This window comes from Candidatus Saganbacteria bacterium (genome assembly GCA_026387835.1).
Classification (GTDB): Bacteria; Margulisbacteria; WOR-1; order JAKLHX01; family JAKLHX01; genus JAPLKZ01.
Genome location: JAPLKZ010000010.1, coordinates 1 through 54,421 on the forward strand (window position 1 = coordinate 1; position 54,421 = coordinate 54,421).

Genomic DNA, 54,421 nt, shown 5'->3' on the forward strand with positions numbered 1-54,421 from the left:
CATACGACTCATTTCCCCACGGATATATTCTTCCTTCAGTCCCTCTTGCCGCGAATTCCCATTGTGCTTCTGTAAGCAGACCGAACTTCCTGCCAGTTGTTTCCATTAGAAATTTGCAGTATTCGGTTGCATCGTTCCAGGAAACATTGACTACAGGATGTAACGCAAACTCTGTGTTAGCCACAAGTTGAGGTATTTCTCTATTCATTGCCTGAAGAAAACCAAGGTATTCACCGTTCGTCACAGGATATTTGCCTATGGCAAAATCTCTTAATGTGACCTCTCTTATAGGCTGGGCATCGCTAAACCTTGTGCTGCCCATTGAGAACTTCCCGCCGGCCACCCTTACCATTTCGGGAAGGTTTACTCTCGCCTCCAGTGCTATTGGCTGTAAAACCACGTGTTTCTCTTCTATTCTTATTACTCTCATTCCTCTGATAGTCGTTCCTATTGCCATTTTATTTTCTCCTTATTGAGACCTCTGAAATTCAGCCCTTTTTGGCCTCATATGTCCATCGTCAATTCTTTTGCAAGATTTCACTATTTTTATGGTGTGATTGGAAAAGTATGAGGACATGTCTGCCTGCCCTCTTTCGGCAGGTAAAGCGGCAAGCAGGCTGCGTACCGCTGTTCCGCTGGCGGGCAAATTTCTGTAATGCTATTGTTGAACAGGGGGAGATATTGAGGATATCACAAATTGAGACATCCTTGAAATATCATAAAATGGTTTACGCGTTCACGGAGCAAGGAATTGCCATGCTATCACGCGCTGTTATGCAATAATGATAGATATCAACGTTTTGTGTACTGGAATCTCTTCCTCGCGCGCTTTTGTCCGTATTTTTTGCGCTCTTTCGTCCTTGGGTCCCTTACAAGACATCCGGCTTTCCCGAGGATGCTTTTTAACGAGGGATCGATCAGGACCAACGCCCTTGCGATCCCTAGCTTTATTGCTCCGGCCTGGGAACAAACTCCCCCGCCGTTAGCTATTACATCGATACTGTAAACGCCCGGGACATTTGCTATCTTCAACGGCTTCAACATCTCGGATATCAATATGTGCCTTCCGGCGACATAAACTTCGTGATCCCTGCCGTTAATAGTTATTTTGCCTTCGCCTTTGTAAAGCTTGACCCTTGCCACGGAAGTCTTTCTTCGGCCTACCGCGCAGAAGGTCTCCTCCGCTGCTTTTTTGGGGTGGCGTTTTTTTGTCTCGTGCACGGTCTCCGGCTGTTTTACATCGGCATCTGCTGCCACTGCTTTTGGCTTCGGCGTCTTTTTTGGTTTTTGTGTTGTTTCTTCGGTCATCATTTACTCCTTTTTATATTTCCAGTGCCTGCGGTTTTTGTGAGGCCTCTCTGTATTTACCGTCTTTGTACACTTTCAGCTTGGTTATTAGCCTGTCTCCGAGACGCCCCCTGGGCAGCATCCCTCTTACCGCATGGCGTATCACTTCTTCGGGACGCTTTTTCATCCTGTCCTCAAGATTCACTGATTTTGCGCCGTGAGGATACCCGCTGTGCGTGAAGTATTGCTTTTGTTTCATCTTTTTTCCTGTCACTTTGATCTCCGAGGCATTGATTATTATGACAAAATCACCCGTATCGCAGCTCGGCGTGAATATCTCCTCGTCCTTTCCTCTGAGTATATCCGCCACCTTTACGGCAAGCCTTCCGAGGACCTTGCCTGAAGCGTCCACCAGGTACCAGTTCTTCTTTATTTTTTCTTCGCTTGCCGAAAATGTCGTGTTTCTTTTCATTTTTTATAACCCTTCCTGGCGCTCACAATAGCTCCAACAATACCATATCCGTGGCGTCACCCCTTCTTTTACCGATGAGGGTCAGCCTTGTGCATCCCCCGCTGTGGCTTTTGAACCTTTCTCCCGCCGACTTGAAGAATCCTGTCACCAGGGTTTTATCGGGAACTATAGAAAGCGCTCTTCTGAGAGAAGAAAGACCGCCTTTTTTTGACAGGGCTATGATCTTTTCCACGGTCTTTCTGACCTCCTGTCCTCTTCTCTTCGATATCTTTATCTTCCCGTTCTTTATCAAAGCTATAGTAAGGGACCTCAGGAGCGCCATCCTTTGGTCTGTCGCCTTATTTAATTTCCGGTATCCTAATCTGTGTCTCATTTTTCTTCGCTTTCTCCGTGCCCGGACAGCGAACCGCCCTTAAGTATCAGATTGAATTTCGCCAGCGATTCCTTTATCTCGTCAAAAGATTTGGTCCCTAGGCTTTTTATCTTCAAAAGATCGTTCTCGGTCAGCTCGATGAGCTCCCCGACCGTATTGATGCTGGCCTTTTTCAGGCAGTTAAGCGACCTTGAAGACAGATCGATATCATCTATGTTCATCTCAAGGATGCTCGGGTCCACTTCGCCCTCTCCCGGCACATGTATTGCCAGGGCATCTGATCTTTCACCTATATGTATGAACATATTGATGTGCTTTGCCAGAACTTCCGCGGATTGTTTTACCGCGTCTTCCGGTTTCACAGCCTTGTTCGTCCACACGTCAAGGATCAGCCTGTCATAATTTATTTCCTGTCCCACGCGCACCTCTTCGGTCGTGACGTTCACTTTTTTGACCGGACTGAAGATGGAGTCGACAGGAATAGTGCCGATGGGCTGGTTGGGTTTTTTGTTCCTTTCCGACGGGACAAAACCTCTTCCTTTTTCAACTACCATCTCTATGTTAAGTTCACCCCCACTTTCAAGCGTCGCCAGATAATGCTCGGGATCTACGATCTCGACATCCGCGTCGTGCTTAATATCTCCCGCTTTTACCACCCCTTTGCCTTTTGCCTCGAGTTTGATTATTTTAGGGGCATCCGAATGCGACCTTACTATCATCTTCTTGATGTTGAGTATTATCTGCAATACGTCCTCGACAACATTGGGAATGGTCGAAAACTCGTGAGACACCTCCTCTATCCTTATTGATGTGACCGCAGCGCCCACGAGCGAGGAAAGGAGCACTCTTCTCATGGAATTTCCGAGCGTCGACCCGTAACCTCTTTCAAGGGGTTCCACGATGAACCTTCCGTATCCGTCTTCCACCATCTCATGCCTTACCCACGGTTTCTCTCCGATCATTACCATTATTTTTGCCTCCTATCTTGAATAAAACTCGACTATCAGCCTTTCTTCGACCAGACTGTCCATGTCCTCCCTTTTCGGCAGATTATTCACTTTTCCTCCCAGATTGTCCGCATCAAAGCTCAGCCATACAGGGACCGTTCTTTCTTTCATCGTCTCGATAGATTTTTTTAAATTAGCCGCTGATTTTTCCCTGACATTTACCGCATCGCCCGTCTTCACGCAATAAGAAGGGATGTTCACTTTTTTGGCGTTGACCAGAATATGCCCGTCCCTGACCATCTGTCTTGCCTGGGCCCTGGACGAAGCAAGCCCCATCCTCCATATAACGTTGTCCAGGCGTCTTTCGAGCAGCTCCATGAGTTTTTCACCGGTAGAGCCTTTGCTGCCCGCGGCGATCGAAAAGTACCGTCTGAACTGCCGCTCCGAAAGCCCGTAGATGCTTCTGGCCTTCTGCTTTGCACGCAGCCTGATCCCGAACTCAGACGGTCTTTTTCTGCCCTGTCCGTGCTGGCCGGGGCCGTAGCTTCTTTTATCAAACGGGCATTTAGGGCCTGCACACTTTTCGCCCTTTAAAAAAAGTTTTGCTCCTTCTCTCCGGCATATTTTGCATACCGGGCCGGTGTGTCTTCCCATTTATACTCTCCTTCTTTTTCTCGGCCTGCAGCCGTTGTGCGGTATCGGCGTCACATCTTTTATGGAGGTTATGTCGAGACCGGTCGCCTGCAGGGCCCTTATTGCCGTTTCCCTCCCCGATCCGGGACCTTTAACGACAACGTTCACCTCTTTCATGCCCATATCGATAGCTTTTTTAGCTACTGTTTCGGCCGCTAACTGCGCCGCGAAAGGAGTTCCTTTCTTCGTACCCTTAAAACCCACGTTCCCTGCCGAAGCCCACGCCGCGACGTTGCCTTTTGAATCAGTTAACGAGATTATCGTGTTATTGAACGTGGCTTTTATATGGGCGGTTCCCTGTATCCCGACCCTTTTTTCCTTTTTTTTCTTTTTTACTGTTTCTTTTGGAACTGATGCCATGGCAGCTATTCTCCTTTTTTATGTTTTTCCTTCTTCTTTCTTTCTTCCGGAACCGACCGTTTTTCTCTTGCCTCTTTTTGTGCGGGCGTTCGTCTTTGTCCTCTGCCCCCTGCATGGCAGGCCCTTTTTATGGCGGCTGCCCCTGTAAGCCCCTATATCCACCAGCCTCTTTATGCTTAAAGATATGTCTTTTCTGAGATCGCCTTCTACTTTGTAATCTTTTATGACCTCCCTGATCCTGACGATCTCGTCCTCGGTCAGGTCTTTTACGCTTGTATCCGGATTTACGGATGCTTTTTTAAGGATCTCGTTGCTTTTCGGCCTTGCTATCCCGTAGAGATAAGTAAGCCCGATCTCCACCCTTTTATTTTTCGGAAGATCAACGCCTGCGATACGTGCCATGGTACCTCCTGTTCTCTATCCCTGCCTTTGTTTGTGCTTGGGATTTGTGCATATCACTCTTATGCGGCCGTGCCTCTTTATTATTTTGCATTTTTCGCACATCGGTTTTACGGAACTTCTTACTTTCATATTATTTCCCCCTGTATGTTATCCTTCCTTTTGTAAGGTCGTAGGGAGACATCTCTACTTTTACCTTGTCGCCCGGAAGTATCCTTATAAAATGCTTCCTTATTTTCCCCGAAACATGCGCCAGTATGACCTGCCCTGTCTCCAGCTTCACGCGGAACAGCGCGCTCGGGAGCGCTTCTGTCACTTCCCCTTCAAATTCTATGACGTCCTTATCTTTTGGCATTTATATCCTCGTTAATATTTCCGCTTTATCTTCCGTTATCAGTATCGTATGCTCGAAATGGGCCGACAGTTTTCTGTCCTTCGTCACGACCGTCCACCCGTCATCAAGCGTCTCTATCTCGCTTGTCCCTATGTTCAGCATCGGTTCTATCGCGAACACCATCCCTTTTTCAAGCTTCGGTCCGGTGCCCGGACTTCCGAAGTTCGGTATCAAAGGGTCCTCATGCAGCTCGCTGCCCACCCCGTGGCCGAAAAGATCCTTAACTACGCTGTAACCATGCCGCTTAGCGTGCTGCTCTATCGACGAAGAAATGTCTCCCACTTTCTTCCCGTATCTTGCCGTTTTTATGCCCAGGTCAAGACACTCACTCGCGGTAGAAAGCAGCTTTCTTGCGGCTTTCGAGATCTTTCCTACAGGGAACGTTTCGGCAACGTCGCCGTAATAACCTCCGACTATCGCGCCGATATCGACCCCTATTATATCGCCTTCCATCAGCAGCCGATCCGACGGGATCCCGTGGACGATCTCTTCGTTCACGGAAAGACACGACGCGTGCCTGTAGCCCCTGTACCCTTTAAATGCCGGCTTTGCTCCTCTTTTTATTATCTCCGTTTCTATTATATTGTCCAGTTCTCTTGTCGTGATCCCGGGCGCTACATTTTTTTCCGCGGTCTTCAGCACTTCCTCGGCCACTCTGCAGGCCAGCCTGATCAGTTTTATCTCTTCCTCGGTCTTTATCTTTATCATAAAGACGATCTGATCCTCTCAAGTATGACGGTCAGGTCTCCCACTCCGTCAACCTTTTTGACGGCGCCTGCATAATACTTCACGAGCGGCGCTGTCTCTTTTTCGTAGATCTCAAACCTTTTTTTTATCGTTTCCTCCCTGTCATCGTCCCTGATATAAAGCTGCGAACCGCAGTTGTCGCAGATACCTTCTTTTTTAGGGGCGTTCTTTTCGACATGGTAGACCGCTCCGCATTTTTTACAGCTTCGTCTTCCCTCCAGTCTTCTGACTATTTCATCCTGCGGGATATCTATATAGATCACTCTGTCTATCCCTGCTATCCCCTTTACGAACTCAGCCTGTTTTACAGTCCTCGGATAACCGTCCAGAACAAACCCTTTTTCCTTTTCTTTATCGATCGCCTGGCGCGCTATCTCATTCACCACTTCGTCGGGGACCAGGGCGCCCCGGCTCAGGTACTGTTTCGCTAACCTGCCCGTCTCTGTTCCTTCCTTTATCGCTTCTCTCAAAATATCTCCCATCGATATGTGGGCGATGCCGAGGTCCTTTGCGACCACACTTGACTGGGTGCCTTTCCCGCTTCCGGGAGGCCCAAGAAAAATGAGCTTCATCAGACCAGCAACCTCTCGTATTGCCTTGTGACCAGGTGCGACTCTATCTGCCTCACCAGGTCCAGCGCCACTCCGACGACTATCAGAAGCGCCGTTGCACCGAGACCCTGGAAAGTCGTGATATGTGTCAGGCTCTCCACTATTGTCGGGATTATCGCTATGATGGCCAGGAACAGCGCTCCTATCAGCGTAAGCCTTGATATTATATATTCAAGATATTCAGCGGTCGGGTTTCCCGGCCTGATACCTGTTATAAAACCGCCGTACTTTTTAATGTTCTCCGCCAGTTCTTTGGGGTTGAAAGTTATCGCCGTGTAAAAATATGTAAAGAAGAAGATCAAGGCAAAATACAGCAGCATATAAATCGACCCTGATGGCGACAGCGCGCCCACGATACCCCTGAAAAAGTCATTGGGTATGAACTGCGCTATCGTCGCGGGAAAAAGTAAAAACGATGATGCGAATATTATCGGGATCACACCGCCCTGGTTCAGCCTGATCGGAATATAGGTGCTCTGGCCTCCGTACATCTTTCTTCCGACTATCCTCTTGGCGTACTGGACCTGCACGCGCCTCTGAGCTTCCTGTACAACGACGATCGCCACTATCATCACAAGGAACACGCAAAGAAGAACGATCAGTCCCGTGACGCTCGCTCCGCCTTTAAGTATTGTTACCGTCTGCCCTACATAAGTAGGTATCCTCGATATAATGCCGATAAATATTATTAGCGAGGCTCCGTTGCCGATGCCTCTTTCGGTTATCAGCTCTGCGATCCACATCAGAAGTGCCGTGCCGGCCGTAAGCGATATGACCGAGGAGATAAGGAACAACGGAAAGCTATAGCCTTCCAGCAGAACGCTTCTCAGCCAGAACGACATGCCGATCGACTGGAACAGGGCAAAACCTATCGTCAGGTATTTTGTGTACTGCGCTATCTGTTTTCTCCCGTGCTCGCCCTCTTTTTGCAGTTCCTCGAGCTGCGGGATCACCGCCGCCAAAAGCTGCATGACGATCGAAGCATTTATGTACGGGACTATGCCCATCGCGAATACCGAGAACTTCACAAGCGCGCCGCCTGTAAAGAGGTCAAGGAATCCCAAAAGGTTCCCCTTGCCGAACAACTCGGACAGTTTTACCGTATCTATTCCCGCGATCGACACATGCGCCCCGAACCTGAATATCGCTATCATCACCAGGGTGAACAACACCCTCGTGCGCAGGTCTTTTATATTAACTAATCCGGAAAGACTTTTTAACATCAGATCTGTACCGCTTTTCCTTTGGCTTCTTCTATCTTCTTCTTTGCCTCTTCGCTGAACCTGTTCGCCTCGACCGTTATGTTTTTTTTGATCTCGCCGTTTCCTAATATCTTTATCTGAAAGGAAGCTCTTTTCTTCGTCGATGAAAAGAATTTCTCTATCAGATCATCGATTTTTACGGTACACCCGTCTTCAAATACATCCAGCTGGCCGACATTCAAAATATTAAACTTTTTTTTGAAAGGATAGTTCTTGAAAGTGCCCATTTTGGGAAGCCTTCGGTACAACGGCGTCTGGCCGCCCTCGAACCTTATCCCTTTACCGCCGCCTGCTCGGCTGAGCTGTCCTTTGTGTCCGCGGCCCGCAGTCTTCCCGTGCCCCGAGGAAGTTCCCCTCGCGACTTTCTTCTTTTTCTTGTTCGATCCTTTACCCGGTTTTAACTTTGATAAGTCGATCATGTTATCCTTCCACAATTTGTTTTACTTTGAGCTCTATTCCCCTTAGGGCTGTTTCCTCTTCAAGGTTCTTCAGGTTCAAAAGGCTGTCGAGTGTGGCCCTGATCACATTGATGGCATTTGACGAACCTATAGATTTGGCGACGATATTCCTCACTCCGGCAAGTTCAAGGACCGTCCTCACAGGGCCGCCTGCTATGACGCCTTTCCCCGGAGGAGCCGTCCTTATTATAGTCTTTGTAGATGAAAATTTGCCTTCGCAGTCGTGCGGCACCGTCCCTCCTACAATGGGAACTTTTATCATGTTCTTTTTTCCGTCCTCCACGGCTTTCCTTATGGCGGAAGCCACTTCGTTCGCTTTGCCGATGCCGAGCCCGACACTTCCGGCTTCATCGCCGACGATCACGACAGCGCGGAAACTCATCTTTTTGCCGCCTTTGACGACTTTCGTTACGCGCCTTATCTGCACGACTTTTTCTTTTATCCCGCTTTCTTCCGAACCCGTATTATATTTATATTCAGCCACAAAGACCTCCCTGTCCCGTTAAATAGGGACGATTAATTAAAACTTCAATCCTTCCTGCCTCGCCGCATCCGCAAGGGCCTTTATTTTACCGTGGTATTTTCTTTGTCCCCTGTCGAACACGACTGTCTCTATGCCGGCTTTTTTAGCTCTTTTGCCGATAAGCTGCCCGATCTTTTTTGCGGCCTCTATATTGGCCCTGAGTTTTTCCTTGCCGAAATCCTTGTCCAGAGTGGACGCGAAAGACAGAGTCCTGCCTTCCGTGTCATCTATGATCTGGGCATAAATGTGCCCGAGAGTAACCGACACTCTCAGTCTCGGCCTTTCTTTTGTCCCTGATATTATCGCTTTTCTTTTTCCCATTTTATGCCGCCGCCTTTGCAGCCGCTTTTCCGGCCTTTCTTCTGACATACTGGCCGGCATATTTTATGCCCTTTCCTTTATATGGCTCGACAGGCCGTATCTTCTTTATATCCGCGGCGATCTGACCTACCATGTGCTTGTCAATGCCTATGACCCTGACCTTTGTCTGTCCTTCGACCAAAAACTCTATGCCGTGAGGAGGGTCCACTGTCACCGGATGGGAATAACCCATCGACAGGACAAGTTTTTTTCCTTCTTTAGCCGCACGGTACCCGACTCCGCTTATCTCGAGGTCTTTTATGAAACCGTCCGTCACGCCGCGGACCATATTAGCGATAAGCGACCGGTACAGCCCGTGCATCGATTTGATCCTTTTCTCTTCCGAAGACCTTGAAAGCGTGAGTGTCTGGCCTTCGGACTTTATGGTAATGCTTTTATCCATGGTCAGTGTCGTTGTACCTTTGGGACCTTTTACCGTCACATCCCGGTCCGCCTGAGTGACGGTCACTCCTGCCGGTATATTGATGATCGCTTTTCCTATCCTTGACATTGTTTTACCCCTTTACCATACGAAACAGAGAACTTCTCCGCCGATCCTTTTTTCCCTGGCTCCCCTGTCAGCCATCAATCCCGACGAGGTCGATAATATGGCCGACCCGAAGCCTCCGCGCACTCTTGGCAGTTTTGAAAAAGGAACATATATATGCCTGCCGGGAGTGCTGATCCTTTTCATCCCGCTGATCATGTTTTTTTTCTGCTTTCCGTATTTTAAATACACGGTCAGGACTTTAAAGTTCTTTTTTGTGGAAACATCTAAGTTCGATATAAAACCTTCGGACTTCAGGATGCGCGCTATCTCTTCTTTTATTTTGGAAGAAGGCATTTCCACGCTCCCTGCCCCGGTCCTTATCGCGTTCTTTATCCTTGATATCATATCGGCGATCGGATCTGTCAAGACCATCTTTTTCTCCTTGTCACCAGCTGGATTTTGTTACGCCCGGAAGCACGCCCTGATGGGCGAGCGTCCTGAAGCATATCCTGCAGAGCCCGAACTTTTTATAGAAAGCCCGCGGCCTGCCGCACTGCTTGCACCGCGACCTTCTCCTGGTGGAAAATTTTACTTTTTTCTTTGTCTTTGCGATCCATGAAGTCTTTCCCATTGTTACTCCTTTAAGCTGCCCTGTAAGGAACTCCGAAATATTTAAGCAGGGACCTTGCCTCATCGTCGGTCTTTGCCGAAGTGCAGATCGTGATGTCCATCCCCCTTGTCTTGTCGACCTTGTCATAATCGATCTCGGGAAATATCAGCTGCTCCGTTATCCCTAAAGTGTAATTTCCCTTCCCGTCGAACGACTTTGGCGGCACACCTTTAAAATCCCGTATCCTCGGAAGGCTTAAGTTTATAAGCTTGTCTAGGAACTGGTACATCCTGCTGCCGCGAAGCGTCACTTTGCAACCTACCGGCTGCTTTGCGCGGACCTTGAAAACGGCGATGGATTTCTTTGCTTTTGTTATGAGCGGCTTCTGCCCTGTTATCTGCGCGAGCTCGTTCGACGCAATGTCAAGAGCCTTCGGGTTCTGAACGGCTTCTCCCACGCCCCTGTTCACAACGACTTTTACTACCCTTGGTATTTCATGGTCGTTCTTGTAGTTGAACTCCTTTTTCATCGCTGCTTTTATTTCTTTTTCGTATTTTATCTTCAGTGTCTTTGCCATTTTTATTTGCCTTTATCTATTATCTGCCCGCATCTCCTGCAGGACCTGAAAGAATCTTTTTTCCCCAGTCTGGACGGCTTGCCGCAATGCGGGCATACTACCATCAGTTTTGACAGGGATACGGGCATCAGTTTGTCTATTATCCCGCCGGGAAAAGTCCTTGACGGTTTTTGGTGTTTTTTTGCGACGTTTACCTTTTCCACCAACGCGCTGTCCTTTTTTGGAAGGACTTTTAACACCTTTGACCTTTTGCCCTTGTCTTTTCCGCTTAGCACCAGCACTGTATCGTCTTTTTTTATTCTTGGTTGCATTATACTACCTCTGTCGCGAGCGAGATTATCTTCATATAGTTCCTGTCCCTGAGCTCTCTTGCCACAGGCCCGAAAACCCTTGTCCCTACAGGGTTGCCCTGGTCGTTTATTATCACGACCGCGTTATCGTCGAACCTGACATAAGATCCGTCCGGCCTTCTGATGGATTTTGTTATCCGGACTACCACCGCCTTGACGATCGCGCTTTTCTTCACGGTCATGTTCGGGACCGCATCTTTTACGACCCCGATTATCACGTCGCCGATACTCGCGTACCTCCTGTAGGATGAGCCCAGGATCCTTATGCACAGCACTTCTCTTGCCCCGGAATTGTCCGCGACAGTCAGTCTAGTTTGTACTTGTATCATGCCCTTTTCCCGTTCTTTCCTGCTCGATCACTGTTTCCACGCGCCATCTTTTTGTCTTTGAAAGCGGCCTGGTCTCGGTTATCGACACTTTATCCCCGACATTACATTTGTTTTCTTCGTCGTGGCAGACGAACCTGCTTGTCTTTGACACGACCTTCTGGTAAAGCGGGTGCTTGAACCTTTGTTCCACTCCCACTATCACGGTCTTGTCCATCTTGTTCTTAAGGACGAAACCTTCTTTTAATTTCCGCATATTCCTATTCTCCAATTTCTTTCTCCTTCATGATCGTCAGCATCCTCGCGATGTCCTTCCTTATTTCTTTTTTCTTAAGCGGGTTCTTGAGCTGTCCGACGGAAGCCGTGAACCGCACCTTAAGAAGCTCCGTCCTCAGGTCTTTCAACTTGAGCGCCAGCTCTTCGGCCTTCATCTCTCTTATTTTTTTTGGTTCCATTATCACACCTTTTCTACGAATCTTGTCTTTATCGGCATCTTGTGGGCCGCAAGGCGCATCGCCTCGATCCCGTCCGCTCTTTTCACGCCCGCCAGCTCAAACAGTATCGTACCAGGCCTTACGCACGCGACAAAATATTCGGGAGCGCCTTTTCCTCCGCCCATCCTGGTTTCGGCCGGTCTGGAGCTGTAAGGTTTGTCCGCGAGCACCCTGATCCATACCTTGCCGCCCCTTTTAATAAAATGTGTCAGCGCTTTTCTTGCCGATTCGAGCTGTTTTACCTTGAGCCATGCCTTTTCCATCGCCTGGAGCCCGTAGCTCCCGAATGCGAGCGTGTTACCGCTTGAAGCGGTCCCTTTCATTACCCCTCTTTGCTGCTTTCTGAATTTTGTCCTGCCCGGTTGCAGTACCATTTTTTTTACCTCACAACGTCATCTGGGAAACGACCTGTTCCTGCTGTACCGCCACAGGTTTTTGCTCCTGCACTTTTAAGACATCGCCTTTATAGATCCACACTTTTACGCCGATCTTACCGTAAAGCGTCATTGCCTCCGCGAAACCGTAATCGATCTTTGCTCTCAGCTTGTGCAGGGGCACCTGGCCTCTCCGGTACCATTCCGACCTGGCGATCTCCGCTCCTCCGAGCCTTCCGCCCACCATTACTTTTATGCCTTTTGCGCCGGAACGGAGAGCTTTCATCACCGACTGCCTCATCACTCTCCTGAAAGCGATCCTTTTTTCGAGCTGCAGTACGATGTTTTCAGCCACCAGCTGGGAATCCGTCTCCGGATTAGATACTTCCTGTACATCAACCTGCGCCTGTTTCTTTGTCATCGCGACTATTTCGTCCCTTATGAACGCTATATCGCGCCCGCCTTTACCGATTATGAGGCCCGGCCTTGCCGTGAACAGGATTATTTCGATCTGATTGGCCCTTCTTGATATCCTGATCTTCGAAATGCCTGCTTTGTACAGCTTTCTTTTCAGGAATTTCCTGATCATCATGTCTTCATCGACATTATTAGAATAATTCTGCCCTTCGGCATACCAGCTGCTGTCCCAGTCCTCGTTTATGCCCAGGCGCAGACCTCTCGGATGTATCTTTTGTCCCATTATTTTGCCTCCACGATCATCGTTATATGGCATGCTCTTTTAAGGATATGGTGGGCCCTGCCTCTCGAAGCCGCCCTGAACCTTTTCATTGGTGTCGAGGGCCCAGCATAGCACTCAGCCAGCTTTAGAGATTCCTTGTCCGTTTTATAATTATGTTTTGCGTTCGCGACAGCGCTCTTCAGCGTTTCATAAGCGTACTTCGCCCCGGAATGGGGAAGGAATTTCAGGATCGTCAATGCATCCTGCACGCTTTTTCCCCTGATAAGAGAAAGGACCCTGTTCACTTTCCTCTGTGAGACCCGCAAATATTTTGATACTGCTTTTACTTTCATAATTTCCTTAATTTTATGTCAGTGCCGCGGCTTTATCCGTCGGGACACTATGGCCTTTAAAATGCCTGGTGGGAGAGAACTCTCCGAGCTTGTGCCCGACCATATTCTCGGTTATATAGACAGGAATATGCTTCATGCCGTTATGCACGGCGATCGTGAACCCGACCATCTCCGGGATGATAGTCGACCTTCTTGACCAGGTCTTAATGATCTTCTTGTCATTTGCCTGCATCGCGGCGATTATTTTATCCAGCAGATGCTTGTCTATGAACGGTCCTTTTCTCAGAGATCTGGCCATGATTTATTTTTTCCTCCTGGTTAGTATGAACCTGTCTGACAGTTTTCTCTTGTGCCGCGTCTTATAACCGAGCGTCGGCTTGCCCCAGGGCGTAAGCGGCCCCGGATGGCCGATAGGCGATCTGCCCTCGCCTCCTCCGTGAGGATGGTCGCACGGGTTCATTGCTATACCCCTGACTGACGGCCTGATGCCGAGATGCCTTCTTCGTCCGGCTTTTCCGTACGAAATGTTCTTAGCGTCAAGGTTGCCCACCTGCCCGATGCATGCCCTGCAGTTTATATCTATCAGCCTTTCCTCTCCCGAAGGAAGCCTCACGGTCGCAAATCTTCCTTCTTTCGCGTTAAGGACTGCCGAGCCGCCCGCAGATCTTGCTATCTGTCCGCCTTTTCCCCTGGTAAGCTCTACGTTATAGATCGTCGTTCCTACGGGGATGTTCTTAAGCGGCATATTATTACCGGCTTTTATGTCCGAGTCCTGACCGGACATTATTGTGTCGCCTACTTTTATCCCCAGCGGCGCGATAATGTATCTTCTTTCCTTATCTTCGTATTCGATAAGGCATATCCTCGCGTTCCTGTTAGGGTCATATTCTATACTGAGTATCTTTGCCGGCATGTCGTCCTTGTCCCTTTTAAAATCCACTATCCTGTATTTTATTTTATTTCCGCCGCCTTTATGCCTGACCGAGACCCTTCCCGAAGAATCACGTCCGGCATTTCCCTTTAACGGCAGAAGAAGCGATCTTTCCGGCTTAGACGTCGTGATATCATCCAGCACAAGGTCGATCCTTGTCCTGGTGCCCGGGGTCCTCGGCCTGAACTGTTTTAGTGCCATCGCTATAACATCCCTTCGATCAACTCTATTCTTTGCCCGGCTTTAAGCTTTACATAAGCCTTTTTCCAGCTGCTGGTCCTGCCTGCATGCTTGCCCATACTTCTGGGCTTGCCTTTCAATTTTACCGTGTTCACATCGAGCACTTTTACGCTGAACATCATTTCGACAGCTCTTCTGATATCTATTTTTGTCGCATCGGCCCTTACCACAAAAACATATATGTCATCTTTTTTGAGCAATGTCGCCTTTTCGGTTATCAGCGGCCTTATTATTATCTGTTCATTCTCTTTCATTTTTTCTTTGACAGCCTTCCTTCGATATTGGACAGCGTCAGCCTGTCGAGGACAAGCCACTCATAATCCAATATATCAAATATTCTCATGCTGTTGCTGGACGCGAGCTTGATCTTTTCAAGATTTGCCGCGGCCCTTTTCTCGTTCGTTCCCGCGCCGTCGAGGAGGATCAGGGCATTCGTCACTCCCAGGCCGTTCAATAAAGCTTTCATCTCTTTTGTCTTCGGGTTCTTCAGCTCTATTTTTTCCACGATCTTGAGCTTTCCCGAAGCTACTTTATCGGAAATGGCCATTCTCAATGCGAGAGATCTTACCTTTTTGGGCAGCGAAGTAGAATGGTCCCTCGGCTTTGGCCCGAATAGTACGCCGCCGCCTCTCCATAGAGGTGATCTAATGGTACCCGCTCTCGCGCGGCCGGTCCCTTTTTGCTTCCATGGTTTTTTTCCTCCGCCCCTGACCTCTGCTCTTGTCTTTGCGCTGGCATTCCCGTGCCTCATCGAAGCAAGCTGCCATTTGACGGCCGAATGGACCACCGAGTCCTTTACAGGGATACCAAAGACATAATCCATTGCGTCCACGGTCCCCGCCTTTTTACCTATCAGATCAAATACCGGTATATTTACCATCTTATGAAACCTTTCTTATCAAAAGTAGTCCGCCTTCTACACCCGGAACAGCGCCTTTAATGTAGATCGAGTTGGTTTCCGGTTCAATTTTTACTATTTTGAGATTCTTTACGGTCACATATTCTCCCCCGAGGCGGCCCGCCATCCTTTTTCCTTTATATACTCTGCCCGGCGTCGTGCCGGCGCCTATCGATCCGGGTATCCTGTGGGACTTCGAACCGTGGGACATCGGGCTCCTTCTGAAATGATGCCTTTTTACCGTGCCCGCAAAACCCTTACCTATCGAAGTCCCTCTGACCGACACAAGCTCGCCTTCACTAAAGATATCCGCTTTTATCTGCTGCCCTGCCTTTAATCCGTCTTTTTTGTCGGCTTTGAATTCGTGAAAATGTTTAAGGCTTTCTTCTATTCCTGCTTTTTTCAGCTGGCCCAAAACCGGTTTTGTCGCCTTTTTGATCTTTTCGAATCCGACCTTAACGGCAGAGGTGTCCTCGTTAATCGAGACAACATAACAGGGACCCGCTTCAACAACGGTTACCGGGACTACAAGCCCTGTTTTGTCAAATATCTGGGTCATCCCTATTTTTTTGCCGAGCATACCGTTCATCATCTTAAAAGACTCCTTACTTCTTTCTTATGACAGCTTGATCTCTATGTCCACACCCGACGGAAGGTCTATCTGCATAAGCGCATCGACCGTCTGTGGAGCGGGATCGAGTATATCTATAAGCCTTTTATGCGTCCTGATCTCGAAATGTTCCCTTGATTTCTTGTCGACATGCGGGGAACGCAGGACGCAGTAGACCTCTTTATCCGTCGGCAGCGGGATCGGACCGGACACTGCCGCACCCGCCCTTTTTGCCGTGTCTATTATCTTCTCCGCGGACTGGTCGACGACCCTGTGATCGTATCCTTTCAGCCTGATCCTTATTTTCTGTCTTTTCATGTTTTGTTTAAGCCTTCCCCGAGTTCTTTAGAATTATCGATTCGGAAATATTTTTCGGCACTTCCTCGTATGAATTGAACTCCATAGTGAAAGAAGCTCTTCCCTGAGAGCATGATCTGAGCGACGTGGAATACCCGAACATCTCGGAAAGAGGCACTTTTGTCTTGATCGTCTGCATGCTTTTATAAGCTTCCATCCCTTCGATCCTCGCCCTTCTGCTGCTGAGGTCTCCCATCACATCCCCGAGGTATTGCTCCGGCGTCACGGCTTCGACTTTCATTATCGGCTCGAGCAATACCGGCTTCGCCTTTACAAATGCCGCTTTGAAACACATGGAAGCCGCTATCTTGAAAGCTATTTCCGAAGAATCCACCTCGTGATAAGAACCGTCAAACACGGTGACCTTCACGTTGATGACCGGATATCCCGCTATCACGCCTGTGGTCATAGCTTCTTTCACGCCGTCTTCGATCGCGGGTATATATTCCCGTGGTATCGCGCCGCCTACGACTTTATTCTCGAACTCAAAAGTCTTGTTTTTTGTCGGCTCGATCTTCAGCCAGACATGGCCGTACTGCCCGCGGCCTCCGGTCTGCCTGATAAATTTCCCTTCGGCTTCTGAATGGCCTTTTATCGTCTCCTTGTAGGCTACCTGCGGCTTGCCGACATTGGCATCTACTTTGAATTCCCTGAAAAGCCTGTCGACTATTATTTCCAGATGCAGCTCTCCCATCCCTTCAATGATCGTCTGTCCGGAGTCCTGGTCCGTGTGCACGCGGAACGTCGGATCTTCCTCTGCCAATTTCTGGAGAGAGATCCCGAGTTTTTCCTGGTCGGCTTTTGTCTTCGGCTCGATCGCCACCGATATGACCGGCTCCGGAAAGATTATTGACTCCAGTATCACCGGCGACTTTTCGTCGCACAGAGTGTCTCCCGTTGTAGTGTTCTTTAATCCAACCGCACCCGCGATATCTCCGGCATGCACTTCATCTATCTCTTCCCTTTTATTCGCGTGCATCTGCAGGAGCCTTCCTATCCTCTCTTTATGGCCTTTTGTCGAATTAAGCACGTACGAACCGTTATTCAGGACACCCGAATATACCCTGAAGAACGTTAATCTTCCCACAAAAGGATCGCTCATTATCTTGAACGCAAGCGCGGAAAAAGGCGCCGAATCGGACGCGCTTCTTATCAGCTCATCTCCGCTGTCCGGATCTATACCTTTTACGGCCCTCACTTCCAGAGGCGAAGGCAGATATTCGATGACCGCGTCAATGAGCGGCTGGACGCCTTTGTTCTTAAAGGCCGTGCCGCATGTCACGGGCACTATACGCCCCGCTATCGTCGCGGCCCTCAGGCCTTTTTTTATCTCTTCGACTGTGAGCTTGTGGCCGTCCAGATACTTGATCATCAGGCTGTCGTCTGATTCCGCCGCCGCTTCGACGACCTTTTCGTGGTATCTATAAGCTTTTGACTTCAATTCATCTGGTATCGCCTGTTCGGTGAATTTTTCACCTGTCTCTTCATCATACATGTATGCTTTCATCTCGACCAGATCTATGACGCCTTTAAAATTTTCTTCGGCACCTACCGGCAGCTGTATCGGTACCGGGTGAGCATGAAGTCTTTCAGCCATCATCTTCACCGCTCTTTTAAAATCCGCTCCTACCCTGTCCATTTTATTTATGAACGCGATACGCGGCACGTGGTGCTTGACCGCCTGCCTCCAGACCGTCTCGCTCTGCGGCTGCACTCCCCCGACCGCGCAGAAGACAGCCACAACGCCGTCAAGGACGCGCAACGATCGCTCAACCTCGACAGTGAAGTCGACATGTCCCGGAGTATCGATGATGTTTATCCTGGTATTCTTCCAGAAACACGTCGTGCATGCCGAAGTTATCGTTATTCCTCTTTCTTTTTCCTGCTCCATCCAGTCCATTGTCGCCGTCCCTTCATGCACTTCGCCGATCTTGTACAGTTTTCCCGTGTAATACAGTATCCTTTCGGTCAATGTGGTCTTGCCCGCATCTATGTGCGCCACGATCCCTATGTTCCTTGTGCGTTCAAGGCTGTAATCTCTTGCCATTTTATCCCTTTACCACCTGAAGTGAGCGAACGCCTTGTTCGCATCCGCGGTCTTATGCAGGTCCTCTTTCTTTTTAAGCGCCCCGCCTGTATTTGAAAAAGCGTCAAAAAGTTCGGCCGACAGTTTTTCCTGCATCGATCTGCCCTGCCGCGCCATCGCGCCTTCCTTCAGCCATTTCATGGCTATTGCCGTTCCTCTTTCTCTTTCAACCTCTATCGGTATCTGGTATGTCGATCCCCCGACTCGCCTTGCCTTCACTTCCATCAGCGGCGTGGCGTTCCTTATTGCCTGCTCGAACACCTCAAGAGGGCTTTTGCTGCCTTTTTTTGAGATGATGTCCATCGCTTTGTACACTATACCTTCGGCTTTGCTTTTCTTTCCCATCATCATTATCCTGTTGATGAATTTCTGGACAAGCACGCTGTTGTACTTTGAATCAGGACTTATCTTCCTTTTTACTACCCGTCCCCTTCTTGGCATATTTGCTCCTTATCCTTTATTTGACCTGTTTTTTCGGTTTCTTCGCCCCATACTTTGAGCGGGATTTCATGCGGTTCTCTACTCCCGCCGTATCAAAAGTTCCTCTGACTATGTGGTATCTTACTCCCGGAAGGTCTTTGACCCTTCCCCCGCGGATAAGGACCACCGAGTGCTCCTGCAGATTATGCCCGACACCCGGTATGTATGCCGTTACTTCGAGACCGTTGGTGATCCTCACCCTCGCGACTTTTCTCAGCGCTGAGTTCGGCTTTTTGGGAGTTGTCGTGTACACCCTCAAACAAACCGCCCTTTTCAAAGGGCAGCCTGCCAGGGCCGGCGCTTTGCTTTTTGTATTTTTTTCATTTCTCCCTTTTCTTATCAACTGTGATATGGTCGGCATTTGATCTTACTCCTTTTTACCGTGGGTAGGGACTATGTCCAGATACCTGTACCCGACAAAACCCGTTCCCGCAGGTATAAGCCTTCCGATTATTACGTTCTCTTTCAGCCCGTACATCTGGTCTATCTTTCCCCTGATGGCCGCATCGGTCAGTATCCTTGCCGTCTCCTGAAATGATGCCGCGGATATGAAGCTCTCCGTCAGGAGCGAAGCCTTTGTTATTCCTAAAAGGACCTGTGAGGCCGTCGATTTTTCACCCTTCGTATCTTCGCAGATCCGGTCGAACTCTTTTTTATCTATCAACTCTCCGGGCAGCAGCATCGTGTCGCCCGAAGTAAGTATCCTGACCTTTTTTGTCATCTGCCGGACCGCTGTCTCGACATGTTTATCGTGTATTGTCACTCCCTGCAGCCTGTATATTTTCTGTATCTCGTTCACAAGATGCCTTTGGACCGCTTCTTCGCCTTTTATCGCCAGAATATCATGCGGGTTGACCGTACCAAAAGTCAGATGTGCCCCTTTATGCACTTTGTCGCCCTTTGCCACTCTGATCCTTACATCGTAAGGTATGAAGTAATCCCTTATATCGTCCTTTTCACCGTGAATTATTACGTGCCTTTCGCCTTCTTTGTCCTTGATGTCCACTTTGCCGTCGATCTCCGAAAGGATCACGGAATCCTTGGGCTTCCTTGCCTCAAACAGCTCTTCGACTTTCGGAAGACCCTGAATGATGTCCTTTGTCTTGCTGGGATCGCGGCTCAGGCTCTCCACTTTTGCGATCACTTCATAGCTTCCAAGCACGTCGCCGTCGCTTGCAAGAAGCCTTGAACCCGAAGGTATCTGGTAATATTCTCCCTGCGCGGTCACTACATTCTTGTGTTTTCCTCCTTCTTCGATATCAATGACCACTCCCGGCGTCCTCGCGGTGACATCGGCCGATATTTCCGTCCCGATATTGACGGCATCCCCTATCCTTACGAACAACCTTGCCGTTTTAGGGGCCTCATATTCCTTCAGGACCTTAGGATTGTAGATGAATGCCATCCCGTCATTTTTTGTAAGGGTTTCCAGTACTGTCCTCTCGTCTATCTTCTTTTTTCTTTCAAACGTCTCGATGTTCATCAGCTTCAGCTTGCCCTCGGATGTTGCGATGATGTAATCGTATGTCGGGTCATATTCCGCCAGGACCTGCGCAGCGTCTACATGGTCACCGTCATGAACGTTCATCGTAGAACCGACAGGTATGTTATATTCTTCTTCTCTTTCCTTGAGGCTCACCTTTACATCGGATTCCCTGGTAACGATCTTCACTTTTTTCCCAAGATCATCCGCTATCGATTTTACTTCAAGGTCCTCGCCCCATTTTACTTTCCCCGCGTGCTTCGCTTTTATCTGGATCTTGGCCGTAGTGTGCAGAGCGATGCCTCCTATATGGAACGTCCTCATTGTGAGCTGCGTGCCCGGCTCCCCGATAGACTGAGCGGCTGTTATTCCGACAGCCTCGCCTATGTTGATCAGTTTACCGGTCGCAAGATCCCTTCCGTAACAGACCTGGCAGATCCCTCTTTTTGCTTTGCACTTAAGAGGTGACCTGACCTCGATACTTTCAATGCCGGCTTCCCCTATTTTTTCGGCTTTTTCTTCCGTTATCTCGTCTCCCGAAGCGACGATCACTTTTCCCGAGATCGGGTCCTGGACCTTTGAGGCTGCCATTCTGCCATAAATCCTTGTGCGCAGCGGGATTATTTCTTCATATCCTTCCCTGACGCTTGAGACCGTTATTCCTTTTTTAGTGCCGCAATCTTCTTCTGTTATCATGACGTCCTGTGCCACGTCCACAAGGCGCCTTGTCAGGTATCCCGAATCAGCGGTCCTTAAGGCCGTATCCACTAACCCTTTCCTGGCTCCGTACGATGATATGAAATATTCCGTGACCGTCAGCCCTTCTTTGAAATTTGTCTTGATAGGTATCTCGATGATATTCCCTGAAGGATCGGCCATCAGGCCCCTGATCCCGGAAAGCTGTCTTACCTGCTGCAGTGAACCTCTCGCGCCCGAGAACGCCATCAGGTACACCGAATTTAATTTGTCGAACTCATTGAGCATCGATTGCGTGACGTCCGTCGTGACTTTGCTCCATACATCAAGTGTTTTTATGAACTTTTCTTTGGAAGATATATGCCCGTTCTTTTCCATCTTCTCAAGCTGTTTAATTTCTTCTTCCGCGGTCCCGACGATCTCCTTCTTGTTCTTTGGGACCACAAGGTCATCGAGGCCGATCGATATCCCGGCAAGAGTTGCGTATTTGAAACCAAGCCTTTTTATCTCATCGGCGATGTCCGCGGCCACCGCGGACCCGAACTTGTAATAGCATTCCTTGACCAGTTCTTCCACCCTTCCCTTATTGAAAGTGTGGTCCCTGTAGTCTAGGGTTATTTCGGGCATTCTTCTTTTTATCGCATTATTGATCGTATTATTGAATTTAATGCGACCGACCGTGGTCTCGACAAACTCACCGCCGCGCCTGACCTTGATCTTTGCGTGCAGATGTATCTCGCTGAGATCGTGAGCGAACATAGCTTCTTCATCATCCGCAAATATCATCCCCGCGCCTTTTGACTGGTTATCATCCAGGTATGTCATGTAATAAGTCCCTAGTATCATGTCCTGGGTCGGAGTGACTATAGGCCTTCCCGAGGCGGGGGACAGGATATTGTTGGATGAAAGCATCAGGAGCCTTGCTTCAACCTGCGCTTCGGGAAGCAGGGGCACATGGACCGCCATCTGGTCCCCGTCGAAATCCGCGTTGAACGCCGTGCACACCAGCGGATGTATCTGTATCGCTTTGCCTTCAACAAGCACCGGTTCGAAAGCCTGTATGCCAAGCCTGTGCAGCGTTGGCGCTCTGTTAAGCATTACCACCTGTCCCTTTATGACCTCTTCCAAAATATCCCAGACCGCCACATCTTTTCTTTCAAGCTGCCTTTTAGCGCTTTTTACATTTTGGGAAAGTCCCTTTTCGACCAGTTTTCTTATGACGAAAGGCTTGAAAAGCTCCAGGGCCATGCTTTTCGGGAGCCCGCACTGGTGCATCTTTAAAGAAGGACCTACGACTATCACCGATCTTCCCGAATAATCTGCCCTCTTACCGAGCAGGTTCTGCCTGAAACGGCCCTGTTTTCCTTCGATGATGTCCGAAAGTGATTTAAGCGGTCTGCCGTTCGAGCCCGTGACCGCGCGTTTTCTTTTACCGTTGTCGATCAGCACGTCCACCGATTCCTGGAGCATCCTCTTTTCGTTCCTTATGATCATCTCGGGAGCGCCCATCGCTATCATCTTCTTAAGACGGTTATTTCTGTTGAGCACCCTTCGGTAGAGATCATTAAGGTCTGATGTTGCGAACCTTCCGCCTTCAAGCTGCACCATCGGCCTGAGGTCCGGAGGCATCACGGGGACTACCTCCAGTATCATCCATTCGGGCCTGTTGCCGGAATCAAGGAACGCTTCGGCAACCCTCAGCCTTTTGACTATCCTTATCTTTTTCTGGCTGTTCGCGCCCTTTGCGTCCTTTTTATTGAGCTCTTTGCGGAGCGATTTTACCAGATCGGGCAGATCGATCTTCGATAATAGTTCCCTGACCGGTTTTGCGCCCGTATCCGCTTTAAAACTGTTGCCGTATTTCTCCTTGAACTCCTGATACTGCCCCTCTTTGAGGATATCGCAGACTTTTATCTTGCCTTTCAGGTCGTCCGAAGCTTCTGTCACTATGTATGAATCGTAATATATTACCTCTTCGAGGGATTTATTTGATACGTCAAGGAGAAGTCCTATATACCCGGGAATACCGCGCAAAAACCACACGTGGGAAACGGGGACGCAAAGTCTGATGTGCGCCATTCTTTCCCTTCTGACACGGGAAGTCGTCACCTCGACACCGCATCTTTCACAGATTATCCCGCGGTATCTCACCCTCCTGTACCTGCCGCAATGGCATTCCCAGTCCTTTACCGGACCGAATATTTTTTCACAGAAAAGGCCTTTTCTCTCCGGCTTGAATGTCCTGTAATTTATTGTCTCCGGTTTTTCGACTTCCCCGTGCGACCATGACAATATGCGCTCGGTCGAGACGAGCCCTATTTTCAGGAAATCGAACCAGCTTAATTCGGGCCTTGGGCTTTTGTCGGGCATTTTATCTCTCTTTCAGCGGTTTTGACAGGAATGTCTTTCTTCTTGCCATATCCGTCGCCTTGCCGCTCTCTTCGTCAAGATTGATCTCCTTGCCGTCCTTAGTTATCAGCTTCAGGTCAAGCGCCAGGCTCCTCAGTTCTTTCACCAGGACTTTGAACGATTCAGGGGTCCCCGGTTTTGCCATCGGCTTGCCTTTTATTATTGATTCGTAAACTTTCGATCTTCCGCCCACATCGTCGGATTTTATCGTCAGAAGCTCCTGGAGGCAGTGCGCCGCGCCGTACGCCTCGAGCGCCCACACTTCCATCTCACCGAACCTCTGTCCTCCGAACTGGGCTTTGCCCCCCAGCGGCTGCTGCGTTATCAATGAATACGGACCGGTGGAACGCGCGTGCATCTTATCATCGACAAGGTGTATAAGTTTCATTATATACATGCACCCGCAGACTACGTCCCTTTCGAAAGCCCTGCCCGTCCTTCCGTCGCGGAGCGCTATTTTCCCTGTCTTTGAGAGCCAGTGGTATCCGGATTCTATGGCGGCTTTTTCCAGTTCTCTTTCTATCAGCTTTATCGATGCATCTTCCTCTATCGTCTCGTCAAATGATATGACTTTATAATGTTTTTTTAATATATATGCGGCTTCTCCGAGCAGCAGTTCGAATATCTGCCCGACGTTCATCCTTGAAGGCACTCCAAGCGGGTTTAGTATGATGTCTACAGGCGTTCCGTCAGGAAGATACGGCATGTCCTCTACCGGCAGTACCCTGGCGACAACGCCTTTGTTGCCGTGGCGCCCCGCCAGTTTATCGCCTATGGAGACCTTTCTCATCTGAGCGATATACACCCGGATTATTTCATGGACTCCCGGAGCCAGCTCATCGCCTTCTTCCCTTGAAAAAGTCCTGACCGCCACGATTTTTCCCACTTCACCCGGGGGAACCTTCAGTGAAGTATCCCTCATATCGCGGGCTTTATCCCCGAAGATCGCCCTTAATAGTTTCTCCTCCGCCGGCAGTTCGGTCTCTCCCTTTGGCGTTACTTTTCCGACAAGTATGTCGCCGGGCTTTACTTCGGCCCCTATCATTATGACCCCGCGCTCGTCAAGGTTCTTTAGCGCATCCTCGCTTACGTTCGGGATCTCTCTTGTGATCTCTTCCATCCCGAGCTTTGTCGTCCTTACGTCGATCTCGAACCTCTCTATATGTACCGAAGTAAAGACATCGTCTATTACAAGCCTTTCGCTTAAGAGGATGGCATCCTCAAAGTTATATCCTTCCCAGGGCATGAACGCCACAAGCACGTTCTTTCCGAGAGCGATCTCCCCTTTATCCGTTGTGGAGCCGTCCGCTATGACGTCGCCTTTTTTTACTTTATCGCCGTTCTTTACGATGGGTCTCTGGTGCAGGCATGTGTTCTGGTTGCTTCTCTGAAATTTTATTAAGCGGTACTCATCGTTTTTCCCCGTGTCCAACTTAATGATTATATCTTCCGAGGTCACTTTTGACACCACGCCCGAGTTCCTTGCTATGACGGGGACCCCCGAATCCACCGCGGTCTGCATCTCCAGTCCCGTGCCGATGAAAGGAGCTTCGGGGCTCAGGATCGGGACAGACTGGCGCTGCATGTTGGCCCCCATAAGCGCGCGGTTAGCGTCATCATGCTCGAGGAACGGGATCAAAGCCGTGGTGATACTGAACACCTGTGCCGGATGCACGCCGATGTAGTCTACTTCATCGCTCGGGGCCAGGGTGAACTCGCGTTTATATCTTACAACCGAGGTCTTCTCGACTATCCTTGAGTGATCGTCCACTTTGATGTCGCAGGGCCCGATCTTATAAAGGTCTTCCGTGTCGGCGGTCATATATTCTACTTTATCCGTGACTTTACCGCTGACTACTTTGTAATAAGGGGTTTCGATAAAACCGTATTTATTCACTTTTGCGAATGTCGCAAGCGAAGAGATTATTCCCGCGTTCGGGCCTTCGGGTGTCTCGATCGGGCAGATGCGGCCGTAATGCGAAGGATGAATGTCCCTTACTTCAAATCCGGCCCTTTCCCTTGTCAGACCGCCGGGGCCCAGCGCGCTGAGACGCCTTTTGTGGGTCAATTCAGACAACGGATTTGTCTGGTCCATGAACTGCGAAAGCTGGCTTGATCCAAAAAATTCCCTCAGCACCGCCACTATCGGCCTTATGTTTATCAGCTGCTGCGGCCCGACTTTTTCACCGCTTCTTATCACCATCTGTTCTCTTATCAGCCTTTCAACCCTTATCAACCCTACCCTGAACTGCCTTTGCAGCAATTCCCCGACCGACCTTATGCGCCTGTTGCCGAGATGGTCGATATCGTCCGGCAAACCCTCGCCTTTGTTAAGCGCTATCAGATATGCCACGGAACCAAGTATGTCCTCTTTTGTCAGAACGCGTTTACTGTCGGGTATGTCAAGGCCAAGCTTCTTGTTCACCTTGTGACGCCCCACGCGCCCGAGATCGTATCTTTTTGAATTGAAGAAAAGATTGTTCAGATATACCTGCGCACCTTCTTTAGTCACGGGATCTCCCGGCCGCAGTTTTCTGTATATCTCAAGCAGGGCATCCTCTTTTGATTTTACCGGCGCTTCCTTCAATGTCTTTCTTCTTATTTCGTTGTCCGCAAGCGAGTCGCTTATCTGTTTCTCGGTACATCCTATCGCGGACAGGAATTTTGTTATTGCAACTTTCTTTGTCCTGTTTATCCTGGCGAAAACTACGCCGCTGTTGTCTATCTCGATCTCCAGCCATGACCCGCGGTCAGGCACTATGGTCGAGTAGTAAAGAGGCTTTCCGGTCCTTCCTGAGATCTTGCTTTTCCTGAAATAGACCCCGGACGACCTGACAAGCTGGCTCACGACCACCCTTTCAGCGCCATTAATAATAAAAGTGGCCCTGGTTGTCATCAAAGGAAGATCACCTATAAAGACTTCCTGCACTTTTATTTCACCGCTTTCCTTGTCTATCAGCCTCGCAGTGACGTTCAAAGGAGCGCAGTAAGTGACCTCTTTGATAAGGCTCTGCTCCGCCGAGTGCTTTGGCTTGCTCAGCTTATAGGCACCGGTGAACTCAAGCTCGTATTTTCCGCCGTATCCCTTGATCGGCGATATCGCTTTGAGTTCTTCCTTAAGCCCTTCGTCAAGGAACCACTGGAAGGAATCCTTCTGCATCTCCAAAAGGTCCGGCGGGTCCATGTCGAATTTATCTACCGCGTACGGATTTATTCTGTTACTTGATCTCAACGACGCCTCCTTGCTCTTCCAGTTTTTTCTTTATTTCTTCCGCTTCGGCTTTTTTGATCTTGGATTTTACCGGTTTTGGAGTAGTGTCCACCAGGTCTTTTGCTTCCTTCAGTCCCAGCCCGGTTATTTCACGCACTACCTTCAGGACCTGGATCTTCTTATCGCCGACGCTGGTAAGTATGACATCGACCTCATCCTTTACCTCTTCTGCCGGTCCCGCCGCGGCCCCTGCCATTACAGCTACCGGTGCTGCCGCCGTCACGCCGAACTTCTCTTCAAGCGCCTTCACCAGGTCGGACAGCTCTAACACCGTCAGGCCTTCGACCGTTGTTATGACATCTTCTATCTTACCCATCTTTCATCACGCTCCTTTCTTTTTTTGTATCTCGTTCAATGCGATCACGAACTTTCTTATCGGTCCCTGGAGGACCCTTACAAAACCCGTTATCGGCGATTTCATCCCGGCAAAAGCCATCGCCAGGAGCGCTTCCCTGCCGGGCAGCGCCGCGAGTTTTTTTACCTGTGAAGCGTCGATAAGCTTACCTTCCATCACGGCCGCTTTGACCAATGGTTTTTCGTTTTCCTTGATGAATGCCGTCAGTATCTTTGCCGGCCCTATCATATCCCCGAAACCGAATATTACGGATGTCGGGCCATTGAACGTTTTTTTAAGTTCCTCCTTGAAATCTCCTTCTATTGTCCTTGCCGCCAGAGTGTTCTTGACGACCTTATACTGCGCGTTCACATTCCACAATTTTCTTCTCAGTGCCGTCATCTGCGCTACCGTAAGCCCTTTATGATCTGTGAATATCATTATGTTGCTTTTTCCCGCCTTGTCCCTGATGTCTTCTATCTGGGCGGTTTTTTCGGGTCTTGGTTGTTTGTCCGTCATCCTAGTCCTCCAGCTCCTTTGCCAGTTTTGACACATTCAGCTTGATCCCGGGCCCCATCGTCGTTGAAACGGTCGCCGATTTCATAAATATGCCTTTTAAAGCGCTCGGCTTTGCCTTGTTTATGGCTTCGACCGCAGCGGTTATGTTCGCTTTCAAAGACTTTTCATCGAACGAGATCTTGCCGATCCCCAGATGTATGTTCCCGGTCTTGTCCATCTTAAACTCGAGCTTTCCGGCTTTGAACTCTCTTACGGCTTTTCCGATATCCATGGCCACCGTTCCCGCTTTCGGGCTTGGCATCAGGCCTTTTTTGCCGAGGACTTTTCCGAGTTTTCCGACCTGAGACATAATATCCGGAGTTGCAAGGACCAGGTCAAAATCAAGCCAGCCGGCCGAGATCTTTTCAACGAGGTCTTCGGCGCCCACGGCATCCGCCCCTGCCTCTTCAGCTTCTTTGTATTTGTCGCCTTTTGTCAGGACGACTATTTTTATTTTTTTTCCGGTACCGGCAGGCAGCGCGAACGTGCCTCTTACGCCCTGGTCGCTTTTCTTGGGATCGACCCCCAGATGCATGGCCAGGTCGACCGTCTCATCGAACTTTGCTCTTGCGGTCTTTTTTAAAAGGTCTACAGCTTCCGCCACCGTGTACTTTACCTGGTTGTCCACAAGTTTTTGTTTTTCCGTATATTTTTTTCCGCTTTTCATCCTACTTGACCTCTATTCCCATATTCCTCGCCGTTCCGGCAATAATTTTGGAAGCCGCTTCGATCGACATCGCGTTCAGGTCAGGCAGCTTTATTTTGGCGATCTCTTCGAGCTGCGCCCTTGTTATGCTCCCGACTTTTTCCTTATTAGGCTCTTTTGATCCTTTTTCCACACCAGCAGCTTTTCTGATCAAAACCGCCGCGGGAGGGGTCTTAAGTACGAAAGAAAAAGACCTGTCTTCAAATATTGATATTTCGACCGGGATGACGGTATCGCCCTTATCTCCCGTAGAAGCGTTATATGCCTTGCAGAACTCCATGATATTGACACCGTGCTGGCCAAGGGCAGGCCCTATCGGCGGCGCGGGGTTGGCTTTTCCCGCCTGTATCTGGAGCTTTATCTTTGTAAGTATTTTTTTTGCCATTTTTATACTATCTTTTCTACCCTGTCAAAATCCACCTCGACCGACGTGTCCCTTCCGAATATGTTTATCATCGCCTTCAGCTTTGATTTTGCCGGTATCACTTCCGATACCGAACCTGTATATCCCCTGAATGACCCGCTGATTATCCTTATCGGCTCCCCGTTCTCAAACTCGACCTTTATCTCTTTTCCCTTTATACCGAGCTGCTTGAGGACCCTCTGCATCTCCCTGTCCGTCACGGCCTGCGGCTTGATCTTTCCTCCTATGAACCTTGCGACCCCCGCGGTGCTCCTTATTTTGTACCAGGTGTCCTCGTCAAGGGCCATCTCTATGAACACATAGCCGGGGTACATCTTTCTTTTTCTTTCGATCCTTTTGTTCCCCTTGATCTCTACAGTCTCTTCCTCGGGCACAAGCACCCTGAATATCTTTTCTTTTAACCCGAGCTCTTCGATGCTTCCCTCGATCCTTTCCTTTACCCTGTCCTCCTGCCCCGTAAGCGTCTGGACAATATACCATCTCGGTTCAGGCTTCGCTTCCGGTTCCGTTGTTTCCCCGGCCGGCGAATCCTCCGTCCTTATCTCATCTATTACTTCCTCTTTACTTTCTTCTTTTTCCTCCGCCTTCGCTTCCGACTGTTCAGGCTTTTCCTGAGGTTCTGCCCCGCTGTTTTCATCCGCCGCTTCTGTCTTTATCTCTTCTTTTATCTCTTCTTTCGTTTCTTCTTTTGACTCTTCTACCGCCTCTTTTGCATCTTCGACATTTATTACAGCCTGAACCTCATTTTCAGGTTCCGCTTTTATTTCTTCACGATCTTCGCTTATTATTTCTTTTTCCATACTCAAAAACTTGGCTTGATCAAATAATTCAGGCCCTTGAACATCTCCGCAAAACCCCAGTCCACTAAAAGCACATAAGCGGAACTCAAAAAGACTATTATCAGGATTATCACCGTCGCGGCCGCAACATATTTTCTGTCCGGCCAGACCACCTTTTTTGCTTCTGTCTCGGTCTCCTTTAAATAAGTCTTTATCCTTTTTATTATGTCGGACTTTACTTTCTTCTCTTCAGACATCTCTTTCCTTGCCTTTTAATATCGCCCCCGGCTTTTTTCAGCAGGTGGGACAGGAATCGAACCTGCAACCTGCGGTTTTGGAGACCGCTGCTCTGCCAGTTGAGCTACCCACCTTTGAAGTCACTCGTGACTGGTCGCTAATGACTCGCGCGGATAACGGGACACTGGCCACTATTTACTTTTCTTCTTTATGCAGAGTTCTTTTCCTGCACGCGTTGCAATACTTTTTTATCGAAAGCTTCTCGGATCCGGGCTTTTTGTTCCTCGTAGAGCAGTAATTTTTTCTTTTACATGCCGTGCAAGAAAGCGTAATAATTTCTCTCATACAAATAACCTTAAGGGCACAAAATCCCCCCATCAAAATTTTTTTGAAATTTTACGAGATTTTGCCCTTCCTATTGGATCAAAACCGAGCTGAATATAATGTTACAACACGCATCAAATCTTGTCAAGGTGGCCTTATTGCATTATAATGAAAAGACCTTAAAGGATACTTCGTTATTATGGAACTGATCGGTTTGACGGGACTTAATGCCTCCGGAAAAGGCACGATCGCGGACTTTTTGAAGGAAAAGGGTTTCGTTTATTATTCACTTTCGGATATAGTGCGTGAAGAAGCTACGGCCCTCGGCATGGATCATTCCAGGGAAAGTCTGATTTTTGCGGGCAATAAACTGAGAAAAGACTTCGGGCCTTCCGTACTTGCAAAAAAGATCGCGGAAAAGCTCCGGCAGGCAAATACTTCAAAGGCCGTGATCGACAGTATCAGGAACCTTGCCGAGATCGCGGAACTAAGAAAACTGCCGGGTTTTGTCCTTATCGCCGCTGACGCGCCGCCGGAAGTCCGTTTTGAACGGGCAAGATCGCGAGGCCGCATTGGGTTTGAGAGGACGCTCGAGGATTTTATCGCCGTGGAACAAAAGGAAAATACATCGGATCCTGACAGGCAGCAGCTTGCGGCCTGCCTGAAAGCCGCGGATATCACTGTCAGTAATGAGGGGACCGTAGAGGAATTGAAGATTAAGTTGGGAAAATTACTAATGACTAATTATGGAATAATATTATAATCCTTCCTTCATTAGACATTAGTCATTAGTAATTAGTCATTTCCCCTTATCTCCCGTAAATGACCCTTTCTATCTCTTTTCTCATGCCCTCCTCGTCCGAAAGCATATAATATCCCCTTTCAAGCCTTGCATCGCCGCCCGGGATCACGCCTGTAACAACCGTCCCTGTACGGTATATCGAAGATATTTTCAGGGCGATCCTTGCAGCCTGTGATATTCCCATGTTCGTTCTCACGTTCGAGGACATCGTATATAATATGTAAGGGAACCTGATGAGGTTTGAAGGCCTCATCAGCTCTTTTGCCAAAGCCTCAAAAAACTTGTGCTGCCTGTCTATCCTTCCCCAGTCGCTTGTCCTGTCATGCCTGAACCTTACATACCCCATCGTTTCGTAACCGGAAAGCCTTTGCCTGCCCTGCGACAGATGAATATGCAGGTCAGCCGCATAGTCGTCATAATATAAAGGTTTTTCGACATCAAGAGTCACACCGCCGATCCTGTCAACAAGGTCCACGAACATGGGGAAGTTCACTTCAATATAATAATATACAGGGATCTTAAGAAAATTAGAGACCGTGGCGCAAGAAAGCTCCGGGCCTCCGTAAGTGTGAGCGTGGTTTATCTTATCCTGTCCGTGGCCCGGTATATCCACCAACGTATCTCTCGGTATTGAAAGGATGCCCATCCTGCTGCGCGCGAAGTCGATGTGCACCAGGTTTATCGAGTCTGAACGCGTCTTCAATCCTTCCTTTGTGTCTATGCCCATCACCAGCACGTTTATCTGGTCATTCTCTTTTATCAGCCCTCTTTTTATCCCGATAAAAAGACCTGTCGCGATAATAAGCGACATCAGGGATATGAGAACTATTTTTGACGGGTTTTGAATGTTCGTCAGCCTTCGACCAGCCACTTTTCCTCTTTATGGAACCACTGCGCCGGATCGTTCAGATACAGATACGTATCCTGAAGGATGTCGAAATGGGAATTTTCCTCTTTTGAAAGAAAAGCAAAAAGGCTTTTCGCGGCCGGATCTTCCGTATCCTCCGCCACTTTCTTGTAAAAATCAAACCCTTTCTTTTCCAGTTCCATGGATATCTCGTAAGCGTGCAGGAGCTCATTCTCCGTCGGGGCCTTATTATCAAGAGAGGTTTTGATATCGTTCAGGATCTCCGTCTTTATCTTTTCGCTGTCTTTTGTAGTGTTTTCGTCTGCCGGGGAAATTTGAGCGCCGGTCATTTTCGCGTAAAACTCCTCGATTGCTTTTTTGTGGAGCAGTTCTTTTCCGGCTATCGCCTGCAGCGTGGCCTTGCCCAGCGGATTGCTCGATTTCTTCGCGGCTTCCACGTAGATCGCATAGCCTTCATCCTCCATGTTTATGGCGGTCTTTGCGGCATCGGTCAGCTCTTTTGATATGAAACGGATATTTTCCGGCAATTTATTCTCCTTATATAAAAGGAACCCTGAGAGGACTGTCGTTTTATATTTTTTCTGCCATATTAATTATACCTTTATATATTTTATATTCAAGTATTTCTATATCCCCTCTCCCACCGTCCAACCCGTTGACCACGCTGCCTGAAGGTTGAACCCGCCTGTTTTTCCAACTATATCAAGCACCTCTCCGGCAAAATACAGACCTTTTACGATCTTTGATTCTAAAGTCCTGTTGTCGATCTCCCTGAGGTCGATGCCGCCGTCGGTCACTATCGATTTGTTCACCATCACATAACTTGAGACCGTAAACTCCATTGCCGTCAGGTTTTTTACCAGGTTTTTTCTTTCTTCTTTTGATATCTCGTTTGTTTTTTTCTCCGGATCGATACCGGAGATGCCGGCCAATACCGGCGGCAGCGACTCCGGAAGTATCTCTTTTAGGGCATTGACGATGCTTTTGTTAGGATTACTTCTGAATGTGTCAAGCAACAGCGCGTCATAGCCAGCCTCGTCTTTTTCAGGGAAAAACCCGATCAGTATCTTCAGCGAACTGAGCTGACTGCTTGACACCTCAAGGCTCGCGTTTATCATCACCGGCCCGGTGAGACCAAAATTCGCGAACATAAGAGGACCTCTTTCTTTGAAGATGACACCGGAACTGTTCCTGAAGACGATCATTGCATCGGGGATGGAGAGCCCGTTAAGCCGCCTGCAGATATCCGTTTCTTTAACTTCGAAAGGATAAAGCGCTTTTTTCGGCGGGACTATCTTATGTCCGAGTTTTTCCGCGATCTTGAAACCGTCTCCCGTAGAACCCGTTTTTTGCTTTGTCTTTCCTCCTGTCGCGATCAGGACATTCCTGCCTGAATACTCATTATTTTTTGTGATGACGGTCAGGCGCTCCCGCCGTAAGATATCTTTGACCGGTGAACCATAAATGATCTCCGTATTATTATTTTTTAATTTTTTCAAAAGGACGTTCAGCACATCTTCGGCTTTGTTGCTTTTTGGAAAAACTCTCTGCTGCGGTTCGGCCTTAAGAGGCACGCCATTCTTTTCAAAAAATTCCATTACTTCGATATTTGACAGATTGTGAAGCATGCTCAGCATGAACATGGGGTTCTTCATGTAATTTGAAACGAACAATTGAGGATCTTTTTCCGCGTTAGTGATATTGCATCTGCGGTTCCCGCAGAGAAGTAGTTTTTTTCCCGCGCTGTCGTTTTTTTCCAGGATAACGACAGACTTCCCGCGCTCGGATGCCCGTATCGCGGCCATCATCCCGGCAGGCCCCGCACCGATGACGATGAGATCATATATCATCGGAATTTTCCCAGCATTCTTTTCAGTAAATTCACCGGGAGCCCTACTACATTATAGTAATCCCCCTCGATCCATTCGACTATCGCCCCGCCTTTGCCCTGGATGCCGAACGCGCCGGCCTTATCAAGAGGTTCTTTTGTCCTGACGTAATCTTCAATTTCTCTTTTTGAAAGTTTTTTGATCTTCACTTTCGTCAGCTCAAATGTTTTTGTCATTTTATTTGAAGGCTTCTCGATGACGGCAAGGCCTGTTATCACATCAAGGATCTTCCCGCTTATAGAACGGAGCATTTTTCTCGCGTTCTCTTTTGTATCCGGCTTGCCGAGTATTTCTCTTCCGCAGATAACGATAGTATCCGCTCCGATCACAATTCCGGTTTTTATCTTCTTTGAAGCGGAGATAGCTTTCGAGGCCGCGTGGAATAAAGCAAGTCCTTCCGGCGTCAGGCCTTTCCTGTCTTTTTCCGCGTGAACATGCCCGCAAACACTAAACCTGCTTTTTAGTGCCTTTTTTAACAGCTCTTTTCTTCTCGGAGAATCCGAAGCAAGATAATATCTTTTCATATCAATATTATGACAGATTCCCGGGGTGGGGATCTTATCAACTTCTTTCATTGGTCTCCTTAATTGGTTATAATGATATTAATGCCTTCAAACATCCGCAATTTTTCCATCATCGCGCACATAGACCACGGCAAGTCCACCCTTGCCGACAGGCTGCTTGAATACACGGGGACCGTTGAAAAGCGTTTCATGAAAGAACAGATACTTGACAGCATGGACCTCGAGAGAGAAAGAGGAGTCACGATCAAGGCAAAAGCCATCCGCATAGACTATAAAGGATATATTTTAAACCTCATCGATACGCCTGGCCATGTCGATTTCGGATATGAAGTGTCCCGCGCGCTCGCCGCGTGCGAAGGAGCCCTTCTGGTGGTCGACGCGGCGCAGGGCGTCGAAGCCCAGACGATCGCGAACGCGTTCCTCGCGAAAGCAAATGACCTGAAGATCATCCCCGTAATGAACAAGATCGACCTTCCGAGCGCTGATCCCGCTATGGTGATGCAGGAGCTTAACCATGTCTTCGGCATCGAAGAAAAAGATGTCGTGCTCACGAGCGCGAAGAGCGGCATCGGCATCGAGGACGTGATAAAAGCGATAATCGATATTGTCCCTCCTCCGAAAGGAAGCGAAGACGCTCCCCTTCAGGCCCTTATTTTTGATTCTCACTATGACAGCTACAGGGGCGTGGTGATCTACACCAGAGTATTTAACGGCACTGTTAAAGCCGGCGACAGGATACTGATGATGGAAACAGGAGCGGAATTCGAAGTGCAGGAAGTCGGGATATTCAAGCTGGAATTTGTCGCCAAAGAGACCCTGTCCGCAGGAGAGGTCGGATATATCATCGCCAACATCAAGAACATAAGGGACGCTCATGTGGGCGACACGATAACCCATCTGAAGACCCCCGCACCGGACGCGCTGCCGGGTTATAAAAAAGCAAAGCCGATGGTCTTTTGCGGCCTTTTCCCCACTGACGGGGAGGATTACGGCAATCTGAAGGACGCGCTTGAAAAACTCTCGCTGAACGATGCTTCCCTTTTCTACGAGCCGGAGAATTCCGCCGCTTTGGGTTCCGGATTCAGGTGCGGGTTTTTGGGGATGCTCCATTTTGAGATCGTCCAGGAGCGCCTTGAAAGGGAATACAAGGTCCCGCTTATCGCCACCGCCCCGAACGTCGTCTACAGGGTGAACCTTAACAGCAAAAAGACCGTCCTGATAGACAGCCCATCAAAGCTGCCCGACATGTCGACGGTGGATTCGATAGAAGAACCCGTCTACAAGGTGACGATCCTCTGCCCCGACAGGCATGTGGGCAATATCATGACGCTTTCCTCCGACAAAAGAGGGACGTTCAGGAACATGGAATACCTCGATACGACCCATGTCATGATGACTTATGAATTCCCTCTTGCGGAAATTATAATAGAGTTCTATGATATATTAAAATCCGTCTCGCAGGGCTATGCTTCGATGGACTACGAGCTGATCGGGTACAAAGAGGCTGACCTTGTAAAACTGGATGTCCTCGTCAACGAGGAACCGGTGGACGCGCTGTCGGTGATAATCCCGAGACAGAACGCCCAGTACCAGGGAAGGAAGCTCGTCGAAAGACTAAGGGGGGCGATACCGAGGCAGCAGTTCGAGATACCCATACAGGCGCTTTAAGGAAAGATGTGATCGCGAAGTGCTACGGCGGCGACGTCACCAGAAAGCGTAAACTGCTTGAAAAACAGAAAGAGGGAAAGAAGAGGATGAAGAGGGTCGGCAAGGTAGATATCCCGCAGGAAGCTTTCCTTGCCGTTCTCAAAATAAAATGAAATTTCGGTAAAATAGCATCGATAAATATATGGGAGAAACCAGAGATGTCTGAAGTTAACGGAAGCAACAATAATAAAGAAGTCCAGTATATCAGGGACCTGGCCAGGAGAGCTTTCAGGAACGTGACGCGCATCGAAGATACCTCCATAAAGAACGTAGAGGAAAGATTTGACCGGCCGAAACACGTGATGCCAAAGAACAGTTTTCCCGGTCTCGGCATAGGCGTCACCGTGGGCATCATCATCTGCATTGCCACCTACCTCACAGGCGTACCGTTCAACAGAGTGGAAGCAATATTTGTCACCGCGCAGTTCGGGCTTCTGGGCGCTTTGATGAGCTACATCAATTCATGACCTTTGCGGGTCTTTATGTTCACATCCCCTTCTGCAAAAAGAAATGCGGTTATTGTGATTTCACTTCGTCCCGCGGCACAGAAAGCCTGATCAAACAATATCTTGATGCCCTTTTAACAGAGATCGAAGCGGGCTTAAAAAAATATCCCGAACTTAAAATATCGACCGTATTTTTTGGCGGGGGGACCCCTACCCTGCTCAAAACAGAAGACCTGGTATTGATCCTTGACAATATCAAAGGTCATTTCCATGTCGATAAAGACGCCGAAATATCCGTAGAAGCCAATCCCGGAACAGTCGATCTCGAAAAACTTTTGGCGCTCAGAAAAGCCGGGTTCAACAGATTAAGCATCGGCACGCAGTCTTTTGATGATAACGAGCTGAAGATCCTCGGGAGGATACACTCTGAAAAAGAAATTTATTCGGCATTTGAGAACGCAAGGATAGCCGGATTTTTCAACATAAACATCGATCTCATATCCGCTATACCCGGACAAACTTTAAGGGCATGGAAAGAAACTCTGAAGAAAGCGACACATCTTGGACCGGAACATATTTCCGCTTATCTCCTTGAGATAGAAGAGAACACGCCGTTCTATGACAGGTACGCAAAGGACGCGGATGAGGACGGACAGCTGTTGTTCTTCAACGAAACCATTTCGTTCTTAAGATCAAAAGGATACGCCCATTACGAGATATCAAATTTCGCAAAACCGGGATTTGAATGCAGGCATAACATCAACTACTGGAAGAACGGCGATTATTTAGGGTTTGGCCTTTCAGCCGCGTCTCATATCGAGTTTAACCGGTTTGAGAATACAAAAGAGCTTGAAAAATATCTGAAAGATCCCGTCAACTCTTTTGAAATTTCACCCTTGGACAGGACGATAGACGATGACATAAAAGAGACTTTATTTATGGGGCTTAGATTGACCAAAGGGATCGACCTGGGAGAATTTGAACGGAAATATGCCGGAGCAAACGATCATTCGAAATATTTACGGCGCATCAATGAGCTTAAAGAAACCGGACAATTAAGGTCATCGGAGAACTTCTTGTTTATCCCTTCGGAAAACCTCCCCACCTCAAATGAAATATTGAGACAGCTGATATAATTCCCGACGCTAAACGCGTCGGCTCCTTAATTCCAAACCAACGGAGCCGAACGGCCCGCCTGCATTCGCATGCGAAGCATTGCGGGCAGGTTTACGTTCGGGTTAAACTAGATGCAGGTCCCGACTCATAACCCTTCGGCTTCGCTCAGGGCAGGATGAGAGCTGCCCTGTAAGCCCCTGCCCCTCTCTGTAGGCTGAATTTACATTGATTTTGTTCCTATAATATGATAAATTTGAACGCGGAGGTGGATAAATGAATATCCGGGCAGAATACCTTGTTGATGAAAAAGGAGAAAAGAAATCGGTGGTTTTATCTGTCAGAAACTACATGCGGCTTATAGAATATATGGAAGACCTGGAAGATTCGGCAGATTTAAAAAGAGCAAAAGGATCCGCAAGGGGGTTTATTGACTTTGATACCCTTATAAAAAAGTTAAAAAGCAAAGGGCGCATTCGTTAATGTATGGGGTTGTTGTTGAACGCAAAGCTGCTAAGGAAATTGAGTCCCTTCCCGCCGAAGCAATTCAACGCATCACAGATGCAATCGAAAGTTTAAAAGCGAATCCGCGTCCGCGCGGTGTCAAGAAATTATCAGGGGAAGATGGCTGGCGTATAAGGATCGGAGACTATCGCATTTTGTATACAATAGATGACGGTCAAAGACTTGTTGCGGTTTATCGAGTAAAGCACCGTCGAGAAGTTTATCGATAACTCGCCGGAGACTTACCTCACTTTCGGGCAGTATCAATAGAATCCCGTGAATTTCTTTATGGCGTTTTGAGAGAAAATCCGAACAAGGAATATTATTGACAACTTAGTTGCCAATTGCTATAATTAGCACTTGAAGGGGTCGAGTGCTAATATGATATTCGAAGTCCTTGATGACAGGAAACAGAAGGTCCTCCGCATAATAGTAGAGGACTATATCCATTCGGCGGAGCCGGTAGGCTCCAAGACCGTGACGCAGGACCACCACGTCGAGGCAAGCCCCGCCACCATCCGCTTTGACATGGCGGACCTTGAAAAGAAAGGCTATATCAAAAAGCCCCACACCTCCGCGGGCAGGGTTCCATCTGACAAAGGTTACAGGTTCTTTATTGACAACATCCTTGAAGAGTCGGAGCTTTCCGGCAGGGAAAGCGAAAGCGTGCGGGAAAAGATGCTCAAGACGATCAGGGATGACATCTTCGAGATCGCCGGCGAGCTTGTTTCCAGGATGACCGGCAACGCCTCCGTTGTGGTCGATCCGGACAAGAAACATATAATTTATATAAACGGCATCTACAGGATGCTCAGGCAGCCCGAGTTCGTCCACGTCGATATGACGAGCGAAGTCGTGGAGCTGATGGAGAAGCACAACGAAATGATAGACCTGCTGAATGAATATACCGAGGAGGAAGAAGATGATGTCTCCATCCGCGTCGGAGGGGAAAACTCGCCGAAACAGCTGAAGCAGTGTTCCGTCGCTTCCGCAAAATACAAAGACAGGGGTATAATAAGCATTGTCGGCCCGACGAGGATGGATTATAAAAGGGTGTCTTCGATCCTGAGATATTTTGCCGACCTGCTGGAGGAGATCTGATGAAAATAATGGGAGGAAGAAAACAGATGCCGGACAACAAAGAGACGGAAACGCTTCAAAAAGACATCGAGGACCTCGGTAAACAGCTCGAGGAAAAAGACACAAAATTCGAGGAGCAGAAGAATCAGATGCTCCGCCTGATGGCGGATTTTGATAATTTCAAAAAAAGGGCGGCTCTCGAAAGGGAGGATATAATCTGTTTTTCGAACGAGGCCCTTATCCTGGCCCTGCTGCCGATACTGGACAATTTTGACCGCGCCATGCGGCACGCGGACGGCTGCGACAAAAAGACGCTGGACGAGGAAATAATCAAAGGTTTCGCTCTGATAAAAAGACAGCTCGAGGATGTCCTTACCAAGATAGGCCTTGCCAGGGTCGAAGCGCTCGGCAAAAAATTTGACCCGAACTTCCACGAAGCGGTCCTTACGAGAGAATCAAAGGACCACGAAGACGGAACGGTGATAGAGGAGATGCAGAAAGGATACACTTTAAGGGATAAACTGATCAGGCCGTCGATGGTTATAGTTGTAAAAAAATAAAACGGAGAAAGAAAGGAGATCAGTATGAGTAAGATAATCGGTATCGATCTTGGGACCACTAACAGCTGCTGCGCGGTGGTGATAGGAGGAGAGCCCACTGTCATCCCGACTTCCGAAGGCGAGCGTATCGTGCCTTCGGTGGTAGGATTTCCTAAACCCGGGGAAAGAGTGGTCGGCCGCGTCGCAAAACGCCAGTCGATCACAAACCCCGAGAACACGGTCTATTCTATCAAGAGGTTCATGGGAAGAAGGCTGAACGAGGTATCCGAAGAGATGAAGCTCGTCCCGTACAAAGTCGTCGAAGGGCCTAACGGCGCGGCAGTCGTCAAGATCGGGGACAAGACCTTCACCCCGCCGGAAATATCGGCGATGATACTCCAGAAAATAAAACAGGACGCGGAAGCGTACCTCGGAGAGAAAGTATCAAAAGCGGTCATCACCGTGCCCGCGTATTTCAACGACAGCCAGAGGCAGGCCACAAAGGACGCCGGAACGGTAGCGGGGCTTGAGGTCGTCAGGATCATCAATGAACCGACCGCCGCGGCGCTTGCTTACGGGCTCGACAAAAAGAAATCCGAAAAGATCGCCGTTTACGACCTGGGCGGAGGAACGTTCGATATATCCATACTCGAAATAGGAGAAGGCGTGTTCGAGGTCAAATCGACCAACGGCGACACTCATCTCGGCGGCGACAATTTCGACGAGAGGATAGTGAACTGGCTGATAGACGAGTTCAGGAAAGAGAACGGGATTGACCTGCGCAATGACAGGATGGCCCTGCAGAGGCTGCGCGACGCCGGTGAAAAAGCGAAATGCGAGCTCTCGACTGTATTCGAGACGGAGATCAATCTCCCATTCATAACGGCCGACGCTTCCGGGCCGAAACACTTTGTCGTGAAGCTCACAAGGGCAAAACTTGAACAGATAGTGAGCGATCTCATCGATAAGTCGCTCGGCCCCGTCAAGCAGGCGATGTCCGACGCCAAACTTTCACCTAACGAGATAGACGAGGTCATACTGGTCGGCGGACAGACAAGGATGCCCAAAGTCCAGGAGCTGGTCAAGAATTTCTTCGGAAAAGAACCCAACAAGAGCGTCAATCCCGACGAGGTCGTCGCTTTGGGAGCCGCGATCCAGGGAGGCGTGCTCGCCGGAGATGTAAAAGAGATGGTGCTCCTTGACGTCACTCCCCTTTCGCTCGGCATCGAGACGATGGGCAATGTCATGACCACCCTGATAACCAGGAACACTACTATCCCGACCTCTAAAAGCGAAACTTTCTCGACCGCCGGCGACGGGCAGACGAGCGTAGAGGTCCACGTGCTCCAGGGAGAACGGCCGATGGCTTTTGACAACAGGACGCTCGGGCGGTTCCACCTTGAGGGCATCCCGCCGGCACCGAGAGGCATCCCGAAGATAGAGGTCACCTTTGATATCGACGCGAACGGGATACTTCACGTCAGCGCAAAGGACCATGGCACCGGCAAGGAACAAAAAATATCGATCACCGCTTCTTCCGGCCTTTCAAAAGATGATATTGAAAAGATGAAAAAGGAAGCATCCGCCCACGAAACCGACGACAAGAAGAAAAAAGAGGACGCGGAGATACGCAACCAGGCGGATAACCTTGCTTACACTTCCGAAAAAACGCTTAAAGAAGTCGGGGACAAGGTGGATGCTGCGACAAGGGACAAGATCCTGAAGGACATCGAAGAAACCAGAGACGCTCTGAAGGGAACGGACACCGCAAAGATAAAGTCATCGTTCGAAGCACTGCAGAAAGATGTGTACGAGATGTCTTCAAAAGTATACCAGGCGCAGACAGGCCCCCAACAAGGACAAGGAGAAGCACAGGGACCGGGGCCTTCGGCAAACCCGGGGCAAGACGCTGAAGGAAAGACCATAAACGCCGACTGGAAAGAGACTGATAAGAATTAAAATTCTCTGACCCTCACCCCTACCCTCTCCCCGATCGGATCGGGGAGAGGGAGAGTCAATATTTTCTTATTGAATAATTCTAAATTTTTTATATCGCACCCTCTCCCTCTGGGAGAAGCTTGTCCCGCCTCCTTGGCGGGAGGAAGGGTGAGGGCTGCCTATTTAGTATATAATATAAACATATGCCTTCAAAAGATTATTATCAGATACTAGGAGCGTCAAAGAACGCTTCCACCGACGATATAAAATCCGCTTTCAGAAAATTGGCCCGCCAGTATCACCCGGACGTCTGCAAGGAACCCGGCGCCGACCAGAAGTTCAAGGAAATTAACGAAGCCTACCAGGTCCTGGGCGACCCGGCTAAAAAAGCGCAGTATGACAGGTTCGGCTACGCGGGTCCCGGCCGCGGCGGTTTCGGCGCGGGCGGCACAAATTTTGACGATATCTTCCAGGGATTTCAGGGGGGAAGCCCTTTCGGCGATCTCGGAGATATCTTAGAATCGTTTTTCGGAAGTACCGGCGGCGGCGGAAGAAGAAGACAGCGCGGACCGCAGAAAGGGACCGACCTCAGGTTTGACCTTATCCTGACACTGGAGGAAGCTTTTGCGGGATTTGACAAAGAGATCGACATCTCCCACCTGAGGCAGTGCTCAAGGTGCAAAGGCGCGGGCGCGGAGCCCGGCACTTCCGTAAAAAAATGCGCGGCCTGCAACGGGTCCGGGGTCCTTCAGCAGACTCAAAGGACCATGTTCGGGAGTTTCGCGAGCACTGTGCCGTGCGCGTCATGCGGCGGCCGCGGAGAGACGGTCTCCAGCCCGTGCAAAGACTGCAGGGGCTCCGGAAGGATAAAAACTTCAAGCAAGATCAAAATGAAAATTCCGCCGGGGATCGAAAGCGGGTACCGTCTGCGCGTCGAAGGCGAAGGCGATGCCGGCCATAAAGGCGGCATCCCGGGCGATCTCTATGTTTATATCAGCGTGAGGCCGCACGAAAAGTTCAAGCGCCAGGGAAATGACCTTTTCACTTCTGAAAAGATAGATTTTGTCACGGCGATCCTCGGCGACGAGATTGACCTGCCGCTTTTTGACGGAAATTTCAGGCTTAAGATACCGTCCGGCACCCAGCCGAACACAGTTTTCCGCCAGAGGGGAAAAGGCATGCCGCGGCTTCAGGGCAACGGAAGAGGAGACCTCTTCATAGAGGTGCACGTGGAGATCCCGACCAGGCTGTCGCGCGAGCAGACCGACCTGCTGAAAAAGATCAAAGGGATAAAATGAACAGGTTCTTCGTCCCCAGAGACAATGTTCTCGGGGACCTCATAATCATCTCCGGCTCGGATGTGAACCATATCAAGAACGTCCTGCGCAAGGACCGCGGCCACAGGATCATCTGCTTTGACAGCAGCGGGAACGAATACCTCGCCGAGATAAAGGACATCTCAAAGGAAAAAATATCCCTCGCCGTCATATCCAAAAAAAAGAACAGCGCGGAACCGAAGACAAAGATCACTCTCGGTCAAAGCCTGCCGAAACTTTCTAAAATGGACCTCGTGATACAAAAAGCGACGGAGCTCGGTGTCTTTGAAATCATCCCCGTAATATCAGAAAGATCAGTTCCTAAATCCGGCAAACCTGAAAGGTGGAACAAGATCGCAAAAGAATCCAGCCAGCAGTCAGGAAGGACCCATATCCCCGGGGTCATCATGCCTGTCGGGTTGCCGGATTTTTTCAAAAAGACCAAAGATGCCGGATTAAAACTTATCCCTTTCGAAGGCGAAGACTATACGACCATAAAACATGTACTGAATAAAAATGCCGGTATATCAAATATTGCGCTTTTGATCGGACCCGAAGGCGGATTTTCTAATAGTGAGATCGAACTGGCAAAGCGCTCCGGTTTTACCAGCGTTTCACTTGGAAAAACGATATTAAGGACGGAGACCGCGGCGCTCGCTGCTATTTCCATGATACTTTACGGTCTGGAGATGGACGGATGAACAGAAAAAAGCTTGATGTAACAAAACTGAGGGATGACTTTTTTAAGTTGAAACCTGACCCTGAAGATCCCGCGCAGAAAGTCTCGTTCGGGACTTCGGGCCACAGGGGATGTCCATCACTCGGGACTTTCAATGAAATGCATATCGCCGCCATCGCACAGTCAATGGTCGATTTCAGAAAAGAGAACGGCATAAACGGCGTTCTTTTCATCGGCATGGACACGCACGCGGCCTCGCTTCCCGCGATGCAGGTCGTTCTGGAAGTGCTTGCTGCTAATGATGCGGAAGTGAGGTTCGAAGAAAGACAGAAGTTCGACGATAAAAGCGGGTTCACCCCTACCCCGGCAGTCTCGTTCGCCATCCTCGAGGAAAATAAAAATGACCAAAAAGCTAAAGCGGACGGGATAATAATAACGCCTTCCCATAATCCGCCGGCAGACGGCGGGATAAAATACAATCCGCCGACAGGCGGGCCCGCTGACAGCTCGATGACAAAAAAGATCGGGTCCTATGCGAATAATTACCTTAAAGGACTAAATGCCGGAGTGAAAAGGATCCCTCTTGAAACGGCACTGAAGAAAAACAGCGTCCGAAGACATGATTTTGTCACGCCTTATGTCTCGGCCCTCAAAGATATTATCGATATGGACGCCGTCAAGAGCTCAAAAATAAAGATCGGGGCTGACCCTCTGGGCGGAGCCGCGATCGAGTACCTTGAACCCATAAAAAAACTATACGGGATAGAACTGGAAATAATAAATGACGCGATAGACATGACCTTTGATTTCATGCCTTCGGACCATGACGGAAAAATAAGGATGGATTGCTCCTCCCCTTTTGCAATGGCAAATGTCGTCAGACAAAAAGATGATTTCGACGTCATATTCGCCAATGATACGGACTCGGACCGCCACGGCATAGTCGCCAGGTCAAAAGGTCTGTTGAACCCGAACCATTTTCTTTCGGTCGCGGTCTGGTACCTGATAAATCACAGGGCACACTGGGAAAAGGGACTTTCGGTCGGAAAAACAATAGTGACTACCCAGCTTATTGAACGGATCGTGAGTAAACTCGGAAGGATGTTTCTTGAAACGCCGGTGGGATTCAAATATTTTGCGGACGGACTTTTTAAAAAGACCCTTTGCTTCGGCGGGGAGGAAAGCGCGGGAGCTTCATTCTTGAGGATGGACGGATCAACATGGACGACCGATAAAGACGGGATAATAATGGGCCTTCTTGCCGCGGAAATATGCGCTGTCATGAAAAAAGACCCTGGGATAATTTATGAAGAGCTTACCAAAGAATTCGGAATTCCTTTTTATAAAAGGATAGATACACCGGCAAGCCCGGCCTTAAAGAAAAAACTCGGAAACGCTTCCCCGGAACAAATAAAAGCAACCACACTCGCAAAAGACGCGATCATTTTGATTTCTTCAAAAGCACCGAACGGAGAACCTATTGGCGGGCTTAAGATCTCGACTCAAAACGGCTGGTCTGCGGTCAGGCCTTCGGGCACGGAAGATATCGCCAAGCTTTATGCGGAGAGCTTTGTGAGCGAAGAACATCTGGAAAATATCATCAGCGACACCCAAAACATCATCAAAAATCTTGTGTGAGCTCCTGCTGGTCTGTCCTTAATAGACCTTGTCCGACTCTGCCTCGTCGAGTTTTTTCGCGGTGTTTTTTTGATCCGCGGCAGACGTCTCTGCGCCCTCTTTTTTCAGAAATTTTGACGCCTCAGACCCGGCAAGAGATACTACTTCTCCTCTTCCAGACAACAGGCCGCTTTCCGCAAGGACAAAGCCTTTGATCAGGGACAGCTTTTGTTTTTTGTCATCGGTGGTCCAGACTGCCAGGCCGCGGCGTCCATTGCCAAGACCTGTGGGTTGTATTATTACCTGTTTACCGGCTGCTCTTCCTATGTAAAGGGTCAGTCTTTTTCCGGACAGAGTATATAAATTCAGATAACCCTTGACAAGGCCCTCGGTCGATTCAGCCGGACGGCTCTCGCCAGTTATCAGCCAGTAAACAAGATGCTTTCTTCCTATGCCTTCGGTCTTTGGCAGATCGCCCTTATACTCCTGAAGTCCTAATGGTATTTTTGTCGGACTCTCAATGAACTTATCTCCGGTAAAAAGTTTTACTGCCGATTCTGGAAACTCCCTGGTCTTTTTGTCATCGGCAAGAACCCAGAACCGCAGGCCCCTGCTTTTATCCTTGAAAATTACCGGCTCGCCTTCTATTCCGCTCTTCTTCAGGCGGTCGTCACCGCTCATGGATATCTTCACAGGCGGTAATTTTTTAGAAGCTTTTTGGAGGGCGTATAGATATACTATTCCAAATTTATCGACTTTCAGAGGTAAAGGGTCCGGCTGGCAGTTTCCCGTGCCAAGCCAGTAGATCAGCTGGCAGACATTCAGGTCATAGGCGCCAGGCAGACCGCTGCTGCGGAACTTTTCCAGGAACGGGCGAAAGCTTTGCGGAGTATCAAGCAGTTTTCCCCGGTTGTCCGAAAAAATATATCCCTGAAAAGGAAAAACCATCGCCCCCCTGTCATTGACCGACCAGAATATGGCAGCCTTGCAGTCGTCAAGCAAAACAGGATGAACAATAACACCATTCCTGATGATCTCGGGAGCATTGAACGTATATAAGTCCATGGGACTTGTCTGTCCCACATATAATACAATTTTAAAACCCGGGTCCACTGTCAGGGGGATTTTCCCGGGTATACCGGCCTTGTCTGTAAGCCAGTTGCTCAATCTTGTCCTTTGGGCAAGGGTTGCCTGAACCGGTCTTACTGCGGGAGATTTTCTTTGAATGGTTCTTTCTGAGGGGCTCCCTGCTCCTGGCATATTTATATTTTTTGATCTTATCTGCATGTGATACTTATCACTCCGGTTAATCTATCGATCACAAAAATATGAGTATTTCACTATTAAGACATTCGCGTAAGGGCCCAAATCGCCCGGCAACCATCCGCCCGTTTATTCTTCCATTGATCCATCTGTGTATTCTCTAGCGGATACTTGATATTCATTTCCGGGCATTGACTCCTCATCTTTTCTGGGTGTTGTCTCTTCTTTCCCGGAACCTTCCTCTTCAAGTCTGATAGCTTTTTTTGCATCGGCGGCTGCTTTCGCAGCGTTAGGATCTTTGACAATCACTAATTTTCTTTTTCGCCGTTTACAGCTACTGGCAGCAGCCACCAGTTTCAGTAATTCAATACGGTCGTTTCTTGCAAGTACGCTGCGGCCCGCTGAATCCAGGCTGACGTTGTTGATGATGTCTTTCACTGCTGCCATCTGCTGCAGTATTTTCTGCTGCGCCTCTGGTTTATTCTTCAGCTTGGCGGAATTTTTTTTCAATTCGAAATAACGCCTGTTCAGTTCTAATATCAAACTGCTTTTCTCAAGACACATGATCTCTTTGTCAGACAAGACATGGGGCATAGCCAGAAGCTCGCCACTGACCGTCATACCGGCCTGACCAGCCGGTTTTTCTGCAGTCTTAGGCGGAGCCGCCAGAATGAAACCCTTTACCGGCCTTATCTTCTTCCCGCTTTCATCGGTCTGCCAGTATAGAAAACCTCTCTGAGCTCCGCTAAATTCAAAAGGCTCCCGCCATACACTGCCTCCGATTTCAGGAGGGATGGGCAATTCCATAGCCGGCCGCACTCCCGGTAACAGGTTCAGAACATCAGAGCCGTTTGAAAGTTTAACTGTGATCCCTTCCGGCGGATTGCTGCCGGTGCAAAGCCATGCCAGCTCGTTTAGCATACCGCCTTTCAGGCGGATCACTTCTTCCCTGTCAAAGAGTCGTCCGTTGCGTGCCAGGACCAATCCCGCTAAATTCGGACCTCCGCATTTTTTTGTTTTATCGAACGCCCGGTCCACAATTCCCCTGAGACCGTCCGTAAATTGAACCGGCTGCCAGACAATCCATCTGGGCCGGCCGGGCAGCCTGCAGCTGATGGGTTTTTGCGACTTAAGTGAATAAAGATAATGCTTTCCTTCCTTGATATGGCATTTCTGCTGTCTCGGAATCGCTTGCCCGGTGATAAACCAGTAAGCCAGCTGATATAAATGCCTATCGTTCGTGAGCGGCAGCTTCCCTGAAAACCCCTCAATGCCAAACAGTATTTTTTTTGGTTTTGTAATAAAATTTCTGCCGCTAAAAAGTTTTGCGGAGGCAAAAGGAAATGGTCTTGATCCTCCCGGCCCGACCGGCCAATAGCAGGCACCGCGGCTGCCGTCAGGAAAAACCTGCCGTGTCCTGATCAACCTCGGCCCGAATACGGAAGTGAGCATCAGAAAGATGCTTTCACTCTCGCCGGACCTTATCTTTGACTGCGGCCTTCTATAAAGGACATCGGCGCCGTCTTTTATCCTGACGGTCTGTTCCCCATCGTTTTCCCCTTCGCCGGTCGCCAGCCAGCGGATGAACGACCTGGTCTGCGCGGAATATGTTCCAGGCAGCCGGTCAGGCGCGATCTGCGCCAGGTCATCCGCGACTGGCATCAGTTCTTCCCTGCTTAAAAACCTTCCGCCCTTGAAAAGCCTATAGCTTTTAACAATATCAAGCGTGCGTTTTTCTTTGTCAAGAGGTGTCAATAAGACTCCCCGGCTCCGGTCCCGGAAAGTTTTTGGCTCTAATCTTGCCGCTCCTATCTCGGTGACCGATCCTCGGAGATTATTATTCGGATTAAGATTGAGCGGGCAGCTGTGATTTTTGCCCGCATTAAAATTGTATAGATAGATCTTTCCCACCGAGTCCGCCTTTAATTCGAAGGTCTCCGGCCGGCAGAGACCGGTGGCAAGCCAGTATCTCAGGTGACATATCCACAGGTCATCGGAACCGGGCTGATTCTCATCCGGCAATTTTTCCAGACCGGGGATAAATCTTTGTTTGCCATAAATGACCCTGCCGTTTCCTCCGGCCAGAAGGTAACCCGCAAAAGGAAAGCCTTTCTGACCGTTATCTTCTACCGACCATAAGACCAGCCCCCTGCTAAGCCGGAAGTCCTGGAAAGTCTTTGGTTCCAGGATCACTCCGTTCCTTGATATTTTATCGTCTTGAAATGTGTTAAGCATTGTCTTTTTACGGGTTCCGGCAGGTAGATATATAACTCTCTCGCAATGATTTACCCAAATGTGAAAAGCGGCAGGTCTCGGGCCCTGATTGGCCAGCCAGGTCAATAAGCGAAACTTGTTCTTTAAAGTCGCGCCGTTCGACGATGCCCATGACGACGCACTGCTGAATACGTTCCCGACACTTGTTATGTGCTGTACGCTTGTATTTATCGCTATTGAACTATTGTAATGCATCTATTTCTTTTTCCAATTGGCTCTTTGATTAACTTATCGTTAAATTAATAAACAAATTTCATCTTATTTTTTTCAAAATATCGATTAACTGAAATTTCCCTTAAATTCAAACGATACATCAATTGGATATATCATCATGAACAATACAAGGTTCCCTACAGCTTCGATGTATGACGCAAGACATCTCATACAGGGAGCCACATCGGTGCGGCCCAGGCTTCCGTTAAGCGGGATCATCGAGTCTTCAACAAGGAGTTTCAGGCAGGTCGTCTTCAGACATGATATTTTTCCGGAAAGATCCGCTGCTTTGGTCGCGGAAGTTGTCGGCAATCTTCAAAAAAATCTTCCGTTCGTCAACCTGTTGATCACACCCGGAAATACGACCCTCGGTTTTATGGAAGCGCTTGCGGCAAAAAAGACAGTTAATTGGAACAAGGTCAGGTTCATCCACGGAGCCGAGATCCTCGGTGAAACCCCTGACAGCCCCCTCTCCCTTGCAAGTTTTGTGAACAGATATTTTATCGGCCTTATGGACCCGAAAAACAGAATAACCGAGATCATCGGGCCTGACCCGATCCATCCGAGCACTGAAGCATATGCTGCCCGGGTCAGGAAGATCGGAGGGATAGATATCGGCGTTCTCGGCTTGGCTGCTGACGGTGAGATAGTTTTTTGCCCGCAAGGAACTCTTTTCGACAACCCCGTCTCTGTCGTTAAGCTCAGCAGGGAAAAGATCATAAGCAAAGGTCTCGATGTGAAAGACCCGACGCTTGCCAACTGCTATGCGATGTCTCTTGGGCTTGATTTTGTGTGGGCGATCAGACATCTGTTCATGCTTGCGACAACTCCCGAAAAAGCTTCAATAACAAGAACGACACTGTTCGGCCCTGTGGGTCCGGAAAATCCCGCCTCCATCTGCAGGATCCACCGCAAATGCACGTTCATCGCTGATGAACTTGCCGCCGGGGATCCGGCATCGATAAGCCATCAGGCCGAGAAATCAGCCAGAGTTATCTGCAGCTGCAAGTGGCCAAGCCTCGATATCAGGGAAAAAGACGGTGAAGAATTTATAGAAAAGATGGCCAGGTATCTTGAGACATGTGTCACACAAAAAGAAATGGAGCTGCTGCTTTTGTGTATAAAAGCACCCGTCACATCGCTGCACGAGCTTGACCGGCAGCTGCAGCCGGCGATTTTACGTTACTATATAGAATATTTTGATGAAATAAACAAGCGGGTGTCCGATAAGGGAGATCCTAAAACCCAAAGACTCCTTTTAAGGGACCTGTTCCAAAGGGCCGTGACAGTGTATAAATTTAAAACGACCAGAGCTATGGTTTCTGAAAGAAAAGCTCTGCTTTCTTTGTTCCTGTTCATAAATCTTAGGTCGGGCCATAAATTGGGGTCGTCATTGCGAAGCGATGTATCTCTTGACCTTCTTTTTAATGAGATCATTTCCAGCTCGGATCCGACAATCTTCAAACCAGCGCTCGAGATAGCTGTCGAATTCCTTGCGAGTGGAGAAGAAAGTCATAATACCATTTTTTTCCAATGGCTGACGGATTTTCTGGATAAATCCGAACACCTGCCAAGGTTTTCAAGGGCTCTGATAGATCTTTTATCGCGCGCATCAGCTGGAGAAGTCGTCCTTTTTGAAATGAAGGACAAAGATGTGTTCTTTTCCACCGCCAAGATCGTCGTGGCAAAGATCGTACACAGGTCTGCGAGACTGACCGAAGAATTTAAGCAGTATTCCGCAATGATGACCCGTTCGATGCAGGGAACGAATATCCCGCAGATAATCAAGGAAGTGTGGGCTGAGATAGGCAGGCTGAACGGGGGGAAATGATAATTGGTATTATGATCAATTAATTATCCAATAATTTCAAAAATGTGTGAAATTTCCGGAAATCTTTACCGATAATTATATAGGAAGATAATTTAATCAGCAAAGGAGAAAGAGTGAAATGTCTACAGCGAGATTGACCCCAGTCCAGCAGCATTTATCCGATATCATTGGAAAGACCGCAAGGAGAAGCACATCAACGATCGCGCGGGGACCTATGGAACATGATATTTTCGGAAGAAGGCTTAATTTACAAGGCCAGTTTGTTGAGACAAGCGACAGCTCAGCAAGGCTTAACACTGCAGCTTTGGATCTATCAGCTGCACTCAAATCGAACACCGGGGGTATTGAGACTGCTCTTAAAGGTGAAGTAATGTACTATGATGTACGGTCAAAGACACTGAGACAGCAGCCTGCTCTTGCCGCGCTTATGGCATTAGCTTATGCAAAGGAACTTCAGGTCAGGAGCGGAAAGCCGGACGGGCATGTCATCAATGTCGCCGTCGATTGCTATGCGAAACATTATGACATGATGTCTGTGTTCGCAGATACGATAGCCAGGTCCGAAGCAGTTCAGAACGGCGGGGGCGTCATATTTTGGGGGGTCCAGAACGGCGGCTCTATAAGGAACGTCGCGGAATTCCAATCGGCAGCGAACTTGGCCGGAGGCAATTGGATTTACGGAACAGTTAGCCATTTGGCTAAACCCGAAATTGCCGGAACAAAGCTCGGCATGCTTGGAAAAGTATTTTGCGGTACAGATCTTATGAAAGATCTTTATGCCAGGCTGACGACAGGCGATTTTGCCGCGCTCAGAGCAGTGGAAAATGCCGCAGATAACTTCATCACGGTCGGTGACATGACCGCCCATAATCTTGCGGTAGCCGAAGACATGATCCGCGCAAGGACAGGCGCGACTTGCCCGACAGATGAACTTTTGGCAGGGTTAAGGATCGGGACTGATATCTGCCACAGTCCTCTCGGTCTGAATTTTTATCTCATGGCAAGTCATTTTGGAGCCGATGTACGCACATTAAATGAAAACCTTAGCCCTGATTTCAGTGTGGCTGATATTACCGATCCAAATGAACATGAAACACCTAAGATGGCCGAATTCCGGACCAGGACATATGACAGACGCACATGGGGCATCCTTGACCCTGATGCCGACAGAGGTACTTTTATCGCTTTGAACGCGAACGGGGTACCGGTTTCTTTAACGGGAACACATCTTTTAAAGCTGACAGCATACAATTGGGCGACCCATAACCCTCAGGGCCTGGACAAAGGACCGGATTGGCGATCCAGCTGCTCGTGGAAGCATTGAACGCAAAAGGTCACAAGATCGGGTTGATAGATGCTGAACCGGGATATCCGTTCTTCATGCGCGCGATGGGAGAGACCACTGCCGCGGCAGCCGTTGAAAATACTTGTCATTTTTTCTTGGCTCCTAATACAAATCCGCTGTTTGGAGCCCCGATTTCATACCCGGGTGTCCAGGGAGGAGACGATGCGGCGCTGGCGCTTATATATTTATTGGCAGCCGCTAAACATCAATGGCAGGGCAGAAACCCTGTACAGCAATTGGATTGGATGAGACAGGAATTCGGTATACCTCCTACAATAATCAGGGAATTCAAGCCGGGTCTTCCGCAGGAATACGCTTTGAAAAAATATGATGTCGCGGAAGCGATGAAGACTTATGTAAAAAAAGAACTGGAACCGACCAGAAACTATAAAGTAGATTACATGGTTAGTGGAGTCGGAGTGCAGAGCCTCAAGACAAAAGCAACGGTACTGGTCAGGTTCTCAAATACGGGCCCCACCTTTACCACATCGGGAGAAGCACTGTCCCGGGAAGATTCTGATCAGGCATTCAAACTCGGCGCATCTATTATGGAAAAAGGAGTAAAAGCAGCCGGGGTTGAAAATGTATTTCTATGGAAGGATCTGGCTCCTTTTAAGCCGTAAATATCAATTGCTTGTTGTTCGCGTGGGAATCCACCCTCTCTTCCCGATCTGATCGGGACGATACCCACCAAATGGATTCCCACTTTTTTTAACTTTGCCTTTCCCGTCATTTCTGCTATCATATTACCTATGAAATTCCTTGTGTACGGGGCCGGCTCGATAGGCTGCGTGTTCGGCGGCTTCCTGGCGAAAGCCGGCGAAGAAGTCGTGCTTCTTGGCAGGCCGGGCCATATCGAGATCATGAAAGCGAAAGGCCTTGATATCACCGGCATCTGGGGAGACCATCACGTTCCGGGAATACTGGGATACACGAACAGCGCCGACCTTAAAGAGGACCACGCTAATACTTTTGATCTCGTCCTTTTGACCGTAAAATCCTATGATACAGTTGCCGCCATGGCGGATATCAGGAATATCGCCAGTGAGAACACTTATGTCCTCTCCCTGCAGAACGGCATCGGGAACGTGGAGTCGATAGCAAAAATAATAGGCCCGGAAATGACCCTCGGCGGCCGGGTCATATTCGGCGCAGAGTTCGTTGCTCCGGGTTCGGTAAAAGTGACCGTCAGCGCGGAAGACGTGGCAATAGGGAGGATAAGCCTGAAGACACCGAAAGAACCGGTAGAAGAGATGGCTAATCTGTTCACGCTTTCCGGTATTAAAACGATCGCGACAGATGAGATCCAAAAATATATATGGGGAAAAGTCCTTTATAATTGCGCCCTTAACGCTCTCGCTACCCTTCTGGGAATAAACTACGGAGCCTTGATCGAAACAGAGTACACGCGTGACATCATGAGGCGTATCGTCGCCGAGATCTACGCCGTCGCGCAGAAGAAGGGCATTGAGCTCGAGCTGAAGACAAAGGAAGAATATATCAAGATACTGTTTAACCGCCTGATCCCCATGACGTCTTCTCATAAACCTTCGATGCTGAGGGATATAGAAAAGATAAAAAAGACGGAGATCGATTATCTCAACGGGATGATCGTCCAAATGGGGAAAGATATCGGGATCCATGCTCCGACAAACCAGTTTTTGACGGAACTTATCAAATTCAAAGAATTAAAACACCAATGACCGATCTTATTAAAAGCTCCCTGATAAATTTCGGCGCTGATTTTGCCGACGTCTTCACAGAGGAAGTTTCATCCACATCCATAGTCATCGAGGACGCCAGGATCGACAAGCTGATCGCCGGAAGTTACTCGGGAAAAGGCATCCGTGCCATGAAAGGCCTTGAGGTGGACTATGAATATTACTCTCAAAAAGAGACCGCGCCCGAAAAACCCGACATCCCGATAGATAAGAAGATCGCCCTTGTCGAAAAAGCGGACCGTGCTGCAAGAAAGATAAGCCCTCTGATCAGGCAGGTGTCGATCAGCTACGGCGACACCGTTCAGAAAGTCACCTGTTCAAATTCTCTCGGGATACATGCTAAAGGGACAAGGATAAGGACCAGGTTCGTAGTGAGCGTTATTGCCAGCAATAATGGGGTTTTGCAGACCGGATACGAGACAGCCGGCGCGAGCACGGGCTTTGAGCTTTTTGAAAAAGTAGACGTTGAAAAGATGGGGGTAATAGCCGCCGAAAGGGCTGTCATGATGCTTGGAGCATCTGCCGCGCCTTCCGGGAAAATGGCTGTAATCATAATGAGCGAAGCTGGCGGGACTCTGATTCATGAAGCATGCGGCCACGGGCTTGAAGCGGATTTCATTGTAAAGAATACAAGCGTCTACGGCGGAAAGACCGGACAAAAGGTCGCTTCAGAACTTATAACAGTTATAGACGACGCGACTATTCCGGGAGCTTACGGTTCTTTTGAATTCGATGACGAAGGTACTCCTTCACAGAAAAAGATCCTCATAGAGAACGGCATCCTGAAGGG

Annotated in this window: 67 protein-coding genes, 1 tRNA gene and 1 pseudogene (1 of these 69 cut by a window edge); 17 read left to right on the top strand and 52 right to left on the bottom strand. The window is 48.9% G+C overall.

Translation table 11 applies throughout. From position 1 onward, the window contains the following. The 46 genes from NTZ10_04030 to rpmG form a co-directional block, all read right to left on the bottom strand. Positions 1–457, bottom strand: a 457-nt coding sequence (locus NTZ10_04030; GenBank protein MCX5749392.1) for an SUMF1/EgtB/PvdO family nonheme iron enzyme, incomplete at its 3' end; no start/stop codon positions are given. A 335-nt stretch (positions 458–792) separates the two neighbouring features. Beyond that, positions 793–1,221, bottom strand: a complete 429-nt coding sequence (gene rpsI, locus NTZ10_04035) for a 30S ribosomal protein S9 (GenBank protein ID MCX5749393.1) — start codon at positions 1,219–1,221, stop codon at positions 793–795. 100 nt (positions 1,222–1,321) lie between these two features. Further along, positions 1,322–1,759: a 50S ribosomal protein L13 gene (gene rplM, locus NTZ10_04040; protein MCX5749394.1), complete on the bottom strand. Its 438-nt coding sequence runs from the start codon at positions 1,757–1,759 to the stop codon at positions 1,322–1,324. 22 nt (positions 1,760–1,781) lie between these two features. Further along, positions 1,782–2,132, bottom strand: coding sequence for a 50S ribosomal protein L17 (gene rplQ / locus NTZ10_04045; protein ID MCX5749395.1), 351 nt, complete (start codon positions 2,130–2,132; stop codon positions 1,782–1,784). Continuing rightward, entirely contained in the window at positions 2,129–3,100 is a 972-nt protein-coding gene (locus NTZ10_04050; protein ID MCX5749396.1) for a DNA-directed RNA polymerase subunit alpha, read from the bottom strand. The genes rplQ and NTZ10_04050 overlap by 4 nt, the downstream gene beginning before the upstream one ends. Before the next feature lie 12 nt (positions 3,101–3,112). Next, a complete protein-coding gene (gene rpsD / locus NTZ10_04055; protein ID MCX5749397.1) occupies positions 3,113–3,733 on the bottom strand; it encodes a 30S ribosomal protein S4 in 621 nt (206 codons plus the stop codon). Beyond that, positions 3,734–4,132, bottom strand: coding sequence for a 30S ribosomal protein S11 (rpsK, locus tag NTZ10_04060; protein MCX5749398.1), 399 nt, complete (start codon positions 4,130–4,132; stop codon positions 3,734–3,736). A gap of 18 nt (positions 4,133–4,150) precedes the next feature. Next, positions 4,151–4,534, bottom strand: a complete 384-nt coding sequence (gene rpsM, locus NTZ10_04065) for a 30S ribosomal protein S13 (GenBank protein ID MCX5749399.1) — start codon at positions 4,532–4,534, stop codon at positions 4,151–4,153. Between the two features lie 15 nt (positions 4,535–4,549). Then, entirely contained in the window at positions 4,550–4,663 is a 114-nt protein-coding gene (gene rpmJ / locus NTZ10_04070) for a 50S ribosomal protein L36 (protein ID MCX5749400.1), read from the bottom strand. Position 4,664: 1 nt separating this feature from the next. Further along, positions 4,665–4,886 (bottom strand): translation initiation factor IF-1, encoded by a 222-nt coding sequence (gene infA, locus NTZ10_04075; protein ID MCX5749401.1) that lies wholly within the window; start codon positions 4,884–4,886, stop codon positions 4,665–4,667. Beyond that, entirely contained in the window at positions 4,887–5,633 is a 747-nt protein-coding gene (map, locus tag NTZ10_04080; GenBank protein ID MCX5749402.1) for a type I methionyl aminopeptidase, read from the bottom strand. It abuts the gene before it with no gap. Next, positions 5,630–6,244 carry an adenylate kinase gene (locus NTZ10_04085; protein ID MCX5749403.1) on the bottom strand — a complete coding sequence of 205 codons (615 nt, stop codon included), beginning with the start codon at positions 6,242–6,244 and terminating at the stop codon, positions 5,630–5,632. Before NTZ10_04085 ends, map begins: the two co-directional genes overlap by 4 nt. Then, complete coding sequence (gene secY, locus NTZ10_04090) at positions 6,244–7,506, bottom strand: preprotein translocase subunit SecY (protein ID MCX5749404.1); 1,263 nt, start codon at positions 7,504–7,506, stop codon at positions 6,244–6,246. Before secY ends, NTZ10_04085 begins: the two co-directional genes overlap by 1 nt. Next, positions 7,506–7,961, bottom strand: coding sequence for a 50S ribosomal protein L15 (rplO, locus tag NTZ10_04095; GenBank protein MCX5749405.1), 456 nt, complete (start codon positions 7,959–7,961; stop codon positions 7,506–7,508). Before rplO ends, secY begins: the two co-directional genes overlap by 1 nt. Positions 7,962–7,965: 4 nt before the next feature. Beyond that, a complete protein-coding gene (rpsE, locus tag NTZ10_04100; GenBank protein ID MCX5749406.1) occupies positions 7,966–8,487 on the bottom strand; it encodes a 30S ribosomal protein S5 in 522 nt (173 codons plus the stop codon). Between the two features lie 36 nt (positions 8,488–8,523). Next, a complete protein-coding gene (gene rplR / locus NTZ10_04105; GenBank protein ID MCX5749407.1) occupies positions 8,524–8,895 on the bottom strand; it encodes a 50S ribosomal protein L18 in 372 nt (123 codons plus the stop codon). After that, a complete protein-coding gene (gene rplF, locus NTZ10_04110; GenBank protein MCX5749408.1) occupies positions 8,849–9,397 on the bottom strand; it encodes a 50S ribosomal protein L6 in 549 nt (182 codons plus the stop codon). Before rplF ends, rplR begins: the two co-directional genes overlap by 47 nt. A gap of 12 nt (positions 9,398–9,409) precedes the next feature. After that, positions 9,410–9,808, bottom strand: coding sequence for a 30S ribosomal protein S8 (gene rpsH, locus NTZ10_04115; protein MCX5749409.1), 399 nt, complete (start codon positions 9,806–9,808; stop codon positions 9,410–9,412). Positions 9,809–9,821: 13 nt separating this feature from the next. Beyond that, positions 9,822–10,007 (bottom strand): type Z 30S ribosomal protein S14, encoded by a 186-nt coding sequence (locus NTZ10_04120; GenBank protein ID MCX5749410.1) that lies wholly within the window; start codon positions 10,005–10,007, stop codon positions 9,822–9,824. Positions 10,008–10,017: 10 nt separating this feature from the next. Beyond that, the gene (gene rplE, locus NTZ10_04125; GenBank protein ID MCX5749411.1) at positions 10,018–10,563 is read right to left on the bottom strand and encodes a 50S ribosomal protein L5; all 546 of its coding nucleotides are present in this window, start codon (positions 10,561–10,563) and stop codon (positions 10,018–10,020) included. 2 nt (positions 10,564–10,565) lie between these two features. Beyond that, complete coding sequence (gene rplX, locus NTZ10_04130; GenBank protein ID MCX5749412.1) at positions 10,566–10,874, bottom strand: 50S ribosomal protein L24; 309 nt, start codon at positions 10,872–10,874, stop codon at positions 10,566–10,568. Next, on the bottom strand, positions 10,874–11,242 hold the full coding sequence (rplN, locus tag NTZ10_04135) for a 50S ribosomal protein L14 (GenBank protein MCX5749413.1): 369 nt from the start codon (positions 11,240–11,242) through the stop codon (positions 10,874–10,876). The genes rplX and rplN overlap by 1 nt, the downstream gene beginning before the upstream one ends. Then, positions 11,223–11,495 carry a 30S ribosomal protein S17 gene (gene rpsQ / locus NTZ10_04140; protein MCX5749414.1) on the bottom strand — a complete coding sequence of 91 codons (273 nt, stop codon included), beginning with the start codon at positions 11,493–11,495 and terminating at the stop codon, positions 11,223–11,225. Before rpsQ ends, rplN begins: the two co-directional genes overlap by 20 nt. Positions 11,496–11,499: 4 nt before the next feature. Beyond that, on the bottom strand, positions 11,500–11,694 hold the full coding sequence (gene rpmC / locus NTZ10_04145) for a 50S ribosomal protein L29 (protein ID MCX5749415.1): 195 nt from the start codon (positions 11,692–11,694) through the stop codon (positions 11,500–11,502). Between the two features lie 2 nt (positions 11,695–11,696). Further along, complete coding sequence (rplP, locus tag NTZ10_04150) at positions 11,697–12,107, bottom strand: 50S ribosomal protein L16 (GenBank protein ID MCX5749416.1); 411 nt, start codon at positions 12,105–12,107, stop codon at positions 11,697–11,699. A gap of 10 nt (positions 12,108–12,117) precedes the next feature. After that, positions 12,118–12,807 carry a 30S ribosomal protein S3 gene (gene rpsC, locus NTZ10_04155; protein MCX5749417.1) on the bottom strand — a complete coding sequence of 230 codons (690 nt, stop codon included), beginning with the start codon at positions 12,805–12,807 and terminating at the stop codon, positions 12,118–12,120. Then, on the bottom strand, positions 12,807–13,139 hold the full coding sequence (gene rplV / locus NTZ10_04160) for a 50S ribosomal protein L22 (protein MCX5749418.1): 333 nt from the start codon (positions 13,137–13,139) through the stop codon (positions 12,807–12,809). Before rplV ends, rpsC begins: the two co-directional genes overlap by 1 nt. A 13-nt stretch (positions 13,140–13,152) precedes the next feature. Then, positions 13,153–13,437 carry a 30S ribosomal protein S19 gene (rpsS, locus tag NTZ10_04165; protein MCX5749419.1) on the bottom strand — a complete coding sequence of 95 codons (285 nt, stop codon included), beginning with the start codon at positions 13,435–13,437 and terminating at the stop codon, positions 13,153–13,155. A gap of 3 nt (positions 13,438–13,440) precedes the next feature. Continuing rightward, a complete protein-coding gene (rplB, locus tag NTZ10_04170; GenBank protein ID MCX5749420.1) occupies positions 13,441–14,271 on the bottom strand; it encodes a 50S ribosomal protein L2 in 831 nt (276 codons plus the stop codon). A gap of 2 nt (positions 14,272–14,273) precedes the next feature. Further along, complete coding sequence (gene rplW, locus NTZ10_04175) at positions 14,274–14,564, bottom strand: 50S ribosomal protein L23 (protein MCX5749421.1); 291 nt, start codon at positions 14,562–14,564, stop codon at positions 14,274–14,276. After that, positions 14,561–15,190, bottom strand: a complete 630-nt coding sequence (gene rplD / locus NTZ10_04180) for a 50S ribosomal protein L4 (protein ID MCX5749422.1) — start codon at positions 15,188–15,190, stop codon at positions 14,561–14,563. Before rplD ends, rplW begins: the two co-directional genes overlap by 4 nt. 1 nt (position 15,191) lies before the next feature. Then, positions 15,192–15,800 (bottom strand): 50S ribosomal protein L3, encoded by a 609-nt coding sequence (gene rplC / locus NTZ10_04185; GenBank protein ID MCX5749423.1) that lies wholly within the window; start codon positions 15,798–15,800, stop codon positions 15,192–15,194. 24 nt (positions 15,801–15,824) lie between these two features. Beyond that, complete coding sequence (gene rpsJ, locus NTZ10_04190; protein ID MCX5749424.1) at positions 15,825–16,136, bottom strand: 30S ribosomal protein S10; 312 nt, start codon at positions 16,134–16,136, stop codon at positions 15,825–15,827. 7 nt (positions 16,137–16,143) lie between these two features. Then, a complete protein-coding gene (gene fusA, locus NTZ10_04195) occupies positions 16,144–18,222 on the bottom strand; it encodes an elongation factor G (protein ID MCX5749425.1) in 2,079 nt (692 codons plus the stop codon). Between the two features lie 9 nt (positions 18,223–18,231). Then, positions 18,232–18,702 carry a 30S ribosomal protein S7 gene (gene rpsG / locus NTZ10_04200; GenBank protein ID MCX5749426.1) on the bottom strand — a complete coding sequence of 157 codons (471 nt, stop codon included), beginning with the start codon at positions 18,700–18,702 and terminating at the stop codon, positions 18,232–18,234. A 16-nt stretch (positions 18,703–18,718) separates the two neighbouring features. Continuing rightward, positions 18,719–19,102 carry a 30S ribosomal protein S12 gene (rpsL, locus tag NTZ10_04205; GenBank protein ID MCX5749427.1) on the bottom strand — a complete coding sequence of 128 codons (384 nt, stop codon included), beginning with the start codon at positions 19,100–19,102 and terminating at the stop codon, positions 18,719–18,721. A gap of 6 nt (positions 19,103–19,108) precedes the next feature. Beyond that, positions 19,109–23,290, bottom strand: a complete 4,182-nt coding sequence (gene rpoC / locus NTZ10_04210; GenBank protein MCX5749428.1) for a DNA-directed RNA polymerase subunit beta' — start codon at positions 23,288–23,290, stop codon at positions 19,109–19,111. A gap of 1 nt (position 23,291) precedes the next feature. Further along, positions 23,292–26,513 carry a DNA-directed RNA polymerase subunit beta gene (gene rpoB / locus NTZ10_04215; protein ID MCX5749429.1) on the bottom strand — a complete coding sequence of 1,074 codons (3,222 nt, stop codon included), beginning with the start codon at positions 26,511–26,513 and terminating at the stop codon, positions 23,292–23,294. A 34-nt stretch (positions 26,514–26,547) separates the two neighbouring features. After that, the gene (gene rplL / locus NTZ10_04220) at positions 26,548–26,916 is read right to left on the bottom strand and encodes a 50S ribosomal protein L7/L12 (protein MCX5749430.1); all 369 of its coding nucleotides are present in this window, start codon (positions 26,914–26,916) and stop codon (positions 26,548–26,550) included. A 6-nt stretch (positions 26,917–26,922) separates the two neighbouring features. Beyond that, a complete protein-coding gene (gene rplJ / locus NTZ10_04225; protein MCX5749431.1) occupies positions 26,923–27,453 on the bottom strand; it encodes a 50S ribosomal protein L10 in 531 nt (176 codons plus the stop codon). A gap of 1 nt (position 27,454) precedes the next feature. Continuing rightward, the gene (rplA, locus tag NTZ10_04230; protein ID MCX5749432.1) at positions 27,455–28,159 is read right to left on the bottom strand and encodes a 50S ribosomal protein L1; all 705 of its coding nucleotides are present in this window, start codon (positions 28,157–28,159) and stop codon (positions 27,455–27,457) included. Between the two features lies 1 nt (position 28,160). Next, a complete protein-coding gene (gene rplK, locus NTZ10_04235; protein ID MCX5749433.1) occupies positions 28,161–28,583 on the bottom strand; it encodes a 50S ribosomal protein L11 in 423 nt (140 codons plus the stop codon). Between the two features lie 2 nt (positions 28,584–28,585). Beyond that, positions 28,586–29,422, bottom strand: a complete 837-nt coding sequence (gene nusG / locus NTZ10_04240) for a transcription termination/antitermination protein NusG (GenBank protein MCX5749434.1) — start codon at positions 29,420–29,422, stop codon at positions 28,586–28,588. Positions 29,423–29,424: 2 nt separating this feature from the next. Then, positions 29,425–29,658: a preprotein translocase subunit SecE gene (gene secE, locus NTZ10_04245; protein ID MCX5749435.1), complete on the bottom strand. Its 234-nt coding sequence runs from the start codon at positions 29,656–29,658 to the stop codon at positions 29,425–29,427. A 41-nt stretch (positions 29,659–29,699) separates the two neighbouring features. Continuing rightward, positions 29,700–29,772 (bottom strand) — tRNA-Trp (locus tag NTZ10_04250). 61 nt (positions 29,773–29,833) lie between these two features. After that, positions 29,834–29,983 carry a 50S ribosomal protein L33 gene (rpmG, locus tag NTZ10_04255; GenBank protein ID MCX5749436.1) on the bottom strand — a complete coding sequence of 50 codons (150 nt, stop codon included), beginning with the start codon at positions 29,981–29,983 and terminating at the stop codon, positions 29,834–29,836. A gap of 178 nt (positions 29,984–30,161) precedes the next feature. On the opposite strand from rpmG, the gene NTZ10_04260 reads away from it, so the two are divergent. Next, entirely contained in the window at positions 30,162–30,725 is a 564-nt protein-coding gene (locus tag NTZ10_04260) for an AAA family ATPase (protein ID MCX5749437.1), read from the top strand. 46 nt (positions 30,726–30,771) lie between these two features. Here the strand turns inward: NTZ10_04260 and NTZ10_04265 are convergent, their stop codons facing one another. From NTZ10_04265 to NTZ10_04280, 4 genes are all read right to left on the bottom strand, one after another. Next, positions 30,772–31,635, bottom strand: a complete 864-nt coding sequence (locus NTZ10_04265; GenBank protein ID MCX5749438.1) for an LCP family protein — start codon at positions 31,633–31,635, stop codon at positions 30,772–30,774. Next, a complete protein-coding gene (locus NTZ10_04270) occupies positions 31,617–32,159 on the bottom strand; it encodes a ferritin family protein (protein MCX5749439.1) in 543 nt (180 codons plus the stop codon). Before NTZ10_04270 ends, NTZ10_04265 begins: the two co-directional genes overlap by 19 nt. 99 nt (positions 32,160–32,258) lie before the next feature. After that, positions 32,259–33,482, bottom strand: coding sequence for an NAD(P)/FAD-dependent oxidoreductase (locus NTZ10_04275; protein ID MCX5749440.1), 1,224 nt, complete (start codon positions 33,480–33,482; stop codon positions 32,259–32,261). Next, positions 33,479–34,096, bottom strand: coding sequence for a Maf family protein (locus NTZ10_04280; GenBank protein ID MCX5749441.1), 618 nt, complete (start codon positions 34,094–34,096; stop codon positions 33,479–33,481). Before NTZ10_04280 ends, NTZ10_04275 begins: the two co-directional genes overlap by 4 nt. 21 nt (positions 34,097–34,117) lie before the next feature. On the opposite strand from NTZ10_04280, the pseudogene lepA reads away from it, so the two are divergent. From lepA to NTZ10_04335, 11 genes and pseudogenes are all read left to right on the top strand, one after another. Further along, a pseudogene (gene lepA / locus NTZ10_04285) lies at positions 34,118–35,865 on the top strand (translation elongation factor 4). A 45-nt stretch (positions 35,866–35,910) separates the two neighbouring features. Then, entirely contained in the window at positions 35,911–36,219 is a 309-nt protein-coding gene (locus tag NTZ10_04290) for a hypothetical protein (protein ID MCX5749442.1), read from the top strand. Next, positions 36,216–37,334 carry a radical SAM family heme chaperone HemW gene (hemW, locus tag NTZ10_04295; protein ID MCX5749443.1) on the top strand — a complete coding sequence of 373 codons (1,119 nt, stop codon included), beginning with the start codon at positions 36,216–36,218 and terminating at the stop codon, positions 37,332–37,334. Before NTZ10_04290 ends, hemW begins: the two co-directional genes overlap by 4 nt. A gap of 253 nt (positions 37,335–37,587) precedes the next feature. Further along, positions 37,588–37,794 (top strand): hypothetical protein, encoded by a 207-nt coding sequence (locus NTZ10_04300; GenBank protein MCX5749444.1) that lies wholly within the window; start codon positions 37,588–37,590, stop codon positions 37,792–37,794. Continuing rightward, entirely contained in the window at positions 37,794–38,045 is a 252-nt protein-coding gene (locus tag NTZ10_04305; GenBank protein ID MCX5749445.1) for a type II toxin-antitoxin system RelE/ParE family toxin, read from the top strand. The genes NTZ10_04300 and NTZ10_04305 overlap by 1 nt, the downstream gene beginning before the upstream one ends. A 151-nt stretch (positions 38,046–38,196) precedes the next feature. Continuing rightward, entirely contained in the window at positions 38,197–38,916 is a 720-nt protein-coding gene (locus tag NTZ10_04310; GenBank protein ID MCX5749446.1) for a hypothetical protein, read from the top strand. After that, positions 38,916–39,455, top strand: a complete 540-nt coding sequence (gene grpE, locus NTZ10_04315) for a nucleotide exchange factor GrpE (protein ID MCX5749447.1) — start codon at positions 38,916–38,918, stop codon at positions 39,453–39,455. Before NTZ10_04310 ends, grpE begins: the two co-directional genes overlap by 1 nt. 24 nt (positions 39,456–39,479) lie before the next feature. Beyond that, complete coding sequence (gene dnaK / locus NTZ10_04320) at positions 39,480–41,393, top strand: molecular chaperone DnaK (protein MCX5749448.1); 1,914 nt, start codon at positions 39,480–39,482, stop codon at positions 41,391–41,393. Between the two features lie 182 nt (positions 41,394–41,575). After that, a complete protein-coding gene (gene dnaJ, locus NTZ10_04325; GenBank protein MCX5749449.1) occupies positions 41,576–42,670 on the top strand; it encodes a molecular chaperone DnaJ in 1,095 nt (364 codons plus the stop codon). Beyond that, positions 42,667–43,389, top strand: a complete 723-nt coding sequence (locus NTZ10_04330) for a 16S rRNA (uracil(1498)-N(3))-methyltransferase (protein ID MCX5749450.1) — start codon at positions 42,667–42,669, stop codon at positions 43,387–43,389. The genes dnaJ and NTZ10_04330 overlap by 4 nt, the downstream gene beginning before the upstream one ends. Further along, positions 43,386–45,005 carry a phosphoglucomutase, alpha-D-glucose phosphate-specific gene (locus NTZ10_04335; GenBank protein MCX5749451.1) on the top strand — a complete coding sequence of 540 codons (1,620 nt, stop codon included), beginning with the start codon at positions 43,386–43,388 and terminating at the stop codon, positions 45,003–45,005. Before NTZ10_04330 ends, NTZ10_04335 begins: the two co-directional genes overlap by 4 nt. A gap of 18 nt (positions 45,006–45,023) precedes the next feature. Here NTZ10_04335 and NTZ10_04340 read toward each other — a convergent pair whose 3' ends face one another. Next, a complete protein-coding gene (locus NTZ10_04340; protein MCX5749452.1) occupies positions 45,024–46,271 on the bottom strand; it encodes a hypothetical protein in 1,248 nt (415 codons plus the stop codon). Positions 46,272–46,376: 105 nt separating this feature from the next. After that, the gene (locus NTZ10_04345) at positions 46,377–48,482 is read right to left on the bottom strand and encodes a hypothetical protein (protein MCX5749453.1); all 2,106 of its coding nucleotides are present in this window, start codon (positions 48,480–48,482) and stop codon (positions 46,377–46,379) included. 370 nt (positions 48,483–48,852) lie between these two features. Between NTZ10_04345 and NTZ10_04350 the strand changes: the two genes are divergently transcribed. The 5 genes from NTZ10_04350 to NTZ10_04370 all read left to right on the top strand — a co-directional run. After that, positions 48,853–50,565 carry a hypothetical protein gene (locus NTZ10_04350; GenBank protein MCX5749454.1) on the top strand — a complete coding sequence of 571 codons (1,713 nt, stop codon included), beginning with the start codon at positions 48,853–48,855 and terminating at the stop codon, positions 50,563–50,565. Between the two features lie 118 nt (positions 50,566–50,683). Next, positions 50,684–51,889, top strand: a complete 1,206-nt coding sequence (locus NTZ10_04355; GenBank protein ID MCX5749455.1) for a hypothetical protein — start codon at positions 50,684–50,686, stop codon at positions 51,887–51,889. Further along, on the top strand, positions 51,859–52,533 hold the full coding sequence (locus tag NTZ10_04360; GenBank protein ID MCX5749456.1) for a hypothetical protein: 675 nt from the start codon (positions 51,859–51,861) through the stop codon (positions 52,531–52,533). Before NTZ10_04355 ends, NTZ10_04360 begins: the two co-directional genes overlap by 31 nt. A gap of 129 nt (positions 52,534–52,662) precedes the next feature. Continuing rightward, positions 52,663–53,613, top strand: a complete 951-nt coding sequence (locus tag NTZ10_04365; protein MCX5749457.1) for a ketopantoate reductase family protein — start codon at positions 52,663–52,665, stop codon at positions 53,611–53,613. Next, positions 53,610–54,421 carry the 5' portion of a TldD/PmbA family protein gene (locus tag NTZ10_04370; protein ID MCX5749458.1) on the top strand. It continues 445 nt past the right edge of the window, so the window shows 812 of its 1,257 coding nt (coding positions 1–812); it begins with the start codon at positions 53,610–53,612; the stop codon falls past the right edge of the window. Before NTZ10_04365 ends, NTZ10_04370 begins: the two co-directional genes overlap by 4 nt.

Excerpts from the sequence above, each read along its gene's own strand:
- rplM (MCX5749394.1), bottom strand. The coding sequence starts at position 1,759 with ATGAAAAGAAACACGACATTTTCGGCAAGCGAAGAAAAAATAAAGAAG.
- rplQ (MCX5749395.1), bottom strand. The coding sequence starts at position 2,132 with ATGAGACACAGATTAGGATACCGGAAATTAAATAAGGCGACAGACCAA.
- NTZ10_04050 (MCX5749396.1), bottom strand. The coding sequence starts at position 3,100 with ATGGTAATGATCGGAGAGAAACCGTGGGTAAGGCATGAGATGGTGGAA.
- rpsD (MCX5749397.1), bottom strand. The coding sequence starts at position 3,733 with ATGGGAAGACACACCGGCCCGGTATGCAAAATATGCCGGAGAGAAGGA.
- rpsK (MCX5749398.1), bottom strand. The coding sequence starts at position 4,132 with ATGGCATCAGTTCCAAAAGAAACAGTAAAAAAGAAAAAAAAGGAAAAA.
- rpsM (MCX5749399.1), bottom strand. The coding sequence starts at position 4,534 with ATGGCACGTATCGCAGGCGTTGATCTTCCGAAAAATAAAAGGGTGGAG.
- rpmJ (MCX5749400.1), bottom strand. The coding sequence starts at position 4,663 with ATGAAAGTAAGAAGTTCCGTAAAACCGATGTGCGAAAAATGCAAAATA.
- infA (MCX5749401.1), bottom strand. The coding sequence starts at position 4,886 with ATGCCAAAAGATAAGGACGTCATAGAATTTGAAGGGGAAGTGACAGAA.
- map (MCX5749402.1), bottom strand. The coding sequence starts at position 5,633 with ATGATAAAGATAAAGACCGAGGAAGAGATAAAACTGATCAGGCTGGCC.
- NTZ10_04085 (MCX5749403.1), bottom strand. The coding sequence starts at position 6,244 with ATGAAGCTCATTTTTCTTGGGCCTCCCGGAAGCGGGAAAGGCACCCAG.
- secY (MCX5749404.1), bottom strand. The coding sequence starts at position 7,506 with ATGTTAAAAAGTCTTTCCGGATTAGTTAATATAAAAGACCTGCGCACG.
- rplR (MCX5749407.1), bottom strand. The coding sequence starts at position 8,895 with ATGTCAGAAGAAAGGCCGGAAAAGCGGCTGCAAAGGCGGCGGCATAAA.
- rplF (MCX5749408.1), bottom strand. The coding sequence starts at position 9,397 with ATGTCAAGGATAGGAAAAGCGATCATCAATATACCGGCAGGAGTGACC.
- rpsH (MCX5749409.1), bottom strand. The coding sequence starts at position 9,808 with ATGGTCTTGACAGATCCGATCGCCGATATGATATCAAGGATAAAGAAC.
- NTZ10_04120 (MCX5749410.1), bottom strand. The coding sequence starts at position 10,007 with ATGGGAAAGACTTCATGGATCGCAAAGACAAAGAAAAAAGTAAAATTT.
- rplE (MCX5749411.1), bottom strand. The coding sequence starts at position 10,563 with ATGGCAAAGACACTGAAGATAAAATACGAAAAAGAAATAAAAGCAGCG.
- rplX (MCX5749412.1), bottom strand. The coding sequence starts at position 10,874 with ATGCAACCAAGAATAAAAAAAGACGATACAGTGCTGGTGCTAAGCGGA.
- rplN (MCX5749413.1), bottom strand. The coding sequence starts at position 11,242 with ATGATACAAGTACAAACTAGACTGACTGTCGCGGACAATTCCGGGGCA.
- rpsQ (MCX5749414.1), bottom strand. The coding sequence starts at position 11,495 with ATGCGGAAATTAAAAGAAGGTTTCGTCCTTAAGAACAAGATGGACAAG.
- rpmC (MCX5749415.1), bottom strand. The coding sequence starts at position 11,694 with ATGGAACCAAAAAAAATAAGAGAGATGAAGGCCGAAGAGCTGGCGCTC.
- rplP (MCX5749416.1), bottom strand. The coding sequence starts at position 12,107 with ATGGTACTGCAACCGGGCAGGACAAAATTCAGAAAGCAGCAAAGAGGG.
- rpsC (MCX5749417.1), bottom strand. The coding sequence starts at position 12,807 with ATGGGACAAAAGATACATCCGAGAGGTCTGCGCCTGGGCATAAACGAG.
- rplV (MCX5749418.1), bottom strand. The coding sequence starts at position 13,139 with ATGAAAGTAAAAGCAGTATCAAAATATTTGCGGGTCTCACAGAGGAAA.
- rpsS (MCX5749419.1), bottom strand. The coding sequence starts at position 13,437 with ATGGCCAGATCTCTGAGAAAAGGACCGTTCATAGACAAGCATCTGCTG.
- rplB (MCX5749420.1), bottom strand. The coding sequence starts at position 14,271 with ATGGCACTAAAACAGTTCAGGCCGAGGACCCCGGGCACCAGGACAAGG.
- rplW (MCX5749421.1), bottom strand. The coding sequence starts at position 14,564 with ATGAAAGAGAATGAACAGATAATAATAAGGCCGCTGATAACCGAAAAG.
- rplD (MCX5749422.1), bottom strand. The coding sequence starts at position 15,190 with ATGGTAAATATACCGGTATTTGATCTGATAGGTAAAAAGGCGGGGACC.
- rplC (MCX5749423.1), bottom strand. The coding sequence starts at position 15,800 with ATGATGAACGGTATGCTCGGCAAAAAAATAGGGATGACCCAGATATTT.
- rpsJ (MCX5749424.1), bottom strand. The coding sequence starts at position 16,136 with ATGAAAAGACAGAAAATAAGGATCAGGCTGAAAGGATACGATCACAGG.
- fusA (MCX5749425.1), bottom strand. The coding sequence starts at position 18,222 with ATGGCAAGAGATTACAGCCTTGAACGCACAAGGAACATAGGGATCGTG.
- rpsG (MCX5749426.1), bottom strand. The coding sequence starts at position 18,702 with ATGCCAAGAAGGGGACGGGTAGTAAAAAGGAAGATAAGTCCTGATTCA.
- rpsL (MCX5749427.1), bottom strand. The coding sequence starts at position 19,102 with ATGCCGACCATATCACAGTTGATAAGAAAAGGGAGAAATGAAAAAAAT.
- rpoC (MCX5749428.1), bottom strand. The coding sequence starts at position 23,290 with ATGCCCGACAAAAGCCCAAGGCCCGAATTAAGCTGGTTCGATTTCCTG.
- rpoB (MCX5749429.1), bottom strand. The coding sequence starts at position 26,513 with ATGGACCCGCCGGACCTTTTGGAGATGCAGAAGGATTCCTTCCAGTGG.
- rplL (MCX5749430.1), bottom strand. The coding sequence starts at position 26,916 with ATGGGTAAGATAGAAGATGTCATAACAACGGTCGAAGGCCTGACGGTG.
- rplJ (MCX5749431.1), bottom strand. The coding sequence starts at position 27,453 with ATGACGGACAAACAACCAAGACCCGAAAAAACCGCCCAGATAGAAGAC.
- rplA (MCX5749432.1), bottom strand. The coding sequence starts at position 28,159 with ATGAAAAGCGGAAAAAAATATACGGAAAAACAAAAACTTGTGGACAAC.
- rplK (MCX5749433.1), bottom strand. The coding sequence starts at position 28,583 with ATGGCAAAAAAAATACTTACAAAGATAAAGCTCCAGATACAGGCGGGA.
- nusG (MCX5749434.1), bottom strand. The coding sequence starts at position 29,422 with ATGGAAAAAGAAATAATAAGCGAAGATCGTGAAGAAATAAAAGCGGAA.
- secE (MCX5749435.1), bottom strand. The coding sequence starts at position 29,658 with ATGTCTGAAGAGAAGAAAGTAAAGTCCGACATAATAAAAAGGATAAAG.
- rpmG (MCX5749436.1), bottom strand. The coding sequence starts at position 29,983 with ATGAGAGAAATTATTACGCTTTCTTGCACGGCATGTAAAAGAAAAAAT.
- NTZ10_04260 (MCX5749437.1), top strand. The coding sequence starts at position 30,162 with ATGGAACTGATCGGTTTGACGGGACTTAATGCCTCCGGAAAAGGCACG.
- NTZ10_04275 (MCX5749440.1), bottom strand. The coding sequence starts at position 33,482 with ATGATATATGATCTCATCGTCATCGGTGCGGGGCCTGCCGGGATGATG.
- NTZ10_04280 (MCX5749441.1), bottom strand. The coding sequence starts at position 34,096 with ATGAAAGAAGTTGATAAGATCCCCACCCCGGGAATCTGTCATAATATT.
- NTZ10_04290 (MCX5749442.1), top strand. The coding sequence starts at position 35,911 with ATGTCTGAAGTTAACGGAAGCAACAATAATAAAGAAGTCCAGTATATC.
- hemW (MCX5749443.1), top strand. The coding sequence starts at position 36,216 with ATGACCTTTGCGGGTCTTTATGTTCACATCCCCTTCTGCAAAAAGAAA.
- NTZ10_04300 (MCX5749444.1), top strand. The coding sequence starts at position 37,588 with ATGAATATCCGGGCAGAATACCTTGTTGATGAAAAAGGAGAAAAGAAA.
- NTZ10_04305 (MCX5749445.1), top strand. The coding sequence starts at position 37,794 with ATGTATGGGGTTGTTGTTGAACGCAAAGCTGCTAAGGAAATTGAGTCC.
- NTZ10_04310 (MCX5749446.1), top strand. The coding sequence starts at position 38,197 with ATGATATTCGAAGTCCTTGATGACAGGAAACAGAAGGTCCTCCGCATA.
- grpE (MCX5749447.1), top strand. The coding sequence starts at position 38,916 with ATGAAAATAATGGGAGGAAGAAAACAGATGCCGGACAACAAAGAGACG.
- dnaK (MCX5749448.1), top strand. The coding sequence starts at position 39,480 with ATGAGTAAGATAATCGGTATCGATCTTGGGACCACTAACAGCTGCTGC.
- dnaJ (MCX5749449.1), top strand. The coding sequence starts at position 41,576 with ATGCCTTCAAAAGATTATTATCAGATACTAGGAGCGTCAAAGAACGCT.
- NTZ10_04330 (MCX5749450.1), top strand. The coding sequence starts at position 42,667 with ATGAACAGGTTCTTCGTCCCCAGAGACAATGTTCTCGGGGACCTCATA.
- NTZ10_04335 (MCX5749451.1), top strand. The coding sequence starts at position 43,386 with ATGAACAGAAAAAAGCTTGATGTAACAAAACTGAGGGATGACTTTTTT.
- NTZ10_04340 (MCX5749452.1), bottom strand. The coding sequence starts at position 46,271 with ATGCAGATAAGATCAAAAAATATAAATATGCCAGGAGCAGGGAGCCCC.
- NTZ10_04345 (MCX5749453.1), bottom strand. The coding sequence starts at position 48,482 with ATGCTTAACACATTTCAAGACGATAAAATATCAAGGAACGGAGTGATC.
- NTZ10_04350 (MCX5749454.1), top strand. The coding sequence starts at position 48,853 with ATGAACAATACAAGGTTCCCTACAGCTTCGATGTATGACGCAAGACAT.
- NTZ10_04355 (MCX5749455.1), top strand. The coding sequence starts at position 50,684 with ATGTCTACAGCGAGATTGACCCCAGTCCAGCAGCATTTATCCGATATC.
- NTZ10_04365 (MCX5749457.1), top strand. The coding sequence starts at position 52,663 with ATGAAATTCCTTGTGTACGGGGCCGGCTCGATAGGCTGCGTGTTCGGC.